Raw genomic sequence first — 57,352 nt, 5'->3', positions numbered from 1 at the left:
GGTCAGCTTTCTCAGCCCATGCAGGCAGGCTCAACCCGCCCAGGCCCATGAGCATGGCGCTCAAGACGACGGTCAAAAAAGGGGTGTGGAATGTGGAGGGCATGAATCTTGCTGGACAATCGTTCGATTGTAGGCCCAAGCCTTGACGATCGGCTGCCAGCACGCCCGTGACCCAAGAAAAACCCGGGATGGATGCTGTGCGAGCACCCATCCTCAGGCTGGGGGCGGCCTCAGCGTGCCGTGCGGGTTTGGGCGATGAGGGATTCGGCCACCTTCAGGGCGCGGTCCATGCTGCCAGCCAAGGTGCCATCAACGTAATAGCGACCCGCTACGCCCAAAGAGGGCACGCCTTCGATTTTGAAGTCGTTTTGCAGTTGCACCGCCCGTTTGCATTTGGTCGCCACGCCAAATGATTTGTAAATTTCATTGAACTTGGCTTTGTCGATGCCTTGCTTTTCAATCCAGGACAGCACCGCCGCGTCGGTGTTCAGCATGAGTTTTTCGCCGTGGATGGCTGTGAACACGCGCACATGCATTTTTTCAACCAAATCCATGGCCTCGAGCGTGAAGTAGAGGCGTTGTTGCGGGGCGAAGTCTTCGCGAAAGGCCACGGGAATGCGACGCACGGCCACGTCTTTGGGGGCATTTTTTGCCCATTGCGCAAATTGGGGCTCAAAAGCGTTGCAGTGAGGGCAGCTGTACCAGAAGAATTCAAGCACTTCAATTTTGCCGGCACCCGCATCGGTGGCCAATGGCTTGTCGAGCGTGATGTAGTCCTTGCCCGATTTGAAAGCTTGCTGCGCCCAGGCAGGCAAGCTGCCCAAGAACGCGGCTGTGGACAGCAAGGCGGTGGAAAAAAAGCGACGTTTCATCAAGGCTCCTTGGGTTTCAGCGACCCTTTGGGCGCTGGTGTTCATGTCATGTCAACGCTGCAATCGCACAAGCGTGTTGTCGATGCCGTTGGCATCCATTTTGGCCCGTGCGCGTTCTGCAGCATTTTTGTCTTCAAAAGGCCCCATCCGGACGCGGTAAACGATGCGTCCGCCTTGATCGCGCTCAGACACTTTGGCATCCATGCCCAACATGGCGAGTTTGGCTTTTTGCGCATCGGCGTCGGCACTGGTACGGTAGGCCCCGGCCTGGACCAAGTAGTCAAAAGGTTCATTGGCACTGGCTTTGGTGACGGGGGTGCTCAAGGTGGTTTTGGCTTTGGCCAGATCACCCAGGGGGTCGGCAGTCACGGCGGCAGGGCGGGGCTCGGCTTTGGGCGTGTCTGCGGGAGCTTTGTCGGCAGGTTTTTCGGCCAGCTTGTCTTTGGGCTGGTCGTCCACCACAGGTGCTTTGGTTTCAGGCAGGGGCGCAATCTCTTCGGCGGCTTTGGGCTGCAAGACGCTGTTGGGGTTCCAGTCCTTGTTTTTGCGCGTTTCCTGCACGTCCTGGTCGCTGGTGCGTGGTTGGTTTTTGTTGGAAAACGGTGTGGGCACCTTGGTCACGTAAATGGCCACAGCCATGGCCACGGACAAGCCCAGGACCAATCCGATGATGAAACCCAGAAAAGTACCGCCGCGTTGAGATTGAGCAATCATGGCAAATCCATTCACATTTTTTGGGGGGCAGACACGCCCAAAACCTTCAAACCATTGCGCAGCACCTGTGCGGTGGCCGCCACCAGTGCCAGACGTGCTTTTTTAACCGCTTCGTCGTCGACCAAAATGCGCTCGGCGTCGTAGTAGCTGTGGTACTGCGAGGCCAGGTCGCGCAAATAGAAGGTCACGTCGTGCGGCGCGAAGTCGTTGGCGGCCGAGGTCAACATCTCGGGGTACTTGGCCAGGGCCAGCATCAGCGCGTGGGCTTGCGGGCTTTGCAGGGCCGAAAGGTCGGCGTGCGTCAGGCTGGCGATGTCACCACCGTCTTTTTCTTTCCAGGCCGCCAGCACCGAGCAGATGCGGGCGTGGGCGTATTGCACGTAGTACACCGGGTTGTCGTTGTTTTGCGCCAGCGCCAGGTCGATGTCGAAGATGTATTCGGTGTCGGGCTTGCGCGAGAGCAAAAAGAACCGCACCGCGTCTTTGCTGGTCCACTCGATCAGGTCGCGCAGGGTGACGTAGCTGCCCGCACGCTTGGAGATCTTGACCTCTTCACCGCCGCGCATCACGCGCACCATGGTGTGCAGCACGTAGTCGGGATAGCCCTCGGGAATGCCCACGTTGGCCGCTTGCAAGCCCGCACGCACGCGGGCAATGGTGCCGTGGTGGTCGGTGCCCTGGATGTTCACCACGCGCGAAAAGCCGCGCTCCCATTTGGCAATGTGGTAAGCCACATCGGGCACAAAGTAGGTGTAGGTGCCGTCGCCCTTGCGCATGACGCGGTCTTTGTCGTCGCCGTAATCGGTCGATTTGAGCCACAGGGCACCGTCTTGTTCGTAGGTTTTGCCTGCGTCCTTGAGTTTTTGCACGGCGGCGTCGACCTTGCCGCTGGTGTACAGGCTCGACTCGAGGTAGTAGTTGTCGAATTTGACGTCAAAGGCCTTCAAGTCCAGGTCTTGTTCGCGGCGCAAATAGGCCACGGCGAACTCGCGCATGCCGTCCAGGTCGTTCACATCGCCGCTGGCCGTGCAGCTGCGGTCGTCGGACTGCACGGTTTTGCCCGCCAGAAAGTCGTTGGCAATGTCCTGGATGTAGTCGCCGTTGTAGAAAGCCTTGCTTTCGGGGTTGTCGGGGTCGGTGGGCCAAGTGGCATCACCGGGTTTGACGCCCTGCGCCCGCATGTGCGTGCTCTTGGCCAGCGTGCCGATTTGCACGCCCGCATCGTTGTAATAGAACTCGCGGTAGACCTGCTGGCCTTGTGTGGCCAACAAGTTGCAGATGGCGTCGCCCAGTGCCGCCTGGCGGCCGTGGCCCACATGCAGCGGGCCTGTGGGGTTGGCTGAGACGAATTCGACCAACACCTTGCCCGCTTGTGCGGGCTGCTGACCAAAGCAGTCGGCTGCTTGCAAGACCTCGTGCACCACGGCTTGTTTGGCGGTGTCTTTGAGGCGGATGTTGATGAAGCCCGGCCCTGCCAGCTCGATGGCGTCCACCCAGCGCTCAAAGGCGGGGGTGGTCAGCAAGGCGGCTCGCAGCGTTTCACCCAGTTGCCGGGGGTTTTGTTTGAGGGCCTTGGCCAGCTGCATGGCAGCGGTGCAGGCCAGGTCGCCGTGGGCGGCGACCTTGGGGGATTCAAAGGCCGCCCGTGCGCCTGCGCCGGGTTGGAGTTTGTCGAGCTCAGTGGCCAAGGCCGCGAGCAAATGTTGTTTGGCAGAAAGCATAGGGCGCGATTTTACGGGGATGGGGCAGGCCTGGCTTTGAACAGGCCCTGTGCGTGTTTTGAGGGGCCGCAATTACAGTTGGTCACAACTGCTGTCGCCGGGTGGTCACCATGGCGCGTTAATCTGAGAACTGCACAGTTCTGTGTGGTGTTTTTTGTCCATGCATCATTTATTGGGAGTTCACACATGCGCCACACCATTTCTATCGCTGCTTTGGGTTTTGCCTTGGTTTGCGGCTCGGCTTTCGCTGCCGACCCCGTCAAACCCGCTGCTGCAGCCCCTGCCGCGGCCGCCCCTGCCCCCGCAGCTTCTGCGCCTGCGGCTGAAAAAACAGCTCAACAAAGCAAAATGGCCACTTGCAACAAAGAAGCCGAAGGCAAAAAAGGCGATGAGCGCAAAGCTTTCATGAAAGACTGCCTGAGCGCCAGCAAGCAAGAAAAGCAGCAAAACAAAATGAAGACCTGCAACGCAGACGCTGCTGGCAAAAAAGGCGATGAGCGCAAGGCCTTCATGTCGGAATGCCTCAAGAAGTGATCTGAAAGCGAGCTCCTGTGGGAGCTCACCCCGTGGGCGATTGGGCGTGGCCCACGCCCACGCCCCCAAAGCCTTGACCGAGCGCTAAACCTTGGCCGCTTGCCAGTAACCCGGTTGTGCGTAGTGGTGTTTGAGGTGGTCAATCCACAAGCGCACGCGCAAGGGCAAGTGTTTGCGCTGCGGAAACACCACAAAAATCCCGTTGGGTGGTGCGGCAAAGTCTTCCAGTACCGCCACCAATTGGCCGGAATGAATTTCGCTTTCCACCTCCCAAGTGCTGCGCCAGGCAATGCCGTAACCGGCCAAGCACCAGTCGTGCAGCACCTGTCCATCCGAGCAGTCGAGGGGGCCGCCTGGCCGAAGGTGCGTCACCTCGTGGCCGATGTCCGTGGGGGTGCGAAAGGCCCAGCCTCTTGTTTGTGAGGCGTCGCTCGACAAGGTCAGGCAATCGTGTTGAAGCAAGTCTGACGGCTGTTTGGGGGTGCCCCGCCGCGCCAAATAGCCGGGTGTGGCCACGCACAAACGCCGGTTGTCGGCCATGCGCACACTCACCAAAGAAGAGTCAGGCAGGTCGCCCACGCGCACGGCGCAGTCAAAGCCTTCGGCCGCCAGATCGACGACCCGGTCGCTCAGGTTCAGGGAAATGGTCACATCGGGGTGCAGTTCGCGAAAGCGCGGCACCAAAGGGGCCACATGGCGGCGGCCAAAACCGGCTGGGGCGGTGATGCGCAAATGGCCGCTGGCCTTGACGCCGCCCGCCGAGACGCTGGCCTCGGCGTTGGCCACATCGGACAGCAAGCGTTGGCAATCTTCCAGAAATGCGCTGCCCTCATGCGTGAGGGTGATGCGCCGTGTGGTGCGCACCAGCAGTTTTACCCCCAAGCTTTCCTCCAGTGCATCCAGCCTGCGGCCGATGATGGCCGGGGCCACGCCCTCGGCCCGGGCTGCGGCGGTCAGGCTGCCTTTGGTGGCAACCGCGACAAAGGTTTCAAAGGCTTTGAGCTTGTCCATGCGGCCCGATTATGCGGGTTCAAGGTTGGAATTTTTGCAGATTTTGCTGAATTGATGTTGTTTTTGTGGGTGCCTACAAAACCGAGGGCCAGCCCTTGGGCAGTCCCGCCTCAGGGGTCATGCCATACAGCGGCTCGCCGGGCAGCCCGGCTTTGAGCGGCTCGCGGGCGGCCATGAGGCGGTTCAGATCGACCCCGGTGGACACGCCCATGGCCTCGAACATGAACACCAGATCTTCGGTGACCACATTGCCCGATGCACCCGGCGCATAAGGGCAGCCGCCCAGGCCACCCAGCGAGCTGTCGAAGGTGCGCACCCCCACCTCGTAAGCGGCCAGGCAATTGGCCAAGCCCAGGCCTCGGGTGTTGTGCATGTGGGCTGCGCCCGTCAAGGTGCCAATTTCGCTGAACAGCGCCTTGAACAAGCGGCTAACCTGTGCCGGGTTGCCCATGCCGGTCGTGTCCGACAGGCCGATTTCGTCTACCCCCGCTTGTGCCAGTTGCGCCGCCAGACGCAGCACATCGTCCTCGGGCACCAAGCCCTGCAAAGTGCAGCCAAAGGCGGTGGACATGCCCACCTCGACCGGCACATGGGGCGCGATGTCGTCCCGCAGGCGCAAAACGGCATGCACCTCATCCACCATGGCTTGGGGTGTTTTGCGCACATTGGCCAGCGAATGGGCAGGGCTGGCCGAGACGGGCAGGGTGAGCTTTTGAGCGCCTGCAGCCAGCGCGGCTTGGGCACCGCGCAAGTTGGGCACCAGCGCCATCACCCGCACACCGCTGTGGCGCAGCGCGTGCTGCACCACCTGCGCGGCGTCGGCCATTTGCGGCAACAGTTGGGCTGGCACAAACGAGGCCACTTCGATTTCGCGCAGACCGGCCACGGCCAGCGCGTCGATCCAGCGCAGTTTGTTCGCCGTGGGCATGGTGGCTTTGACCGATTGCAGGCCATCGCGCGGGCCGACTTCGCTGATCAAAACGGATGGAGTAAGGGCAGGTGTCATGGCTGAATTAAACCGCAGTGCTCAGAGCGGCTGATGCGCTCAATCCCGACTTGTATTTGTGTTTAAAAGTCATGGGTCTATGCAGTTTGGGCAGGTTTATCTGCGTCTAAATTTAGAATAGAGTGCTTGACGATGTTGGCCGACCGTTGTCGCTGTGGATGCGCATGGCGGCCTTCCCCCATTTTTTGACTTGACCCCAGAGGTTTTTATGACTGAACGCACCGCGATCCACAACCTGCAAGTGGCCAACCCACTGCTGAGTTTCATCAACGACCAGATGCTGCCCGCCACCGGCGTGGACCAGGACAAGTTCTGGAAAGGCTTCAACGACATCGTGGCCGACTTGGCCCCGAAAAACATCGCCCTGCTGGCCGAGCGTGACCGCATCCAGACCGCCATGGACGAGTGGCACACCGCCAACCCTGGCCCTGTGGCTGAGGGCAAGGCCATGAAGGCCTACCGCAAATACCTGAGCCAAATTGGCTACCTGGTGCCCGAGCCCCGCAACGCGCAAGCCACCACCGCCAACGTGGACGCCGAACTGGCCAAGCTGGCGGGCCCTCAGTTGGTCGTGCCGATCTTGAACGCCCGCTACGCCCTGAATGCGGCCAACGCCCGTTGGGGCAGCTTGTATGACGCGTTGTACGGAACCGACGCGATCAGCGAGGCCGACGGCTGCGAAAAAGGCTCGGGCTACAACCCCAAGCGCGGCGCCAAAGTCATCGACTACTGCCGCCATGTGCTCGACCGCACGGCCCCTCTGAAAACCGGCTCACACGTCGGCAGCAAGGGCTACATCGTCAAAGCGGGCAAGCTGGTCGTGACCCTGGCCAACGGCAAAAACTCCACCTTGGCCGATGCCAAGCAGTTCGTGGGCTACACCGGCGATGCCAAGGCCCCAGCCTCGGTGCTGTTCGTGCACAACGGCATCCACCTCGACCTGCAAATCAACAAGACCACCCCCATCGGCAAGACCGACCCCGCTGGTGTGTCCGACCTGATCGCTGAAAGCGCGCTGTCCACCATCCTTGATTTGGAAGACTCGGTGGCCGCGGTGGACGCCGACGACAAAGTGCTGGCCTATGCCAACTGGTTGGGCATTTTGCAAGGCACCCTGAGCGAAGAAGTGCAAAAGGGCGGCAAAACGTTCACCCGCACCATGAACGGTGACCGCGAATACACCAAGCCCACTGGCAAAGGCACCGTCAAGCTGCACGGCCGCTCACTCATGTTTGTGCGCAACGTCGGTCACCTGATGACCAACCCCGCCATCCTCTACAAAGCCGCCGACGGCAGCACCCAAGAGATCCCAGAAGGCATCCTGGACGCCATGGTCACCGTGACCTGCGCCCTGGTCGACTTGCAGAAAAAGTCTTCGCACCCCCTGCGCAATAGCCGCACCGGCAGCGTCTACATCGTCAAGCCCAAGATGCACGGTCCCAAAGAAGTCGCCTTTGCCGACGAGCTGTTTGGCCGTGTCGAAAAAGTCATCGGCATGAAGCCTTCCACCGTCAAGCTGGGAATCATGGACGAAGAACGCCGCACCAGCGCCAACTTGAAAGCCTGTATCGCTGCCGCCAAGAGCCGCGTGGCCTTCATCAACACCGGTTTCCTGGACCGCACAGGCGACGAAATGCACACCTGCATGCTTGCCGGCCCCGTCATGCGCAAGGGCGACATCAAGAACAGCACTTGGCTGGCCGCTTACGAAAAGAACAACGTCAACGTGGGCCTGGCCTGCGGCTTGCGCGGTCGCGCCCAGATTGGCAAAGGCATGTGGGCCATGCCCGACCTGATGGCCGACATGCTCAAGGCCAAAATCGGCCACCCCCTGGCCGGTGCCAACACCGCTTGGGTGCCCAGCCCCACCGCCGCCACGCTGCACGCCATGCACTACCACCAGGTGGACGTGCCTGCCTTGCAAAAGCAGATGGAAAAGGCTGTGGCCAAGCAGGACCCCAAAGAACTGCGCGAAACCACCCTTAACGCTTTGCTGCAGTTCCCTGTGGTGGCCCCCGACGCGGCCAATTGGTCTGAAGAAGACAAGCAAAAAGAACTCGACAACAACGCCCAAGGCATCTTGGGTTATGTGGTGCGCTGGGTTGACCAAGGCGTGGGCTGCTCCAAAGTGCCCGACATCAACGGCGTGGGCCTGATGGAAGACCGCGCCACCTTGCGCATCAGCAGCCAGCACATGGCCAACTGGATGCAGCACGGCGTGGTGACCGAAGCGCAAGTGCAAGCCACCATGGAGCGCATGGCCGCTGTGGTGGACGCGCAAAACGCGGGCGACGCGGCTTACCAGCCCATGGCTGGCAACTTCGCCAAGTCGGCAGCGTACCAAGCGGCTTGCGACCTGGTCTTCAAGGGCAAGGCGCAACCTTCCGGTTACACCGAGCCGCTGCTGCACGCTTGGCGTTTGAAGGTCAAGGCGGCCTGATTTTGGGCAGTTCTGGCACTTGAAAAGACGGCTCCTTCGGGAGCCGTTTTTGCTGGGCAATGTGCTTTGCCCGTGATCCGACCCGATGGGTTTTGCGTGAACGTTTTTTTGTGGGAGCGACGCCCTCGTAGCGATAGCGCCTTGCAGACCACCGACCTTGCCTCCAAGGCGTGGCTCCCACAAAAGAGAAGATGTTTGCTGTGCTGGTGTGGCTTTCAAGCTGCCCAGGCTGGCATGCCCGAAAATAGAGGTTTTCAGGAGGTGTGAAATGCGCTGGATTGACCGGATTCCGATGTTGTGGCTGGTGGGCATTGCCCTTTACCTGGCTGGAGCCCCGTTTGTGCCCGAGCCGCACTTGACCGAAAAATGGCGCATGCTGTTGGACGGCGCCTTGAGCAAACCCATCGACATCTTTGATTTCTTCTTGCACACCGTGCCCATGGTGGTGCTGGCCATTCGCCTGTGGCGTGACGCGCAGCGGCGTCGCCAAGGCAAAAACTGAGGTTTCACCTTCATGACGCAGCTTGTGCTTGACCCCTGCCGTTGTCCCTTGTGTGGGCAGCCCAATGCCTGCGCCATGGCCACGCCCAACACCGGGGCCGCAGCGCCCGGGCCGTGCTGGTGCACGCTGGTTCAGTTCAGCGCCGATTTGCTGAAGCAAGTGCCCGAAGCGGCACGCAACAAAGCTTGCATTTGCGCAGCCTGTGTGGCGGCGTCCGAGCAGCCATCCCAAGGCACAAGCCAAGGCCAAAACGAAGGCCAAAACGAAGGCGAACACGCATGAGCCTGGCCCAAGGCCCCCACAGCCTGCAGGCGCTGCAAGCGCGTTATGGCGAGCGGCACCGTTGGTTGTTGCTGTTGTCGGTGATGCTGGGCTCCATGGCGGCGGTCATGTCGTCCACCATCATGAACGTGGCCATCCCGGACATGAGCCAACACTTCACTTTGGGGCAAAGCCGGGTGCAGTGGGTCACCTCGGGCTTCATGGTCGCCATGACCGTGTCCATGCTCACCACGCCTTGGCTGCTCTCGCGTTACGGCTACCGCCGGGTGTACGAGGTGTGCATGTGGCTGCTGCTGGGCGGTGGGGTGGTGGGCGGTTTGGCCAATGACTTTCCGCTGGTCATGGCCGCACGCGTGGCCGAGGGCTTGGCCGCAGGTGTGGTGCAGCCCATCCCGGCGATCATCATCTTGCGGGCTTTTGCTTCAGAAGAGCAGGGCCGCGCCAGTGGGCTGTTTGGCATGGGTGTGGTGCTGGCCCCGGCCATTGGCCCCAGCATTGGCGGGGTGCTTGTCGATGTGTTCGGCTGGCGTTCCATCTTTTTCATGGTGGTGCCGCTGGCCATGGTGGCGCTGTGGCTGTCGCGCCGCTATGTGCCCACTTCGGCCCCGGGCGGTGTGCAGGCCGATGCCGACAGCCCGGGCCTGGACTGGATCGGGCTGGCGCTGGCCAGCGCTTCTACGCTGATGCTGCTCAACGGCCTGGTGCAGCTGCGTGGCGATGACAGCACGGTGGCTGTAGCCCTGCTGGTGCTGGCAGGCTTGGGCATGGCGGTGTTTGTGGCTTGGCAGCGGCATTTGTTGCAGCCGGGGCGGCGCTCGCGCCGCGCCTCTTCGGGCCGAAAAGGCCAAGTTCGCCAAGCCCACCAAGCCCACCAAGCCCGGCGTGGTCCGCTCATGAACCTGCAGGTGTTTGGTCACCGCCATTTCGCCATGGGGGCTCTGGTGTCTTTCACTTACGGCATTGCGCTGTTTGGCTCCACCTATTTGCTGCCGGTTTACATGCAGATGGGCCTGGGCCTGTCGCCGTCCTACATCGGCGCAGCCTTGTTGCCGGCGGGCATTTTGCTGGCCGTGACCATCGCGGCCGTGGGGCGTTTGTCGCACCACATGCCACCCGCCCGTTGGGTGAGCTGTGGCCTGGCTTTGCTGGCGCTGTCGTTTGCGCTCATGCCCTTGGTTCACCCGGCGGCGGGCTTGGCGCTGCTGTGGATTTTGGTGATCCTCGGGCGCATTGGCCTGGGCTTCATCTTGCCTTCGCTCAACCTGGGCGCCATGCGGGGCTTGCCCAAAGACTTGATCCCGCAGGCGTCGAGCGTGATTGGTTTTGTGCGCATGCTGGGCGGTGCGGCAGGCGTGAGCATTTGCGCCATCGTGCTGGAGTGGCGTTTGGCAGTGTACGCCTTGGCTTCAAGCAGCCCGGGCAGCGCCGATTTGCGGGCCTTCAATGAGACCTTTGTGTTTCTGGCCACCATGACCGCCTTGGCCTTGTTGGCCGCCTGGAAAATGGGTGGGGCCGAAGAGCCCCCCAAGAAAGACTGAACCATGTGCCAACTGCTCGGCATGAACTGCAACACCCCCACCGATGTGACCTTCAGCTTCAGCGGCTTTGCGCAGCGTGGTGGCATCACTGACCACCACAGTGACGGTTGGGGCATTGCCTTTTTTGAAGGGCAGGGCGTGCGCCACTTTGTGGACCACCAAAGCGCCAGCACCTCACCCATTGCCGACCTGATTCGGCGCTACCCGATCCAAAGCCAGAACGTCATCGCCCACATCCGCAAAGCCACGCAGGGCGAGGTGACCCTGGAAAACTGTCACCCCTTTGTGCGTGAGCTGTGGGGCCGCTACTGGGTGTTTGCGCACAACGGCAATTTGGTGGACTACGCGCCGCGCCTGCACGGCAGCTTCAAGCCCGTGGGGCAGACCGACAGCGAGCGGGCGTTTTGCTGGCTCATGCAGGAGCTGGCCAAGTCACACGCCAGCGTGCCCAGTGTGCAAGAGCTGTCATTGACGCTGCGCGAGCTGGTGCCGCAGATCGCCCGCTTTGGCACCTTCAATTTCTTGCTGTCCAACGGCCAGGCCTTGTGGGCGCACGCCAGCACAAACCTGCACTATGTGCTGCGCAAGCACCCCTTCAACCGAGCGACCTTGAGCGATGAGGACTTGAGTGTGAACTTTGCCGAGCACACCCGAGAGACCGACCGGGTGGCGGTGGTGGTGACCGCGCCCTTGACCACCGACGAGGTCTGGGTGGCGTTCGAGCCGGGGCGCTTGTACACCTTTGAGGGCGGAGATTTGACCGTGAGCCGTTGATGCTGCGCTGCGCTGCGATCAATCTGGGAGCCCCGCCCTCGGGGCGATGAGTGGTGGTCTGCGAGGCTGATCGCGACGAGGGCGTCGCTCCTGCAGGGGGAATGCCTGCATTTTGTAGGAGCCCCGCCCTTGGGGCGATGGGTCGTGGTCTGCGAGGCTTTTCGCGACGGGGGCGTCGCTCCTACAGGGGGAATGCCTGCATTTTGTAGGAGCCCCGCCCTCGGGGCGATGGGGCGTGGTCTGCGAAGCTTTTCGCGACGAGGGCGTCGCTCCTACAGGGGGGGATGCCTGCATTTTGTGGGAGCCCCGCCCTCGGGGCGATGATTGGTGGTCTGCGAGGCTGATCGCGACGGGGGCGTCGCTCCTACAGGGGGAATGCCTGCATTTTGTAGGAGCCCCGCCCTCGGGGCGATGGGTCGTGGTCTGCGAAGCTTGATCGCGACGGGGGCGTCGCTCCTACAGGGGGAATGCCTGCATTTTGTAGGAGCCCCGCCCTCGGGGCGATGGGTGGTGGTCTGCGAGGCTTTTCGCGACGAGGGCGTCGCTCCTACAGGGGGAATGCCTGCATTTTGTGGGAGCCCCGCCCTCGGGGCGATGAGTGGTGGTCTGCGAGGCTGATTGCGACGGGGGCGTCGCTCCCACAAAAAAGCTGGAAGCCAACTTCATCGGGCCGGATCAACAGTTTGGCACATTCAGGTCCGACGTTTGCAGGCTGAAGCCGCTGATTGACAGAGCGTTCTTAAAGCGCCGCTTCCACCGCGTCCATGAACAGCGCGGCCACGTCACAGCCCATCTGGTCGGTGATTTCTTGAAAGCAGGTGGGGCTGGTCACGTTGATCTCGGTCAGGTTGTCGCCAATGATGTCCAGGCCCACCAGCATCAAGCCGCGTGCAAACAAAATCGGACCCAGCGCTTCGGCGATTTCGCGGTCACGCGCCGAAATCGGTTGCGCCACGCCCTTGCCCCCTGCGGCCAGGTTGCCGCGCACTTCACCACCTTGGGGAATGCGGGCCAAGCAAAAGGGCACGGGCTTGCCGCCGATCAAAAGCACACGCTTGTCGCCTTGTGCGATGCCGGGCAAAAACTTTTGCACCATCACGGTTTGTGCACCGCCCCGGTTCAGTGTCTCGATGATCACGCCCAAATTCAGGCCGTCGGCCCCCACCTTGAAGATGCCTGTGCCGCCCATGCCGTCCAGCGGTTTCAAGATGATGGTGCCGTGCGTGGCGTGGAACTCGCGGATGTCCGCTTCGTTGCGCGTGACCAGCGTGGGCGCGATGAACTGGGGAAACTCCAGAATGGCCAGCTTCTCGGGGTGGTTGCGCAAGGCAGCTGGGCTGTTGAAGACCTTGGCACCTTCGCGCTCGGCTTGGCTCAGCAGGTGCGTGGCGTAAAAGTATTCGCTGTCAAAGGGCGGGTCGGTACGCATGATGACCGCGCCAAAGTCCTTGAGATTGGCGCGGCGCGTGGCGGTCTGGGTGAACCAGGTGTCGGGCTGGCCCGTGAGCGTGATGTCGCGCACCTGGGCCGACACGGCTTCGCCCTGCTGCCAGCGCACATCGGTCATCTGACAGGCCGTGACTTGGTGGCCGCGCTTTTGCGCTTCGCGCATCATCGAAAACGTGGTGTCCTTGTAAATCTTGAAGGACTCGAGGGGGTCGGCAATGAAGAGGATGTTCATAAGAGGGCAGTGTTCAGATTCAATGGGCGCACTGTGACACAGAACGACCCAAAAGGGTGGCATCCAGCAGACATCAATGGCACACCACTTGCAGGCTGGCGGCCTGGCAGCGCACGGACGCGTGCTGTGCTTGACCCAAGTATTCTCCATCAGCGGCCAGGGGCACGCCCTGCGGGCAATCAATCGCCAAGTGCCCATAAGGCCAACTGTTCACGCGTGGGTGGCTCAGGTGCTGGCCGACCAACAGTCTGGGCAGCATGAGCAAGACGCCCAGACGGTCAAACGTGCCCGCCAGCAGGGCGTCAAGCTGGCCGTCGTTCAACTGCGCGTGGGGAACGGCCGGCATGCCCGAGCCGAAGGTGGGTGTGTTCAGGCTGGAGGCAAAGAGGCAGGGGCCTTGGTGTTGGAGTTGCCCATCGCTGTGCACGGTCAGGTGCCAGGTGCGCAGGTGCATCAGCTCGCCCAATGTGGCCCACAGGTAGCGGGGCAAGCCGCGCAGCCACGTTGGCCCATTCAGGGCGCGCCATCCGACGGCGGAGTCAAAGCCCGCCGTCAGGCTGGACAAAAATGGCGTTTCATGGGTCCGGCCCTGCAAGTCGCGCCAGCAGGCCCATCCTGTGTCGATGCTTTGCGCGGGAGCATTCAGTGCCAGGCTCAGGGCTTGCGCCCAGGGCAGACCTAATAGGCCCCAGGCTCGCGCACTGTCGTTGCCGCTGCCCATGGGCACCAGACCCACCGTCAGACGCCGCGCCAGCAAGCTGGGCAGCCAGCGGTTGAGCGTGCCGTCGCCACCCACCACCACCACGCGGCTGCCTTCGGGCAGTGATTGCAGCAGGGTCAGGCTGTCGTTCAAGTTGGTGGGGGCTGCCAAGTGCACGCCCGGGGCATGTGCTGCCAGCCATGCCCGAAGGGCTGGAACGCGTCGTGCCGCACGGCCGCCTTGCGCGTGGGGGTTGAGCAGGACCAGCGTCATGGCTTACTGAAACGCCACTTCGGCAAAGCTGCGCAGCTTGCGGCTGTGCAGTTGTTCGGGGCCTGCGTCGCGCAGCAGCGTCACGGCGCGGATGCCGATTTGCAGGTGCTGGTTGACGCGTTCGCGGTAAAAGTGGTTGGCCATGCCGGGCAGCTTGATCTCGCCGTGCAGCGGCTTGTCGCTCACGCACAGCAAGGTGCCGTAGGGCACCCGAAAGCGAAAACCGTTGGCGGCAATGGTGGCGCTTTCCATGTCGAGGGCCACGGCGCGGCTTTGGCTAAAACGCCTTTGCGGTTTGTTGTCCGGCAGCAGTTCCCAGTTCCGGTTGTCGGTGCTGGCCACGGTGCCGGTGCGCATCAGGCGTTTGAGGTCTGCACCATGACAGCCCGTGACCTCGGACACGGCCTGCTCCAACGCCACCTGCACCTCGGCCAGCGCCGGGATGGGCACCCACAGCGGCAGCTCTTCGTCCAGCACATGGTCTTCGCGCACATAGGCGTGGGCCAGCACGTAGTCGCCCAGCTGCTGCGTGGTGCGCAGGCCCGCGCAGTGGCCCAGCATCAGCCAGGCGTGCGGGCGCAGCACGGCAATGTGGTCGGTGATGGTTTTGGCGTTGGCCGGACCCACACCGATGTTGACCATGGTGATGCCGCTGTGGCCCTTGCGCACCAGGTGGTAGCCGGGCATTTGCGGCAGGCGCGGTGGGGTCTGACCCTGCGCGTCCACGTCCTCGGGTGTCAGGCCCACACGGCGCGTGACCATGTTGCCGGGCTCGACAAAGGCGACGTATTCACTGTCCGGGTTGTGCATCTCGGCACGGCCCAGCGCGATGAACTCGTCGATGTAGAACTGGTAATTGGTGAACAGCACGTAGTTCTGAAACCAGCGGGGTGAGGTGCCGGTGTAGTGGCGCAGGCGTTGCAACGAATAGTCGATGCGTGGCGCGGTGAACAGCGACAGCGGCCGCGCCTCGCTGGCTGCAGGCTCGTGTGTGCCGTTGGCAATGCCGTCGTCCATGGCGGCCAGGTCCGGCAGGTCAAAGACCTCGCGCATCAGGGCCTGGCGCTCGGGGCTCAGGCTGCCTTCCATGTGCTCGTCGTCGGCCCAGGAAAAGTGAATCGGAATCGGTTGGTTGCTGGTGCCCACCTGCAGGCTCACGCCGTGGTTTTGCAGCAGCAGCGCCAGTTGCTGGCGGATGTAGAAAGCAAACAGGTCTGGCCGGGTGAGGGTGGTTTCAAAGCGGCCCGGCTCGGCCACAAAGCCGTAGCTCAGGCGACTGTCCAGCCCCGCGCTTTTGCGGCTGGCGCTGCTGACCTGCACCCGCACAAAGGGGTAAAACGCCCGCACCCGGGTGTCGGTCATGTCCGCGCCCGCCACAAACTCGCGCATGGCCTGGCGCAGGTGGTTCACGCTGTGCTGGTAGATGTGCTGAATTTGCGCCAAGGCGCTGTCGGCATCGTGGTGCTCGGAAGGGGCAATGAAGGGCGGCAGAAGCTGCATGGGGTGTCCTGAAAGGGTCCGTTGAGTTGAGTGGCTCACTGGACATTCTCGGACAGATTCATGACGGGGGTGTGGCCGGCCTCCAATGCCTGTCAGAACTGTCCTGGAGCGCCGCGTGTTGCCTTGGTGGCCCCAAGAGGCCGAGGGCTTGGGCAAGCTGAGGCGCCTCCAAGGGGGTTTCGCTCAACATGGGCTCCAACGTGCTTGTGGGCTTCGAGGACTCGTTGTGGATGGGACCAAGCCAACTGGTCCAGTCGAGCGCACAGCAAGTGCAGCGCATCTGCACCGTGCTGGCGCTCAAGGGCGGGGATCGGGTGAACTTTTGAGGTTCAGTGGGCGTTGACCCAGTTTTCGATGCGAAGGCCGTTAAATCCTCGGAAATCGGCCTCGTTGTTGGTAACAAGGGTTGTGCCCAGCGACAGGGCATGCGCAGCGATCAGTTTGTCCAGCGCGTCTTTTTGGCGTTCTTTGTGGGCGGCACGCAGCGGCCCATAAATGCGTGCAGCGTGGCCTTCAAAAGGGGCTGCTGGAATGTCTTCGAGCAGGCTGTCCAATAAAGCTTGGTTGTGGGCTTTAGCGTCGCCAGAGCAAGCCACACCGAATTCCAATTCAGCCAGCGTGATGGCTGACATCACCACGTCACCCACAAAGCATTCGGCAAATCGGGCTTGCACTTGCGGGGGCTGGTGCTTCATCAAGTAGATGCAGATGTTGGTGTCCAGCATGTATTTGGGTTTCATAAGGCCTCGCGTTGGCCTTCGGTGCTGATGCCCCGACCCTCAGTCATGAAATCTGGTGAAAACCGTGCCAGCTTGCCCAGCACGTCGCCCATGCGCTTGCGGGCCGGGCGAATGCGCAATTCGTCACCGATGCGCTCAATGTCCAAGTCGATGTCCCAACTCCCATAAGCCAGTTCGGCTGGAATGCGCACGGCTTGGGAGTTGCCGTTTTTGAAGAGTTTGGTGTTGGCCATATTTTCCTTTTGTTAGGATGTACAGGTACATCTTAGCAAAAAAGAAACGGCTTGTACATCCGTGGATGTACAAGCCGTTGGGCCTAAGCGGTGATCAAACCGCCGAGCATCTCACATATTGCGTCGGTACTGACCACCCACCTCAAACAGCGCGTTGGTGATCTGACCGAGCGAGCACACGCGCACCGCGTCCATCAGCACTTCAAACACGTTGCCGTTGTCGATCACGGCTTGTTGCAGGCGTTTGAGCATGGCGGGCGATTCCTTCGCGTGCAGGGCGTGGAAGTCGTTCAGGCGCTTGAGTTGGCTCTGCTTTTCTTCCTCGGTCGAGCGGGCCAGCTCCAGCGTTTCTATGACTTCGTCGCCCTTGGGGTTGCGGAAGGTGTTGACGCCGATGATGGGCAGCTCGCCGGTGTGCTTGAGCATCTCGTAGTGCATGGATTCGTCTTGGATCTTGCCGCGTTGGTAGCCGGTTTCCATCGCGCCCAGCACGCCGCCGCGCTCGGCGATTTTTTCGAACTCGGCCAGAACGGCTTCTTCCAGCAACTCGGTCAACTCTTCGATGATGAAGGCGCCTTGGCTCGGGTTCTCGTTCTTGGCCAGGCCCCACTCGCGGTTGATGATCATCTGGATCGCCATGGCGCGGCGCACCGAGTCTTCGGTGGGCGTGGTGATGGCTTCGTCAAACGCGTTCGTATGGAGTGAGTTGCAGTTGTCGTAGATCGCGATCAGCGCTTGCAGCGTGGTGCGGATGTCGTTGAACTGGATCTCTTGCGCGTGAAGCGAGCGGCCCGAAGTCTGGATGTGGTACTTGAGCTTTTGGCTGCGCTCGTTCGCGCCGTATTTTTCTTTCATGGCCACAGCCCAGATGCGACGTGCTACGCGGCCGAGCACGGTGTATTCCGGGTCCATGCCGTTGCTGAAGAAGAAGCTCAAGTTCGGCGCGAAGTCGTCGATGTGCATGCCACGCGCCAGGTACGCTTCCACAAAGGTGAAGCCGTTGGACAGCGTGAAGGCCAGCTGGCTGATCGGGTTGGCCCCGGCTTCGGCGATGTGGTAACCCGAGATGGACACCGAGTAGAAGTTGCGCACGTCGTGGTGCACAAAATACTGTGCGATGTCGCCCATCACTTTGAGTGAAAACTCGGTCGAGAAGATGCAGGTGTTCTGGCCCTGGTCTTCTTTCAAGATGTCGGCCTGCACCGTGCCACGCACATTGGCCAACACCCATTCGCGGATCTTGGCGGCTTCGGTCTCGGTCGGCTCGCGGCCGTTGTCGGCTGTGAATTTGTCGAGGTTCTGGTCGATGGCCGTGTTCATGAACATGGCCAGGATGGACGGCGCGGGGCCGTTGATGGTCATCGACACGCTGGTGGTCGGGTTGCACAGGTCAAAGCCCGAGTACAGCACCTTCATATCGTCCAGCGTGGCCACGTTCACGCCCGAGTTGCCGATCTTGCCGTAGATGTCGGGGCGCAGGTCGGGGTCGTTGCCGTACAGCGTGACCGAGTCGAACGCGGTGGACAAGCGCTTGGCAGGCAGACCTTCGCTCACCAACTTGAAGCGGCGGTTGGTGCGGAAGGGGTCGCCTTCACCGGCAAACATGCGAGTGGGGTCTTCGCCCTCGCGCTTGAAGGCGAAGGTGCCTGCGGTGTAGGGGTAGCTGCCCGGCACGTTGTCCAGCATCAACCACTTGAGCACTTCGCCGTCGTCTTCGTACTTGGGCAGTGCGACCTTACGGATGGTGGTGCCACTCAGGGATTTGGTGGTGAGCGCCGTGCGAATCTCTTTGTCGCGGATTTTCACCACGTATTCATCGCCTGCGTAGGCTTTTTGCATGTCGGGCCACTGGGCCAGCAACTTGCGGGCGGTGGGATCTTGCGTTTGTTCGCGGCTCACGGCCAGGTCAATGGCGGCTTCGGCGGCTTTGGCGCGGCCGGACTTGCCCACTTCGAGCATGCGGGCCGCAGCGCGCAGTTGCTGGATTTCGCGAGCCAAGCGCGACTGGTCAATGGCGCGTTTTTTGTAGCCGCGCACGGTGTCGCTGATCTCGGCCAAATAGCGGGTGCGCGAGGAGGGCACCACCGGGTTCTGGTGGGTGCTGTAGCGCACGCTGACCACCGGCAAACGGCCTTCGGTGGTCTGCATGCCCAGTTCTGCCAGGCGCGTTTTGAGTGCTTGGTACAGGGCCGTCACGCCGTCGTCGTTGAAGCGCGCCGCCATGGTGCCAAACACCGGCATCTGCTCGGTCGGCACGGTCCAGGCTTCTTTGTTGCGCTGCACCTGTTTGGCCACGTCGCGCAGGGCGTCAGACGCGCCTTTGCGGTCGAACTTGTTGATGGCCACGAACTCGGCAAAGTCCAGCATGTCGATTTTTTCGAGCTGGCTGGCCGCGCCAAATTCGGGCGTCATCACGTACATGGGCACGTCCACATGCGGCACGATGGCCGCGTCGCCTTGGCCAATGCCCGAGGTTTCGACCACGATCACGTCAAAGCCGGCCACCTTGCAGGCCGCCACCACGTCGGGCAGGGCGGCAGAAATTTCACTGCCAAAGTCACGCGTGGCCAGCGAGCGCATGAACACGCGCGGGCCTTGTGACCAAGGCGAGATGGCATTCATGCGGATGCGGTCGCCCAGCAGGGCACCACCGCTCTTGCGGCGCGAGGGGTCGATCGAGATGACCGCCACGCGCAGCGCATCGTCCTGGTCCAGACGCAAGCGGCGGATCAGCTCGTCGGTGAGCGAAGACTTGCCCGCACCGCCGGTGCCGGTGATGCCCAACACGGGCACTTTCTTTTGTGCAGCTTGCTCGCGTACAGCCGCCACCACGCTGGCATCGGCTTTGTCGTTTTCCAAAGCGGTGATCAACTGTGCCAGTGCCCGCCAATTCATCTCGTCGTGACCCTGAATCGCGTCCACGGTTTTGGGGGCCAAGGGGCTCACGTCTTGGTCGCAGCGCATGACCATCTCACCGATCATCCCGGCCAGGCCCATTTTTTGGCCGTCTTCGGGGCTGAAAATCCGCACGCCTTTGTCGGCCAAAGCGCGAATCTCGGCCGGCACGATCACGCCGCCGCCACCGCCAAACACCTTGATGTGCTCGCCGCCACGGGCCTTGAGCAAATCGACCATGTAGCTGAAGTATTCGTTGTGCCCGCCTTGGTAAGAGCTGATGGCGATGCCTTGGGCGTCTTCTTGCAGGGCGGCGGTCACCACCTCGTCGACCGAGCGGTTGTGGCCCAGGTGGATGACTTCGGCGCCCATGCTTTGCAAGATGCGGCGCATGATGTTGATGGCGGCGTCGTGGCCATCAAACAGAGAAGCGGCGGTGACAAAACGCACCTTGTTCGTGGGGCGGTATTCGGCCAGGGCTTTGAATTCGGCGGACAGGTCGGTCATGGGGTCTCCGTTGGCGGGCGATCTGAATGGCTTTGACGTTGACGTAAACGTCAACCAAAACCCGCATCTTAGCCGCTGCAGCCTGTCCTGTCACTGACACCGGAGAAGCTTGGCCAAAAGCTATGATTCCAGCCCGATCTGGGACTCAGCCCGAGGCCCATGCACAGACTCCATGCCCATCATGACCGAACCATCTACCTCTATTGCTCAAGACGTTCAACCTGCCGCTGGCTACGCAGGCGACATTTCACCGCAGTTGGCCTGGGCCTGGGTGCAGTCGGGCGAGGCCGAACTGGTGGATGTGCGCACCGACGCGGAACGCGCCTGGGTGGGCTTTGTGCCAGGGGCCCATGCCGTGGCCTGGAAACAGTGGCCCGGCATGGCCATGAACCCGGGGTTTGACGCAGGCGTGCAGGCTTTGGGTGCGGGCGGCAAAAAGCTGGTGCTGCTGTGCCGCAGCGGTGTGCGTTCGATCGCCGCCGCCCAGCGTGCCACCGAGCTGGGCCTGTTGGCCTACAACATCCTTGAAGGCTTTGAGGGCGATCCCGACGAGCAGGCCCACCGGGGCCTCAAGGGTGGCTGGCGCTTGCGCGGCCTGCCTTGGCAACAAAACTGAGCCTGTCCTTGGTTTCAAGCAGTGACCGTGGCTTAAGAATGATGGATCCAGGATCGAGTCCGGGATGACGAGCATTTGTCACCCCGGGCGAAGACCCGGGGTCCATGGATTCAAACGCCAGGCGGGCGGCGGTTGATCATCTCTTGGTTGGCCATTTCATAGGCATGGGCCAGTTTCAACAGCGCCAAATCCCCTTGTGGTTTGCCAATCAGGGCCAGGCCCATGGGCAGGCCGTTCTCGCCAAAGCCTGCGGGCACGCTGATCGAGGGCAAGCCTGCAAATGTGGCGTAAATCACCACCTCCATCCAGCGGTGGTAGGTGTCCATGCTCTGGCCCGCCACGCTCTGTGGCCAGCGCTGGCTCACATCAAAAGGCCAAACCTGGGCAACGGGAATGGCCAGCATGTCGAATTTTTCAAACAAGGCCAGCATGCTCATGTAAAACCGTGTGCGGCTGGCGCTGGCAGACATCAATTGGGCACCGGTCAGGTTGAGCGATTGGTCATGCTCCCACAGGGCCTCAGGTTTGATGTGGGCGCGGTTGGCCGGGTTGATCAGGAACGGTGCAATGCGTGGCCCCACCAAAGCCTGACGCCACACCAGCCAGGCTTGCCAAATTTGCTCAGGTGGCATGCCCAGCCGCGCTTCGTCCACGGTGCAGCCCATGCCCGACAAGCTGTTCAGCGCCGATTCGCACACATCCAAAACGCCTTCTTCCATGGGCAGGTAGCCCTGCAGGTTGCCCAGCCAGCCGATGCGCTGGCCCTTGGGGTCCATGTCCAGCGTGCCCGCAAACACAGCCGGGTCATCGCTCAGACTCAAGGGGCTGGAGGGGTGCGCTCCGGCCTGCACCGACAGCAGCATGGCCAGATCGGCCACATGGCGAGCCATGGGCCCTTCGGTGGCCAGTTGGGCAATGAACACGTCTTGCGCGGGGGACATGGGCACGCGGCCTTGCGAGGGGCGCAGGCCAAACACATGGTTCCAGCCCGCCGGGTTGCGCAAGCTGCCCATGAAGTCCGAGCCATCGGCAACGGGCAGGAGGCGTTGCGCCAGCGCCACAGCCGCACCGCCGCTGCTGCCGCCGGCCGATTTGCTCGGGTCCCAGGCGTTGCGGGTCGGGCCAAAGACTTCGTTGAAGGTGTGAGAGCCCAGGCCAAATTCGGGGGTGTTGGTTTTGCCGATGACGATGGCACCGGCCGCTTTGGTGCGCTGGACCATGAGCCCGTCCTCGCTGGCCACAAAGTCTTTCATGAGGGGGCTGCCCAAAGTGGTGCGCAGGCCTTGTGCATTGGCCAAATCCTTGATGGCTTGGGGCATGCCGTGCATCCAGCCCATGGATTCACCCCGGGCCAACTGGGCATCGCGCTCGCGTGCTTGTGCCATCAAAAGTTCGGGTTCTTGCAGGCTGACGATGGCATTGGACTGCGGATTGAGTCGTGCAATGCGATCGAGGGTGGCCTGCATCACTTCCTGGCACGACACCTGCTTGAGATGAATGGCGCGGGACAAATTCAGTGCAGAGGTATCAGGGTTGACCATGTGGTAAATCTCTCGGTTGAACTTGTATTATGAATTTGGCAAGGGGCCTTGCAACCACTGGTAAAAACCCCGACCCCGATTTGCGCAAAGGTGACGCCCGATCTTTTTGAAAGCTGTCATCATGAAATTTCAACTGTTCCATTTGGAGATCTGACCATGAAGAGACGTGTTCTGTTTGCCGCCACCGGCTTGTTGGGTTTGAGCATGCTGGCCCCCGTGGTGGCCCAAGCTCAAGACAACAAGGTGTTCCGCTTTGTGCCGCACGCCAACTTGGCCGTGTTGGACCCCATCTGGACCACAGCCTATGTGACGCGCAACCACGCTTACATGATTTACGACACCCTGTTCTCGGAAGACGCTCAGGGCAACATCAAGCCCCAGATGGTGGACACCTACACCAACTCGCCCGACCGTAAGACTTGGACTTTCAAGCTGCGCAGTGGTCTGGAGTTCCACGACGGCAAACCGGTCACCAGTGAAGACGTGGTGGCCTCGCTCAAGCGCTGGGCCAGCCGTGACGCCATGGGCGGCATTTTGAACACCTTCATCGACCGCTACGAAACCCCCGACGCCAGCACCTTCCGCATGATCCTCAAGGAGCCCAGCGGCATCGTGATCGACGCCTTGGGCAAGGCCTCGTCCAACGTGCCCTTCATCATGCCTGCACGCATTGCGGCCACGCCCGGCGCTGAGCAAATCAAGGAGCACATTGGTTCGGGCCCCTTCATCTTCAAGGCCGACGAGTTCAAGCCCGGTGCCCTGGCCGTGTACACGCGCAATGCCAAATACAAGCCCCGCGCAGAAGCCCCCAGTGGCATGGCCGGTGGCCGTCCGGTCAACTTTGACCGTGTGGAGTGGGTCATCATCCGCGATCCACAAACCCAGTTCAACGCCATCAAAGCCGGTGAAGTGGACATGGTCGAGCAGCCCAGCTTCGAGCAGTACGAGACCCTCAAGAAAACCGAAGGTTTGAAGGTCGATGACTTCTCGCCAGCGGGCTTGCAGTTCATCATGCGCTTTAACCACCTGCACAAGCCTTTTGACAACCCCAAAATCCGTCAGGCCGCCATGGTGGCGATGGGCCAGCAGGCCTACATCAACACCCAGATTGGCGTGCCCGAGTTGGGCAAGCTGTGCCGCAGCATTTTCCCTTGCGGCACCACCTATGCGGATGAAAACACCGGTTACTTCACAGGCATTGCCAACCCGGCCAAAGCCCGCGAAATGCTCAAAGAAGCGGGTTACGACAACACCCCTGTGCTCTTGATGCGCCCCACCGATCTGGCCTCGATCGCCAAGATCCCTTTGGTGGCCAAGCAGCAACTCGAAGCCGCAGGTTTTAAGGTGGACTTCCAGCAAATGGACTGGGCGTCCTTGTTGGCACGCCGTGCCAAGAAAGACGCACCTGCAGCGGGTGGCTGGAACGCTTTCCTGACCGCTTGGACAGCGGGCGACATCTCCAACCCGCTGGCCATGGCCATGCTGAACGCCAAGGGCGACACCGGTTGGTTCGGCTGGCAGAACGAGCCGCGCATTGAGACCTTGAAGGCCAGCTTCGCCCGTGCAGGCACCACCGAGGAGAAAAAGAAAATCGCCAGCCAGATCCAGGCCGTTGCCTTCGAAACGGCCACCCATGCACCTTTGGGGCAGTACCGTTCGCCCACGGTGATCCGCAGCAATGTGAGCGGCATTTTGCAAACGCCCGGTATCCCGGTCATGTGGAACATCAAGAAAAACTGATCAGGTTCTGAGCGATGTTTCAATTCGTCCTGCGCCGCTTGCTGGCGGTGCTGCCGGTCCTGCTCGTCGTGTCGTTGGTGGTCTTCCTCATCTTGAGGTTGGCCCCCGGTGACCCGGCGGCGGTCATTGCTGGCAACAGCGCCACCAACGAAGACATCAACCGCATCCGTGAACAACTGGGTCTGGATCGCTCGATCCTGTCCCAGTACTTCATCTGGATCGGGCGGGTGTTCCAGGGCGATCTGGGGTATTCGTATTACCTGAGCAAGCCCGTCACCGAGCTGATCGCGCAGCGCATCGAGCCCACCTTGTCGCTGGCGGCTGGCACTTTGGTGCTGGCCATCGCGGTGGCCATTCCCTTGGGAACCATCGCTGCTTGGCGCATGGGCGGCTGGCTCGACAAAATCCTGTCCGGTTTTTCCGTGGCCGGGTTTTCGGTGCCGGTGTTTGTGGTCGGCTACTTGCTGATTTACCTGTTTGCCATTCGTCTGGACTGGTTGCCGGTGCAAGGTTACAAGGCCTTGTTCGGGCCGCGCAGTGTCGGGGTGTGGGACTGGATGCGGCAACTGATCTTGCCCTGGATGACGCTGGCCATGATTTATGTGGCGCTGATTGCACGGGTGACCCGAGCCAGCGTCTCCGAAGCCCTGACCGAAGACTACATCCGCACGGCTCGGGCCAAAGGGTTGACCGAAAGCGTGGTGTTGCTGCGTCACGCCCTGAGCAATGCAGCGGTGCCCATCGTCACCGTGATCGGCATTGGCGTGGCTTTGCTCATTGGCGGGGTGGTGGTGACCGAGACGGTGTACGCCATTCCGGGCCTGGGCATGCTCACGGTGGATGCGGTGCTCAACCGCGACTTCCCGGTGATCCAGGGACTGGTCCTGCTGTTTTCATGCGCCTACGTGTTCATCAACCTCATGGTCGATTTGAGCTACCTCTTTCTTGATCCGAGGATCCGTTACTGATGTCAGTCTCTCATCGTTTGTGGGCCAATGGCTCAATCCGGTTTGGTGCCGTGGTGCTCGGGTTCATGGTGCTGGTGTCCTTGCTGGCACCTTGGCTGGGCACGGTCGACCCGTCCGCCATGGACTCCAACTTCATCAACAAACCCGCAGGGCTCAAGGGCGACTTCACCTTGCTCGACGGCAGCACGGTGGCCCACACCTTCTGGTTGGGCACCGACAGCTTTGGCCGCGACCTGTACAGCCGTGTGGTGTATGGGGCCCAAGTGTCTTTGCTGGTGGGCGGTTTCACCGCTGCGCTGGCGCTGGCTTTGGGCGGCTTTCTGGGCATGATGGCGGGCTACTTCCGGCAAGTCGATGCGGTGCTCATGCGCTTCATGGACGGCCTGATGGCCATTCCCGCCATCTTGCTGGCCATTGCGCTGGTGGCCGCACTGGGGGCGCAGGTGGCCACGGTGGTGGTGGCCATCGCCATCCCCGAGGTGCCGCGTGTGACGCGCCTGGTGCGCTCTTTGGTGCTGAGTTTGCGTGAAGAGCCTTTTGTGGAAGCAGCCCGTGCGCTGGCCACGCCCACGCCGGTCATTTTGTGGCGGCACATCTTGCCCAATGCCTTGGCGCCGCTGATTGTGCAGGGCACCTTTGTGGCCGCATCTGCGGTGCTGACCGAAGCGATTTTGAGTTTTCTGGGCCTGGGTCTGCCGCCTGACATCCCCACATGGGGCAACATCATGGCCGAGGGGCGTGTGCAGTTCAGCCAGTACCCCGGCAACGTGCTCTACCCCGCTTTGTTTTTGGTGCCCACGGTGCTGGCTGTGAATTTGTTGGGAGATGGTTTGCGCGACGTGCTCGATCCCAAGTTTGCGAAAAGGGGAGCGTGATGAGCGCTGTATCTGCTCAACCTGTCCTGACCATCCGCCAACTCTCGGTGGCCCTGCCTGCGGGTGGTGACCGGGCGCACGCGGTGCACCAGGTGTCGCTCAGCATCCTGCCTGGCCAGACCTTGTGTGTGGTGGGCGAGTCGGGCTCGGGCAAGTCGGTCATGGCCACCACCGTGATGGGCTTGCTGGCCAAAGAGCTGCGCCCCAGCGAGGGTGAAATTTTGTTGCAAGGCGAGTCCTTGCTCGGTGCCTCGGCCACGCGTTTGCGGGCCTTGCGTGGGCGCAGCATGGGCATGGTGTTCCAAGAGCCCATGACCGCGCTCAACCCGGTCATGACCTGCGGCGACCAGGTCGACGAGTTGCTCTCGACCCACACCGACTGGCCCCGCGACCAGCGTCGCGCCGAAATTTTGCGCATCTTTGAAAGGGTGCGTCTGCCTGATCCTGAGCGCATGCTGCGCAGCTACCCGCACCAGCTCAGCGGTGGGCAGCGTCAACGCATCGTGATCGCCATGGCCGTGGTGCTCAAGCCCGCCCTGATCATTTGCGACGAGCCGACCACGGCCCTGGATGTGACCACGCAAAAGGAAATTTTGCGTTTGATTGCCGACCTGCAGCGCGAGCAAGGCAGCGCGGTGCTGTTCATCACCCACGACATGGGTGTGGTGGCCGAAATTGCCAACGATGTGCTGGTGATGAACCAAGGCGAAGCCGTGGAAGGCGGGCCCTGTGAGCAGGTCTTGCGTCGCCCCAAGGCCGAGTACACGCGCCAGTTGCTCGCAGCCGTGCCGGGCATGACACCGCCTGCCGCCAAACCCGCCTTCAGTGGCCCGGCATTGCTGTCGGGCCAAGGCGTGGGCAAAACCTACGCCAGCCGCGACTGGATGGGCCGCAACCGCGCCAATGCAGCCTTGCAAAACGCGCATGTGGCGGTGCACGCGGGCGAGACCGTGGGCATTGTGGGCGAGTCCGGTTCGGGCAAGTCCACCTTTGCCCGTTGCCTGATCCGCCTGATCGATCCGACCGAGGGCCGCATCTTGTGGGGCGACGACGAGGTGGCCACTTTGCCCGAGGGACGCTTGCGTCCCTTGCGCAACCGGGTGCAAGTGGTCTTCCAGGACCCGAACCGCTCGCTCAACCCGCGCCGCACGGTGGGCCAGTCCATGGTCGAAGGGGCCATGAACTTTGGCCAGTCACGCGCCGAGGCCGAAGCCTTGGCTGCCGAGCTGATGACGCAGGTGCGTTTGCCGGTCGAGGCGCTGCAGCGCTACCCCAGTCAATTCAGCGGCGGTCAACGGCAACGCCTGGCCATTGCGCGAGCGCTGGCTTGTCGGCCCCAAGTGTTGGTGGCCGACGAGGCGGTGAGCGCCCTCGATGTGAGCGTGCAGGCACAGATTCTGAATTTGCTGCGCGAAATCCAGGGCCGTCTGGGTCTGGGTTTACTTTTTATCACCCACGACCTGCGTGTGGCCGCCCAGTTGTGCGACCGCGTGATCGTGATGCACCAAGGCCTCATTGTCGAAGAAGGCCCCACCGCCGCGCTTTACGCCAACCCTCAACAAGACTACACGCGCCGCCTGCTCCAAGCTGCGCCTGCCGCTTTGCCGCCGCTCGAATCGGCTTGATCTGTCACACCCAACGCGCACATGACCCGTATCCTGATCGCTGGTTACCAGCACGAGACCAATACCTTTGCCCCCAGCCTGGCCGATTGGGCCGCCTTCCAAAGCGGCGAGGCCTTTCCGGCCTATGTGCGTGGGCAGGCCATGATCGACCAGATGACGGGCGTGAACATCCCGGCGGGCGGTTTCATTGACGCGGCGCGGCGCGAAGGCTGGCAACTGCTGCCCTCGGCCTGGGCCGGGGCCACGCCCTCTTCTTATGTGACCCAAGACGCGTTTGAGCGCATCTGCGCGGCCATTGTCGAAGACGTTCGTGCGGCTTTGGTTCAGGGCTTGGACGGGGTGTACCTCGATCTGCATGGCGCGGCCGTGGCCGAAAACGCCGACGACAGCGAAGGCGAACTGATCGCCCGGATCCGCGCGGTGGTTGGCCCCAAGCTGCCCATTGTGGCCAGCTTGGACCTTCACGCCAATGTGACCGAGCGCATGCTGCAGCTGTCCGATGGCCTGGTCGCCTACCGCACCTACCCGCACATCGACATGGCCGAGACCGGCGAGCGCGCAGCCATCTTGCTGCGCGAGCATTTGCGAGCAGGCGGCAAGCGCCCCATGCAAGCGCGTCGCCTGCCATTCTTGATTCCCCTCAACGCACAAAGCACCTGGATGGCCCCGGCCAAAGACCTGTACGACGAGATGATCGCGCTGGAGTCTCAAACCGGTTGCATGCTCAGTTTTTGCATGGGCTTTCCGGCGTCTGACTTTGACGAATGCGGTCCCGTGGTTTGGGGCCATGGACCGCAGGCTGACATGGCGGTGCAGCGCTTGTTTGAGCGCGTGGCCGAACCCGGTCAGTGGCGTCCCGATGTGCTGCCTGCCCGCGAGGCGGTGACCCAAGCCCTGGCCACGGCCGAGGTGTCGGCCGCCCCCGTGGTCATGGCCGACACACAAGACAACCCGGGCGCAGGCGGTGACAGCAACACCACCGGCATGCTGCATGCCTTGTTGCAACAAGGTGCAGGCCAGCGCTGGCCTGGCCAGGTGGCGCTGGGCTTGTTGTACGACCCCGAAGCCGCCCGCATGGCCCATGCTGCTGGGGTGGGGGCCAGCTTGCAGCTGGCTTTGGGCAAAGCGGTGCCCACTTTCACGGGCGAGGCGAGTGACCCGCCCTTGCAGGGGCGCTTCACGGTGCGGGCTTTGGGGCCGGATTATTGCGAGCTCAAAGGCCCGATGATGACCGGCATGAAAGCCCACATCGGCCCTTGTGCATGCCTCGAAATCGACGGCGTGCTGATCGCCGTGGCCAGCGGCAAGATGCAGATGCTCGACCGCGAACTGTTTCGCGCCGTGGGCATCCACCCCGAGCAGATGAAGCTGCTGGTGGTCAAAAGCTCCAACCATTTCCGGGCCGACTTCACCCCCATCGCCAGCCGCGTGCTGGTGGCCAAAGCGGCCGGCCCCATGGCTGCCGATCCGGGCGACTTGCCCTGGAAAAAACTCAGTCCCAACACCCGCACTCGGCCTTGATGCGATTTGACAGCCAGGCTTTTGAATTTTCTTGAAGAGGCACACCCCATGAGCGAGACACCCCAAGACCTGACCCAAGCCCCCGCCCACGAACTGCTGGCGCTGTACCGCAGTGGCCAGGCCTCACCGGTGGAAGTCACCCAGGCGGTGCTCTCGCGCATCGAGCGTGTCAACCCGCAAATCAACGCCTTCTGTTTGGTGGACGAAAAAGCTGCACTGACCAGCGCCCGTGCCAGCGAAGCCCGTTGGCAAGCGCACCGCCAGCAAGGCACGCCCGTGGGCGCATTGGACGGTGTGCCCACCTCCATCAAAGATCTGATCCTCACCCAAGGCTGGCCTACTCTGCGCGGCAGCCGCACCATTGACCCGAACCAGCCCTGGGATGTGGACGCCCCGGCCACCGCCCGCCTGCGAGAAGCGGGAGCGGTCTTGCTGGGCAAAACCACCACGCCCGAGTTTGGCTGCAAGGGCGAGACCAATTCGCCGGCCACTGGCATCACCCGCAACCCCTGGAACCTGAACCACACCCCTGGCGGCTCTTCAGGCGGCACAGCTGCCGCTGTGGCCGCAGGCCTGGGGCCCATTGGTGTGGGCACTGACGGTGCGGGCAGCGTGCGCATTCCGGCGGCTTTTTGCGGCAACGTGGGCTTGAAACCCAGCTTTGGCCGCGTGCCGGCCTACCCTTTGTCACCCTTTGGCTCGGTGGCCCACTTGGGCCCGCACACCATGAGCGTGCGCGACGCCGCCTTGATGACCAACGTGCTCAAGCAGCCCGATGCCCGCGACTGGACATCGCTGCCCCCAGATGCCAGCGACTACACCGTGGGCCTGGAAGACGGCATCCGAGGCCTGCGCATCGCCTATTCACCCACTTTGGGTTATGCGAAGAACGTGCACCCTGAGATCGCTGCGGCGGTCGATGCCGCTGTGCAGCAACTGCAAGCGCTGGGCGCTCATGTGGAGCAGATCGATCCCGGATTTGAAGACCCGCTCGAGATCACCACGGGCCTGTGGTTTTTGGGGGCTTACACCGTGTGGAAGGGCTTGAGTGCCGAGCAGCAGGCCGTGGCCGACCCCGACTTCCAAGCCGAGGCCGAGTTCGGGGCGCAATTGAGCGCCTTGCAAATCCAGCAACTCAACCAACGCCGTGGCGTGCTGGGCTCACACATGCGTCAGTTCATGCAGCGTTATGACCTGCTGGTCACCCCCGCTGTGTCGATCCCGGCGTTCGAGGCGCGTGCGGCCGGCACGGTGGCCATGAATCCTGTGTCCATGCTCGGCTGGACGCCCTTCAGCTACCCCTTCAACCTCACCCAGCAGCCCGCCATCACCGTCCCCTGCGGCCTGACCCGCAGCGGCCTGCCCATGGGCTTGCAGATTGTGGGTCCGATGTTTGGCGACGCCTTGGTGCTGCGTGCAGCCCGCGCTTACGAGTCGGTGATGCCCGTTGCCCGACCTGTGATTTGAGCGGGTCACAAGCCAGTCGCTGTGCCAGTTAGAGGGAATCCAGGCAGCAAGGTCTCAGGGGTCTTGCTGACTTGGCGCTGAATTGTTTGAACTGTTTTTTTAACGCTCAATATTCGTTTATCGGTAAATTCAAAGTCTAAATATTATTCAGTAATGATTACATTTTGAATATTTTATGATCTAATTTGAAGAGCTTTTGTCTGCAGTGCAGACCTTGGAGTTCTTATGCAATTGATTTGGGTGGCTGGCCCTGCGGCCCAAGTGGTGACTGTCTCCATCACGGCACGCAAAGTGTTGATGGCCCTGTTTGCTGTGTCCAGTTTTTTGTTGATTCTTGGATTTGTTTTTAACTTTGTCGGTCTCAGGGTCGCCATTGAGTACGCCCCTGAGTTGGCCCACCGCATGGGCGGTGTGACCAGTCAAACCGAGCAAATGAAAACAGAAGCGCTCTATCGAACCAAATTGGACATTTTGAATCAGCAGTTGGGCTTGGTCACCCGGCAACTCGGTGAAATGGAACGCATCAAAAACGATGTGCTGGGTCGATTGGGGGTTGAAAAACTCTTGCCAGTCTCCGGTGCACCCAAGAGCAACAACTCTTGGGGAAGAGGGGGGCCATTGAATTTGTTGCCCGTTTGGGGGTCTAAAACCTTGCTGAGCCAGCAATTGGATGCCACCGAAGAGCTGTTGGTTCAATATGAAAAAATCTTGAGCAACATGCAGGCGAATTGGCAAAAAGACTTGGATCGCCTCGACTTGGTCCCGACCCAGTTGCCCTTGTCCGGTGAGTTTTTGTTGACCAGCTCGTTTGGGGTGCGTGCCGACCCCATGACCCACTTGCCCAGCATGCACGAAGGCATTGATTTTGTGGCACCTGTCGGAACACCCGTGTTGGCCACGGCACCGGGGCAAGTCTTGCGGGCAGAGTACTCGGGGGCCTACGGCAACATGGTGGAGGTGAGTCATCAAGATGGCTTTGTCACGCGCTATGCGCATTTGAAAACCATCTTTGTCAAACCGGGTCAATTCATTCGTCGTGAAGAGACATTGGGAACCTTGGGCAATACCGGTCGGTCCACTGGGCCGCATTTGCATTACGAAGTCTTGTTGCGTGGTCAGCCCATGCATCCCGCCAAGGCCTTGGCCGCTTGGTCGCGCCATTCAGTTCAATGAAATTTTGAAACGCAAGGAGACAATATGTTTGGAAAAAAAAAGACGAACAACACGCCTTTAGTCATGAGTCAGGAAAAGTTTGACACCCTGATTGGGCGTCACGCCGAAATACACGGATGTTTGCGTTTGCAAGAAAGTGTTCGCATCGATGGCAAGGTGGTGGGCAACATCGAAGCCCCCAAAGACTCTGCCATCTCGGTGGTGATCGGGCCCATGGGGGAAATTTTGGGCGATGTGATGGCCAGTCGGATCATTGTGGCGGGCAAAGTCGCTGGCAACATCCATGCGTATGAACGGGTGGAGTTGATGTCGAGCGCCTTGGTTCAAGGCGACATCAAATACGCATCGATTGCAGTCGAGCACGGTGCCAAGCTGCTGGGATTGTTGTTGCAGGTGGACACGTCGTCCGAGGCCCCGTCCAAATCGGACCGCGACGCACAGGACGCGATTCGCAAAGCACAAAACGCAGGACAAGGGCACTGAAGCTTTCTGCGGGCACCGGATGAAATTCATTATCATCGGTGCATGACCTTTTTAGCCCTTGATGTTGGCAACACCCGCCTGAAATGGGCGTTGTATGACCGACCCCATCCGCAAGCCAGTTTGCTGGCCCATGGTGCCGAATTTCTGGAAAACATCGACCGATTGTCAGAGGGGCCATGGGCTCAACTGCCTGAACCAGACCAGATGTTGGGCTGTGTTGTCGCGGGTGATGCGATCAAGCGCCGTGTTCAAGAGCAGATGGATTTGTGGGATTTCACGCCCCACTGGGTGGTACCGGGCTTGCATGAAGCGGGTTTGACCAATGGTTATGACCACCCCTCACGCCTGGGGGCTGACCGTTGGGTCGCCATGATTGGCGCCCGTCAGCGCATGTGGGAAAAGGGACCCCAGCGCCCCTTGGTGGTCGTCATGGTTGGCACCGCTGTGACGGTCGAAGCCATTGACGAGGAAGGACGCTTTTTGGGCGGTCTGATTTTGCCGGGTCACGGCATCATGCTGCGGGCGCTGGAATCGGGAACGGCCGGTTTGCATGTGCCGACCGGGGAAGTTCGCCCTTTTCCGACCAACACCAGCGATGCCCTGACCAGTGGTGGCACCTATGCCATCGCCGGAGCTTGTGAACGCATGGTGCAGCACCTGCGTGAATACACCGGGCAAGAGCCCATGTGCGTGATGACCGGCGGTGCAGGCTGGAAAATGGCCCCCAGCATGTCGGTCCAGTTTGAGTTGGTGGATAACCTGATTTTTGATGGTTTGCTGACCATTGCCGCTCAGCGTTTTGGCTGACGTGAGGCGCTTTCTTGGGCCTCAGGTCGCAGGAAGGCTGTAGGCGGCCGTCAGGCTTTGCAAGTGTGAGCGCAGTTCTGCACTGGCCATGTAGGGGGTCAACAAGGCCAAAACATGGCGTGCACCCCGTGTCAAAGCCAGGTCTGCACTGGCCGGCTCCATGGCTTGTCTGGGGTTGCGAACATATTCAAAGCTGAGCCAATAAGTGACCATGACCGACATGCTGGCCGACAAGGTTTCAATGCTGTCGGGGTCGATGTGCATCAGGCCTGCCGCAGCCATTGATTCAAGCATCAAGCGCAAAGCATGGGTTTTGCGTTCGAGCACTTGGTGAAAGTGCGTTTCAAGATGCCGGTTACCTGACAAGAGGTTGTTCAAGTCGCGGTACAAAAACCGGAAAGCCCAGATTTGTTCAAACAAAGAATGCAAAAAGAACCAAGCCCCTTTGGTGTCTTGAACATCGGGAGCGGCTTCCAGCAGTTCCAGCATCGCCGTTTCGTATTGGTCAAACAAATGGTTGACCAAAGCATCCTTGGAGGGGAAATGGTAATAAAGGTTGCCAGGGCTGATGTTCAATTCGGCGGAAATCACCGTGGTGGAGACATTGGGCTCACCATAGCGGTTGAACAAGTCCAGTGTGACCTCCGCGATGCGCAAGGCCGTGCGACGGGGGGCTTTTTTGGCCATGACGCGCCCTGATGGGGGTTAGTCCGCAGCGCGGCGCGAAGATTTGACAGGGGCCCGCTGCGGTTTGGTTTTGGCACTCGCAGTCAAGCCTGACTTGGCGGCTTGTTTTTTCGCCGGTGCAGCTTTGCTTTTGGGCGCATCGGTGCCGTTGGCCTGCAAAATTTGGTTCAGCTGTTCTTGCAATTGGTCTACACGGGCCTGCAGCAGCTGCATGTCGCCCATGGAGGGCATGCCCAGTCGGTGCAGCGCTTTGGCCACGCGTTCTTCAAACAAGTGTTCCAGACGGTCGACGCGCACAACGCTTTGCTGCCCCAAATCACTGGCCATGTGGGTCAGCCGCTCGGTGGCTTCGTGCAGACGTTGTTGTGCCTCGGCTTGGCTCTTGCGCTGAAAGGCCAGCCCATCGTTGACCAGGGCCTCAATCGCTTTGGTGCCTTGTTCTTGGGCTTTGGCCATGGCCCCCAGGCCTGCCAGCCAGATGTGCTGGGCAGGTGGGGTTGGGGTGTCGGTGAGGGGTGAAGAGGCCGGATTTTTGGAGGTATCGAACGATTTGACCATGGCGTATTTCCTGCAGAAGCAAACACTTTAACCTGCACACAAAAAGTACGCATGAATGTTCAGAGCCTGATGACCTGTGTCTGCGTTCAATGGTTCTAAAATCAAGGCTTTGTAGCGCATGACTTCCGTTCTTTGGGGTGTGCGGCCATTGCAATGACTCACATCTCGATACGACCATGACCTTACTTGTTACCGGCGGTGCCGGATTCATCGGTGCCAATTTTGTGCTGGACTGGCTCGCCCAGAGCCAAGAGCCTGTTGTCAACCTCGACAAACTCACTTACGCAGGCAACCCTGAAACATTGGCCAGTTTGCAAGGCGATGCCCGACACCAGTTGGTGCAAGGTGATATTGGTGACGTCGATTTGGTGCGGCAGTTGTTGGCCGAGCATCGGCCACGGGCGGTGGTCAACTTTGCCGCTGAAAGCCATGTGGACCGCTCCATTCATGGGCCCGGTGATTTCATCCATACCAACATCGTGGGCACCTTCAATTTGCTCGAATCGGTGCGGGGTTATTGGAGTGCGTTGCCACAAGCCGATCAGCAGGCTTTTCGCTTTTTGCATGTCTCGACCGATGAGGTCTATGGGTCTTTGGGGCACGCGGACCCGGCCTTTACCGAAAACCATCGCTACGAACCCAACAGCCCCTACAGCGCGAGCAAAGCGGCATCTGACCATTTGGTGCGGGCCTGGCACCACACCTATGGCTTGCCGGTGGTGACCACCAACTGCAGCAACAACTATGGGCCTTACCATTTTCCTGAAAAACTCATCCCCTTGATGATCGTGAACGCCTTGGCTGGCAAACCCTTGCCTGTCTATGGTGACGGCATGCAAATTCGCGATTGGCTGTATGTCAAAGACCATTGCAGCGCCATTCGCCGGGTTTTGGAGGCGGGTCGTTTGGGCGAAACCTACAACGTGGGGGGGTGGAACGAAAAACCCAACATCGACATTGTGAAAACCATTTGCCAGCTGCTCGACGAGATGCGCCCCAAAGCCGATGGCAGCAGCTATGCCAGCCAGATCAGTTATGTGACCGATCGGCCAGGTCACGACCGCCGATACGCGATTGACGCCCGCAAACTTGAAGCCGAATTGGGCTGGAAGCCTGCCGAGACCTTTGAAACCGGCATTCGCAAAACAGTGCAGTGGTACCTTGCCCACCCTGAATGGGTGAGCAATGTGCAAAGTGGGGCCTACCGCGAGTGGGTGCAAAAACAGTACAGCGCCTCATGAGAGTTCTGCTTTTGGGCAAAAACGGCCAAGTGGGTTGGGAGTTGCAACGCAGCTTGGCCCCGCTGGGCGAGGTGTTGGCGCTGGACAGGCACAGCCGTGATTTTTGTGGTGACCTCAGTCAACCCGAGCGTTTGGCGCAAACCGTGTTGGCTTACCGACCCGATGTGATCGTGAACGCGGCCGCGCACACGGCGGTAGACAAAGCCGAGTCCGAAACCCCTTTGGCACGTTGCCTCAATGCCACGGCACCGGCCGCGCTGGCGCAGGCGGCCGCCGATACGGGCGCTTGGCTGGTGCATTATTCGACCGACTATGTGTTCAATGGGCAAGGTGGCCAGGCTTGGCAAGAAGACGATGCCACGGGCCCGCTCAGCGTCTATGGACAAACCAAACTGGAAGGCGAGCAGGCCATTGCGCAGCGCTGCGCCAAGCACCTGATTTTTCGCACCAGTTGGGTGTACGGCGCACGCGGGGGCAATTTTGCCCGCACCATGCTGCGTTTGGCCAGTGAGCGCGAGCGCCTGACGGTCATCGATGACCAGCATGGCGCACCCACAGGCGCCGATTTGATCGCCGATGTCACGGCCCATGCCATTCGGCAGGTCTTGGCGGCACCCCATGATTCCCTGGCCGGCATTTACCATCTGGTGGCCAGCGGTGAAACCACATGGCACGGCTACGCCAGTCATGTGGTGGCCCAAGCCCGTCGCATGAAGCCTGAACTGGATTTGAAGGTCAAGGAGGTCGTGGCGGTGCCCACTTCAGCGTTTGTGACACCTGCTCAGCGCCCACTCAATTCGAGGCTCAGCACGCGCAAGCTGCAGCAGACCTTTGGTTTGGTGTTGCCGCCTTGGCAGCAAGGGGTCGATCGGCTGCTGACCGAGATCCTCTGACGCGCGACAGGCTTGGGGCACAATTCCCCCAAATTTCGCCCATTTGATCAACCCTCAAGGCTTACCATGACCGAATCGACTGCCGCCAACACCGTTGCTCCCCACGACCAAGCCCAGATCCTGGCGCAGGCCATGCCCTATATCCGCAAGTTCCATGGCAAGACCTTGGTCATCAAATACGGCGGTAACGCCATGACCGACCCCGCCCTGCAGCAAGCTTTTGCCGAAGACGTGGTGCTGCTCAAGTTGGTGGGCATGAACCCGGTGGTGGTGCACGGTGGTGGCCCGCAAATTGAAACGGCCTTGAAGCGTTTGGGCAAAACCGGCGAATTCATCCAAGGCATGCGTGTGACCGATGCCGAGACCATGGAAGTGGTCGAGTGGGTGCTGGGCGGCGAAGTTCAGCAAGACATTGTGGGCATGATCAACCGCGCAGGTGGCAAAGCCGTGGGCCTGACGGGGCGTGATGGCGGCTTGATTCGGGCCAAAAAACTGCGTCTGCTGGACAGCCAAGACCCGAGCAAAGAACACGACGTGGGCCAGGTCGGCGAGATCGAAAGCATTGACCCCTCAATCCTGACTTGCCTGCAAGACGACGCCTTCATCCCGGTGGTCAGCCCCATCGGTTTTGGTGCCAACAACGAAAGCTACAACATCAACGCCGATGTGGTGGCTGCCAAGCTGGCCACGGTCTTGCAAGCTGAAAAGCTGCTCATGCTCACCAATATCCGGGGTGTGCTTGACAAACAAGGCCAGCTGCTGACCGAGCTGACGCCCAACCGCATTGACGAGCTGTGCGCCGACGGCACCATCAGCGGCGGCATGATTCCCAAAATTGCGGGCGCACTGGATGCGGCCAAAAGTGGGGTGAATGCGGTGCACATCATCGATGGTCGCGTGCCCCATGCCATGCTGTTGGAAGTGCTGTCTGAGCAAGCCTTTGGCACCATGATTCGCAGCCGTTGAGCGTTTGGGGGATGGTCGTGGGGTGAGTTGAATTAAAAAAGGGGGAGAGATGACAGACCAAGAAAAACCAAGTGAGCGCTACTCTGACGAGGAAGCATCACCCGTGCGCAAACGACCACGCCCGGGCGAGCGGCGATTGCAAATTTTGCAAACCCTGGCCGCCATGCTGGAGCAACCAGGCACAGAGCGGGTGACCACCGCTGGCCTGGCCGCCAAAATTGGTGTGAGCGAAGCGGCTTTGTACCGGCACTTTGCCAGCAAAGCGCAGATGTTCGAAGGACTGATTGATTTTGTGGACCAGTCCGTCATTGGCCTCATCCGACAAGTGACCGACCGTGAGCCTGCAGGGACTCAGCAGGCTGGTCGCATCGTGGCCCTGTTGCTGCAATTTGCCGAGAAAAACCCGGGCATGAGCCGGGTGATGATTGGCGATGCGCTGGTGTTGGAGCACGAACGCTTGCAAGAGCGCATCAATTTGCTGTTTGACAAGATCGAGGCGCAGTTGCGTCAGTCGCTCAAAGGCATCGAATCGGCCACCCCCACGGCCGACGCACAAGTCACCGCCTCTTTGCTGGTGGCTTTCATGCAAGGGCGCTTGCAGCGCTTCGCCCGCTCGGGCTTCAAACGCTTGCCGTCAGAGCATTTGCAGGCGGCGCTGGCACGGGTGCTCTAGCCACAAGCAGGGGCGCTGCCCTGCGCTGCTTGTGCTGTGATTTATTTTCCGAACCACTGGCCCACATGTTGCCATGCACGCAACAGCCAGGTGGATTGTTCCACTTCGGTTTGCGCCACCAATGGGGCTTCGCCCACTGGCTTGCCATTGGCGGAGGCCACCACCTTGCCGATCACCGCTCCCTTGGCCAAGGGGGCTTTCAGGTCTGGCTTGAGCTCCACCACGGTTTGCACTTTTGTGCCGCGCGGTACGGTGAACAACCAAGGCGTGCCCAAACCCGCGTCCACTTTGTCGGCTTTGCCAAAGCTGACCTTGGCCGAGGCGACCACCGCATTCGTCGCAAACGGGGTCACTTTTTCGAAACTGCCAAAACCCCAGCCCAGCAGCGTGCGGGTTTGATCGGCCCGGGCCTGGGGGCTGTGTGTGTTGAGGATGACCGAAATCAGGCGTGTGTCGTTGAGCTTGGACGATGTGACCAAGCAGTAACCGGCCTCGGCGGTGTGGCCGGTTTTCAGACCGTCCACGGTGGGGTCGGTATAGAGCAGGGCGTTGCGGTTGCCTTGCTTGATGCCGTTGTATTTGAAATCGCGTTCGGCGTAGAGGGGGTAGTACTCGGCACCATCTCGGATGATGGCCCGCGCCAGAATGGCCAAATCTCGCGCCGATGATCTGTGCGTCGGATCGGGCAGACCTGTGGGGTTCACAAAGTGGGTGTGTGTCATCCCCAAGCGCTGGGCTTCGGCGTTCATCAGTTTGGCAAAGCCCGCTTCGGAGCTGGCCATGTGCTCGGCAATCGCTTTGGAGGCATCGTTGCCCGACTGGATGATGATGCCGCGCAGGAGGTCGATCACCGTGGCCTGACTGTTCAAAGGCAGGTACATGCATGACTCGGCGCTGGTGCCCCGGCACCAGGCGTTTTCGCTGACGGTGACCAGGTCGGTGGGCTTGAGCTTGCCTGAACGCAGCGCTTGCTCGACGATGTAGCTGGTCATCATCTTGGTCAGCGAGGCTGGCGGCAGGGCTTCATCCGCATTGGCCGAGGCCAGTACTTCACCCGAGTCAAAGTCCATCAACAACCAAGCTTTGGACTGCAATGCGGGGGCGTTGGGGGCCAAGGCCACTTGCGCTGCCAACGGGGGCAAGGCATTGGCCGCCGCCGCCTTTTTTGAAGCCGAGGGCTTGGCTGCGGCAGATTTGGCGGCGCTGGTTTTGGCTTTGTGGGATGGTGCTGCGAATACGCCAGAGCTGGGAAGCAAAGCACCCACGGCAATGGCCACGGCGACGGAGAGGACGGTGTAGTTCTTAGTGTTCATGGTGTTCATCGAAAGAGCGCCGATTGTCGCGGATTCCTGGCCGTCTTTTGCTGTGTTGGACGCACGCAAGTCCAGGGTTCTGTGCAGCAGAACACAATGTGTCAAAAAGGACGGGATTTTTCATGGTGACAAGGGCCTTGGGCAGACCGGCGACAGGCCGATCGTGCAAAGGGTCTGGATCGCTGCTGACTGTCCCGTCATGAGATTGGCTTGGATTGTCTTCAGTCTGTGCTGTTAAATCGGTAGCCAACGCCATAAACAGAGACGATGCAATCCTGATCATGATCAACGGCATGCACCTTTTTGCGAATGTTTTTGATGTGGGTGTCGATGGCGCGGTCACTGATGTCGCGCTGGCTGTCATGGACAGCCGCTAGCAACTGGTCACGCGAATAGACCTGATTGGGGCGACTCAGGAGCAGCCGAAACATCATGAACTCGATGCGTGTCAACGGCAGCCATTGACCACGCCAGCTGATGCGAAAGCTTGCCTCATGTATCTCCCATGATTTGGTTGAACTTTTGACTTTTCCATTTGCTCGGCGCAACAGGGCGCGAATACGGGCGATGACTTCACGGGGGGCAAAGGGTTTGCAAACATAATCATCTGCACCGATATCGAGACCCATTAGGCGATCTGCCTCATCGATGCGTGCGGTCAACATCAGGATAGGAACATCGCTGAATGCACGAACCGCCTTGCATACATTGATACCGTCCAGCCCAGGCAGCATCCAGTCCAGAATCACAGCGTCAGGTACTTGCCGCTTGATGTGAGCCAAAGCGTCGCAACCCTCGTACGCAGCTTCAGTCTCATAGCCGCTGGCACGCAGATAGTTTTGCAGTAAGTTGGAGATTTTTCGGTCGTCTTCAACAACAAGCACACGTTGCGGCTTGGTTTCAATCATATGACGGAGTCTCCAAGGTACGGCAATTCAAGCTGAAACAAGACACCGCCCAATACCGAAGCCTCAGCGCGAATCACACCCTGATGTGCTTTGGCAATCTGCTCGCAAATCGCAAGTCCAAGTCCGCTGCCTCCGGTTGAGCGTCCCCTTGCCACATCGGCCCGATACAAGGGCTCGAAGATGCGCAGCAAGTCACTCTCTGACACACCGGGCGCAGAATCTTGCACCTGAATGACCACCTTGTTCTCATTGCACATGTCAAGCCTCACCTGCACTTCTCCCGGGGAATCGGTATAGCGCAGGCTGTTGTCCAGTAAATTGCCCACGAGTTGCTCCAAGCGTCTGGCATCCCAGCGAACGATCACGGGGGTCTTGTCTTCAAGGCTGAGGGTCAGCTTGAGGCCCAACTGAGCTGCCCGCAAAGAAAATTTTTGAACAATGCCCTCAAGTAGAAGTGCAGCATCTACATCTTCAAAATAGCAAGGCAGCGCCTTGAGATCGGACATGGCCAATAAATGCAGGTCATCGACCAGGGCATTGAGTTGCAAGACTTCTTCGCGCAAGGACAACATGGCTTTAGGGGTCAGTGGGAAAATGCCGTCGATGAGCGCGTCAATCTCGCCGCGCAACACCGTCAGCGGCGTGCGCAGTTCGTGGGACATGTCTGCAATCCACTGCCGCCTTGCACCCTCGAGTTGTTTTAAACCCTCAGCCATTTGATTGATGTTGCGCATGGCATCACCAATTTCATCGCTGCGCGTGACGTCCAATCGGGTGTCAAAGTCACCTTGTGCAATTTTTTCGGTCGCAGTTTGCACAGCGATCAATGGGCGAACCCAATGCGCAGAAATCCAGAATGCGCCAATCAGTGCCAGCAAGAGCAAAACGCAAGCGACGGCCACGATGCTTTGGTACTGTGTTTTCAGAAATCGAACCTCAACTTCAGACGGTACAGATTTGAGTTTCATCATCCGCACGACACCCACCAATTCATGGTCCAGGTGCACCGGTCTTTCAACCGTTTCTTGAACATTTTTCGGCAGGCCACGGCCAAATCTTGGACGACCGTCCAGGCCATAAATGGCGACCCGGTCTTTGAAGGCGTCAATGCTGTCGATGGGCCTTGGTGGTGGTGTTCTGCTGAATAATCCTCGATCTTCAGGGGATGGAAGCGCATCGCGCAACACCCTGATTGGGGGCAGTCCTTGACCTCTGCCAAATTCTTGAAAAAGTTCTTGCAAGCCCACGCCTGTGGCTTCGAGTGGTGCAATGCCTCCCGCACGCTGCACATTTTCTGAAACAAGTTGTGCAAATTGCTCCAGTCGTTCTGTATCCCTGGTGGCCAGATAGTCTGAAAAACCGTTGCGCAAATTCCAAGCGCTGAGTGCGCCCATGGCCAGCACAGCCATTAAAACAGCACAAAGGAGCAGGAGTGCCTGAGTATGTACGAGTCGAATTCGCATGGCCTGCTATTGGACTCCGAAATTGTGAGGAGATTGTGAGGTTTTGCCCATATTTTCACCACGGTGTTTTTCCATAATTCAGTCGCGACAGCACAGGTGTTTGTTGAAACTAAGAGCGTGATTGGATCGAAGACAACAACACAAACGACCACCTTGTTGCCCACCCTGATGCAGCGGTGCCTTTGACACTGCTGTGGCCATGACCTCAATCAACACAAACACATCAGTGATCATGAATGCATTAAAAACTCCTTCCGTCAGCTTATCCCAGGTACGCTTTTTGCTGCTCGTTGCCACCGTTTTGACAGGGGCGGGATTGACGGCGTGCGGCGGCGGTGACGATGCCACGGCAACAACAACTGCAGCGACCACGGATACCAGCACGACCGCCACCAGCACGGCTGGCGTGCTCTGCGACTACGCCACCAGTGCGTTCAATGGCTCGGCGTCGGTCAATGCCACCGCCACGGCAACTTGGTCCTGCAGCAGCGCATTGCGTTCGCTGACCGCCAACGGCCTGCCAGACCACGATGTGGGCACATTCCCCAACAACGACAACCCCAACCCCATTTCTGCACAATCCATCGCCGCCTCTGTCACCGTGACACCTGTCGCGACAGCGGTCGTCACGCCGCGTGTCGGTGCCAGGGACAAGCCTGGCGTGGCTTTGAATGGCATCACCTTTGACCCGGGCACAGCGGGCACTTGCAGTGACGCTGGCAATTGCCAACAAGGCGGCCAGCCTTTGGGCGCATGGAGTCTGGAGGCTTTGGGTCAGACCTTCTTTAAATGGGGAACCGACAGCAGCAACGCGCACGTTCAGCCCAACGGGATGTACCACTACCACGGTGTTCCAGAGGGCTTGCTGACCAAGCTGAGCAAGGGAAACAAGGCCATGACCCTGATTGGTTGGGCTGCGGATGGTTTTCCAATCTACGCACGCTATGGCTACACAGTCGCAAGCGACGCCAGCTCTGCGGTCAAGACGGTCACATCCAGCTACCGCACCAAAGCGACGCCTGATGTCAATCGCCCTGCCAACACTTCAACCTATGCCATGGGCACCTTCACGCAAGACTATGAATACGTGGCCGGTTTGGGCGATCTGGACGAATGCAATGGTCGGACCGGCGTCACACCTGAATTTCCCAAGGGCATTTACCACTACTACGCCACCGATACCTTCCCTCACCTGCAACGCTGCGTCAAAGGCAAGATGTGACGAGCATGAACTCATGGTTGCGGGCATCGGTTTTGACATGCCTGCTGGCAGTCTTTGCCATGTCGACAGCCCATGCGCATTGGGTGGTGTCGCAACGGGGGACCTTGAACATCGTGGGGGATGGTGCATACATGGTGCTGTCACTGCCCGTGTCCTCATTGACAGGATTTGATGACGACCAAGATGGCCTGCTTTCCATCCAGGAACTGCGAGCCCATGGCGCGAGCATTGAGTCGCAAATCAAGCGGGGCGTTACATTGGACAGTGACCAAGGGCGCAGTGTGCTGGAAGGCATCTTGCTCAACACAGCACCGCCTGACAGCACCCCCTTTGCACCATCCACCCACTTGGTGGTGCTGGGACGATTTGCGATACCAGCGCTGGTCACTGATCTCCAGCTTGGATTGCGCTTGTTTGGCACAAATGCCGATGAGCAAACGGAGCACATCGCCGTCACGCGTGGGGCGCAATCTCAGCTCATGACATTGACACCCGAGCATCCACAGGGGGTTGTCTTGCCCTCTGCCTGGGCCAGCTTGGTGCAGCAAGTGCAGCAGGGGGCTTGGCATGTGCTTTCGGGTGCCGATCATTTGTTGTTTTTGCTGGTGGTGCTGGCAGCAGCATGGAGCTTGCGCCAAGTGGTGCTGGTGCTCACCTGTTTCACGGCAGGTCACGCAGTGATGCTGGTGGCCTGTGCTGTGTATGGCTTGGACGTGCCCGGCGCTTGGGTTGAGCCCGCCATTGCCGCCACCATCGTGGGCATGGCCGTGTTTGACCGCTGGTCAGCTCATCGCAGTTTGACGGGGGCGGTTGCTGTGCGTTTGACATTGGTTTTTGTCTGCGCCTTGATTCATGGATTGGGTCTGGCCGGTGCTTTGACCGACCTGGGTGTGGGCGGGATGGGCAAGGCCATGAGCTTGCTTGGCTTTAACGTGGGCATTGAACTGGGACAGTTGGTCGTTGCTTTCAGCGCTGCGCTGGTGATGTGGCTTATTCGGCAATTGAGTGGACCGGTTGTCCTGACCCAAACCACCCGTTTGGCCTCGTATCTTTCGTTGGCTGTGGGCACCTTCTGGTTTTTTCAAAGAGTTTTGGGTGACTGAGCAATCAGTCACGCCACACACATTGATCAATCGCGACACCCTCGGGATATTGGGTGATGACATCCTCCACAGCTTGGTGAGCCTGTGTCAAAAGGGCATTGGCCAAGTGCGCTCTTGTCGCGAAAGGTGGAATGGTGACATTGATGCCGACAAAGTGTCGCCATACTTTTATCGCGACATTGTTGTTCCGAGAAAAGGATTTGAGGAAATATGGCGTCATCCAACACGCCTGAACCCTAAAGCGCAGCGCCCAAGCCACGCACCGCAGCATGGAAGAAGCCAAAAGCGGACCCGCCTGTGCCCAAGGCGCTGGGGGCGCAGAGGGCGCAGCCAAGCAGTCATTGATCATGGCCTGCGGCGGTCGGCCGGTTCCTACCGTTCGATGCACGGAAATGAGCGAGAGGACAGTGCGCATAGCGGAAGTTAAGCTGCAGCCAACACAAGCGTCGAAGGCTGGTGGAGTCCCTCATAATCAAAACCTGCCCCTCTCTTGGCGATGTGCCGACCTTTCATCATGGATAAATTCTTGCTGCAGCAGCAGGTGCTAGACCGGCTCGCCGAGGACCTTCTGCAAGCAGAACAGGCCGTGCGTGCGGCCCATGAAGCGGCGACTCACGAAGAAAACATTGCCGAAAACAAATACGACACACTTGGACTCGAAGCCGCCTACCTTGCCACCGGCCATGCTCGGCGCGCTGAAGACATTCGCCAGGCGCTTGCTAATTGGCACCAATTCCGCCCGCGTCCCTATGACGCCAGCAAAGGTATACAGCTCGGCGCGCTGGTCTTCCTAGTCGATTCCGCCGACAAGCAGCAACTGCTCTTTCTCGGGCCGGATGGGGGCAGCATGAAGTTGGTCAGCGGCGCACAGCTCATTCAGGTCATCAGCAGCGAAGCCCCTTTGGGTAGGGCCATGCTGGGTAAATACGAGGGTGATGAGATGTGGATACAGGTTGCTTCAATTCGACAGCAATTTGAGGTGCTGCGGGTCAATTAATCAGCAAGCAAGCCCAAGCCAAATTGGCATACTGGCCCAGGGCCTGGCACCAAAGCCAAGTAACTACTGTTGGCCGATATTTGCCCTCCTGCGGACCAACGCCAATGTCCGCTCCCGCTGCATAGCTGACTTTAGTTTTGTTGGCCTGAACCCATCCACTAACTCGCCCTCCTCAAATCAACCGCTGCTGCAACGAAGCCCCCCCCAGCGGCCGCAGTCGCGCATAGTCCAGCAGCTCTGCTAAGTGAGCGTTCTTGCCCTGCCACTCATAAACCATCGTCTCACCCAAAAGCACATAGTGCCAAGGCGGCCCACCGCGTTGTTCTTCTGTCAGGTTGTTGATGCGTTCACACCAGGCCAGTGCGGCTTTCAGTTTGCGTTGCACGTTGGGGTGGATGGTTTGTTCCTGTCCTTTGGTTTCGACCAGGTACACCGCGTCGGCGGTGCGCACCAAAAAGTCGGGTGAATAGAAAGCGGGTAGGCCATCGACCTTCACGTAGCGCAGGCGGGCAAAAGTGTGGCGGTTCTCGCTGATCTTGCAAAAGGCCAGCACCAGCGCGTCTTTTTGCGCCCAATGGATGAACGCCTTTTCTAAACCGCCGTTGCGGCTGGGCCAGCCCAGTCGGGTGTAAATGCATTTGGACACTTCCAGCGATGCACTTTCGCGCACCATGAGCTTTGGCACTTCGCTCAGGAATCGTAAATGTACTTCGGTCTGGCCTGTGGTGTGCTTTTCTTCTGATTCCAGCAGGCCCATTGCAAACACCTTGGTGATGTGGTCCACCACGGGCGGCAACAGCAGCAAGCGCCAGTTTTCATCTTCCAACGGGTTAAAGGTGCCCACAAACAATTGCGTCCAGATGTAGTCGTCAATCCATCCGGTCAACTCGGCGGTGTTCACTTGCAGATAGGGCTTGGCCAAGTGTGTGGCGATCTTGTTGCCCTTGGGCAGTGGCTCGCTCAGCGCTTGGCTGATGCGCCTTGTCAGGCGCGACAGGTACTCGTTGTAGCCGCTCACGTTCATCACCGCGCCGTTTACACGGTAATCACCGAACAGCGTTGAACTCTGCAGATCCTGTGAGACAAAGGTGTCGCCTTGGCCCAGCATGCTCTTGAGCTGATCCGCAGGCATGGCCTCGAAGGCGGGCAGGGTGGTCACATCGATTTGCTTGTGGTCACGCAGTTCGTCTGCTTCTTGCAAGATGAACGGAATGCCGAAGTCAAAGGCTTGAAAGTCTTCGCGTAGCTCGGCTTCAATGATGTCACCGGTGGCTGAGCCACCATCGCCGCCGTCATCGCCCGTGGTGCCCGCCAGGCCTTCCATGATCAGATCGTCATAGAAAGACTGAAATGCCGGGTGTTCAACGATGGACAACACATCCAGCAAACTGCCAGGTTCATTACCGGCTTTGATCAGTTCGCGGTTTTCTCGTTTGATGTCGTTGTACTCCGGGTCACGCCACATCAGACGCAAGCCGCGCCCGATGGTTTGCTCCAGCAAAATTTGCGCTTGGCTGGAGCGCAGCGGCACTATGACGCAAATGTTGTTCACGTCGAAGCCCTCACGCAGCATGAGCACGCTCACGATCACACGCGGTGTGGCGTGGTTATCCACGCTGAAAAGTCGCTCTCGCACTGGCTCCCAATCTTTGGGGCCCAGTTCGGCTTTCTTGCCCGAGTCGATAGTCATCACCTCGTCGTCGTTTAAGCCTTCCTGGTCGCACAAAAATTCGGCCACCAGCGGCGACACGGTGGTGTCTTCGCAAACCACCAGCATCTTGGGGCGGCGATGCGGGTCGATGGTGGCAAAGTCTTTTTCGAGTTTGCGTAGTTTGGTCAGCCCCGCCCGCAGCATGACGCGCTGACCCTCGCCGAGAGTCGGCTTACCCGATTCGTCCCGATCGGCCTTGAAATCCAACGCCTCCAAAGGCAATGCGCCGATTTCCTTGCGGCGGTCCAGCACCAGCGACTTGACCAGCCCGGCACGCATGGCGCTTTTCAGGTCAAAGTCGGTCACGATGTGCGGAAAGAACACCTTGCGTTTGTTCTTGCCCGAGCCCACGTCGTTGTAGGGTGTGGCCGAAAAGTCCACCTGCACAAAGCGGCGGCCCTTGCTTTGGGCGATGCGGCTCAGGCTTTTTTGCCATTCCACCTCGGTCGTTTCGCCTTCGCGTTTGAACTCGTGGATATGGTGGGCCTCGTCGTTGAACACCATCAACTCGGGCAGCTGCGCCAAAAACTCCAGCACATTGCCCCGTGCATAGCGGCGGTCCAGCACGTCCAAGCTGTTGCCTGTGGCGCGGCCGGGTGTGAGCGGCAGCACTTGGGCCACCACATCTTGCGGGTCCATAGGTGCGCCAAGCGCTTCGACTTCTTCGATGTCTTCGGTCACATCGCCACCTTCGGCCAACAGATGCCAGTTGGTGATGGCGATCATGCCGTTGCCAGTGGCTTTGAGGCCGATTTCGTTCTTGCTGCAGACGTTGCCGCGCACAAAGGCAAACACCGATTCGCGATGCGCCTCGGGGATGAACAGGTCGGCAAACTTGGCCATGTCGGAGCTGGCGAAGTTGCGGGAGCCGTTTCCACCTGGAACGAGCTTGCCGCAAAACGCATCGAGCAGGCGTTCGTAAACGATCAGTCCCGGGGCCACCACCATGAACTGGCGGGTAAACCTTGAGTCGTCAATGCCTTCGGCCAGCGCGGCGGTTTTGTTCAGCAGCTGCCAGATCATCAGCGCTTGCAGCACCCAGGTCTTGCCCGTGCCCGTGGCCATCTTCAGGCAGTACTTGGGGTGCCCATGCTTGTCGGCAGACACTTCGTTCAAGCGTGTGCCCGTCAGCAGCGCATCAGGGGCAGCGGCGCGGTACAAGTCCAACAGCGACCAGCGCTCAAGGCCTGCGCCGAGCACCTCGTGCGCCACGATGGCGTTCAAGATGGCCTGCTTTTGCCCGGCGTGGAAGTTCAGGCCACCTCGGGCCATCACCATGTCTTCGCTAAACCACCAGGCCAGCAAATCGGCGGTGGTGGGCGTGACCATTTCTAGAATGTCTGCCGCCCCCGATTCAAGCCTCAGGCAGAGTTGGTTGGTCTTGGCGGTCAGGCCTGCGGCCAGGGCCAGTTGGTCGTCGGCTTTTGCGGCAGCGGTGCTCATGCGGCCTCCACGGTGGAGACCACTTCGGCTTCAAAGCCAAACACATCGACCACGCGCACGCACACCTTGCGTGGCCCTCTCTTTACCGGCACGGTCACTTGTGCTTGCTTGACCACGCGCAGCACATCAGCATCGTTGGCCGTGTTGCCCCGGTAGTCTTGCCAGACCGAGCGGAACACTTTGCCGTCGTAGTCCGGGTCCACCGCCCAATATTCGATCAGGGCCAGTGGCTCCTTGTTGGCCACTTGCTGCAATGCTTGGCGGTTGGCGTCGTCCAGGTTGATGGCCTCGGGTGAGAGCAATACATAGTTTTTGAGCTTGACGGTCAAGGTTTCGGTCGGCGTTTCTTCGGCTGCGTTGGATGAAGTTTTGCGCGTGATTGGCTCGATGGTCAGGTATTGCAGCGACGAGAAGCGCACTTGCCCACGCAGCTTGTCGATGCCGCCTTTTTTCTTGAGGCGGTCCATCAGGTCGGGTGGAATGACCAGTACTTCCAAGCGGCTGTCGTTGAGCGCGGTGATGGTTTCGCCAATCGACGGCTCAAAGTTCCAACCCAGCACCACCACACGGTCCCAGCCGCCCATGAGATTGTCGCGCTGCGCTACTGCCTTTTTGAGCGTGGCCATGCCGGTGAGCTTGTTGGGCGAGTCGGCCAGCACCAGGGTTTTGCTGCCCCGGCCTGCACCGAGAGCCATGCCTGCGATTTGGCCGAGGTTGCGCTGTGGGTTTACATCGGATGGCAAGGGCAGCGCGCCATAAAGCGACAACACGATCTGCGACAAATCACCGATGCGGAAATCGCGGCCCAAGTGTGCTTTGGCAGCTTCGACTTGGTAGTCGCCAATGGCTTGGTAGAGAAAGGGATTGGCTTCTTGGTCGATCAGACGCTTGCGCATGATCATGCAAGAGGGCTTGCCGAGGTCGGTGGTAATCCAGCGGCGGCCAAAATCTTCGGCAGTTGCAGCTGTAGTTCCTGATCCTCCAAAGAAATCAGCGATCAGTCCTCCTTTTGGACAAGACGCTTTGATGATTCGGCTTAACAATTCTTTTGTTTTTTGAGTTGAATAGCCAACCGATTCCGATGCAGAGTTGTTAAGTTTGTCGATGTGCCATACATCATCAACGACCACACCTTCTTTCATTACATCGTCAAGGTAACGCTTAATACGCTCGCCATTGCCTGCATCGGATAGAACATAGTCGCGACCATCAAAATCGATGTGAATCCTTTGTTTCCTCTTTTTTACGTATTCTTCTTTGGACTCCCATTTTTCGAAGTAGGACTCAAAGTATTGACCTTCAGACTTGCCGTACAGGAACAGAGTGTCGTGTCGCTTTTCGAAGCTTGTTTGGAGCTGCTTATTCCATCCGGAGTAGTGCCAGATGATCTCGTTGCGAAAATTCTTTTTCCCAAAAATCTCATCCATCACCAACTTCACGTAATGTCCCACATGCCAGTCCAGATGCACATAAATGGACCCGGTATCGGCCAGTAGTTCACGCATCAGGATCAGGCGCGGCGTGATCATGGCGAGGTACGAAGCCGTGCCGTCGCTCCAAGTGTCTGAATAGGCAAACTGCTCGATGACGGTCGGCTTTTGTTCAATCTCTACACCCGGCAGTGTGACCTTGGTGCGGTAGTCGGCCTTGGAGTCGAATGGTGGGTCGATGTAAATCAAATCGACTTTGCCTCTCAAGCTCGGTGTGTTGTCATCACCCGCCAACAAGGCCGCCATGGCCAGCAGGTTGTCGCCATAAATCAGCCGATTCGTCCAAGGCGCTTCTGTTGCTGCGCACAGCATGGGTTGTGGGTTGTCAAGCAAGCTGGCCTGCCCGGGTGCAAACACTTCGTGTTGGCTGGCTCTGTTTTGTTGGGCGATCCAGTCTTGTGCCTTGGTGTCGCGTGCGGGCAGCACGACTTCACGGGTTTGCAGTCCCACGCGGTGACGGCTTTCGATGCCCTCCAGGATTTTTTCGGCTTGTTTGCGACCGTTGGCCACGATTTCGGGGAGTTGTTCGAGAAGAGATTTGGGCATGCACTGGCTGACCGCACAACCCGATAAGGTTGCATCGGTTTAATGATTAATTCAACTGATATTTGAATGAATAGTACAACAAAAAGTTTAATAAAAATTCAACTGAAATTCAAAGTTCAAGCATGGATAACAAGCTTGAATTTGCTCAAAGGTTACGTGAAGCCATGATCTCGGCAGGTTTGGAGCCACGTCCAGGAATCCTGCTGACGCTGTTCAATACCAATTACTGGGGTCGCTCGGTCAGCTTTCAGGCAGTCTCTCGTTGGTTGCGCGGCGAGGCCATTCCTGAGCAAGATAAGCTGCTGGTCTTGGCTGAGACCCTTAACATCGAACCGGAAGTTCTGCGGTTTGGGACTGCTGTGCGCCAATCAGTCAAGCGACGCGAAAAACGCTGGGACGAGGGCGTCGGTTATCTGGAGCGCGAAACCTTCGACGCCTTTTTGCAGCTCCCCGCAACTCAGCGCAAGATCATCCGCGAGGTGATCCTGACGTTTGCCAAGGCCAATGAGGTGCAAGATGCCCCCGCCAAGAAGTAAGTTTTGCTTTGGCTTGATCGTGAATCCGACGACCTGCAATCGTTGCAAAAGCGTCTTCAACCTAATTGCCGTCCAAGCCCAGCCTGTGCATCAATTTGGAAATTCCTGATGCAGCCCGGGAAAACCTTCGCGGCTTATTGTCTTGATGACACTCAAATCCCGCTGATGATCAGCGCAAAGGCCAGCGCGTGAAACAGCTGCACACTGACCACATCCGCTCCACCTTGCCCGCCATGGACCAAAAAGCGGGCAAAACCATGGAAGAGCTGCGCGTGATCCAGCAAGCGCAAATTCCGGCCGGGCGCTACGGCAACCCGCAAGAGTTTGGTGCAATCTGCGCCTTCTTGTGCAGCCAGCATGCGGCTTAAATGACGGGGCAGAACGTGTTGGCCGATGGGGGGTCTTACGCGGGGACGTAATGATGCCGTTCAGTGGGCTGCATTGAAGTGCTGCCATCGCTGACAGGCGATGACAGCAGCTTTATCGCTGGGTTGCAGGGTCACGAAGAGTTGAGGTCGTGAGTCGCGGGGCTTCTTTAGGCTGAACAGCGACACTCAGTGCCGATCGCCGAAAGTCTGCTGTTGCCGAACCCAGTTAATCGGCGATCATTGCTGCGGCAGACCGTTTCATGCCTACCAGCGGCTGTTTAGGCACCGGCAGCGCGGTGACGCCGTCGCAATCAGCCAACGCTTTAGGTGCTGACTCTGCGAGTTCCATCCCTGCAGCAAGAGCGTCGTTGAGCCACTTAGGACGCCGCCGCTTTCCCGACCACGTCCTGAATCAATCCCCGGTGGCTACCCGTGCGTCTTGATTGGTCGGCGGGACCCTAATTGGCGGGTAATAAATTCATCACTTCTCCACCAAGCCCGCCAACTTTAGAGCACCCAACATCAGTTGGGCTCTATCAAGATCGGCACCACCGACCTCCTCAAACCATGACCTGAAATTCAGACGCTTGTCGCGGGCCTCCCACGCATTTGTCAGCAAGGCGACAACATCCAAATTGGACCGCAAGTAATTGCCCACCAAGCGCTGTACCGCAAGCTGTTTAAGCACATCATCCAGGCTTGTCACCGAAGCATCAGTGACCCATCTGCTCAATCGTTCCTTTGTCAAAAAATCGTCGATTTTGACCATGGCCCTATCGCGCGCAATCTCCACTTTGTGCTTTTGCGCTTCCTTGTGTGCTTGCTGGCGAGCCTCCTCCATCATCTGAAGGCGCTTTTGATTCCGTATGACTTTTTGCTTCTCTTCAAAGGGCTCCATTGTGCCAAATGGATGGTTCAAAGCTTCCCGGATTTCAGGGAACAACCGGGCAATCAGCGCGTCATAGCGCTTTGGCCTCAAGTAAGCCTGGTTGTCGGTTCGAACGTTTTGCGCAACGGTTTGGCGCAATTCATCAAGCAACGTCTTATCTTCGGTCGATAGCCGGGGATTGTGCACCCGCACCATGAGCAACCCCAAGGTGATGAACCTGCGCATCTCTGGATCGCGGTTCATTTGCCATAGGCCTCGCAACCGATCGCCAAACCAGCGACCGCGAAGGGACCTTTGGAGCTCGTCAAGGTGGCTCAACAATCCATCCTGCGATACGAAGAACTGCTCCTGGGCACAGGGAAATCCACGCAGAGACAGTTGTGCGGCGATGTCCTCAGCTTCAATCATGTGGCCGTCATCCACTCTCAAGACACCGGCTTTACCTTCCCATGACCGCCTGAGAACACGAAGAAATAGCTCAAGTAGGTGCTCTTCCCTACACTCGTTCAGCCACAGAATTCGATCGGTTTGAGCTTGTTGCTCAGCCCGACGCGCCAGGGTTTGAGCTTCTCGCTCAGCCCGCCACGCGATGTCATGCATTTCAAGCTCAGCGCTCTTCGCTCGCACACGGTCGTTGATAAAGGGATTAAAGATCCAGGCCTTGCTGTCTAGTCCATGGATGACTTCGCTTTTCAATTGCGCGATCGTGATCCGCTGCGACCGAGCGGATATCCACGAAAGGTCGATTTCGACGCATGCAAGCTCAGCCGACCTGATTTTTTCCATCTTTGCCTCATCCACTCGATGGGTCACCGCCACTTCTATCAAGAGTGTGATTGGATTGTCGGGATTGCAGCTACATTGAGCCTGACAGATCACATCCGGCACCAGGCCTTTCAACCGGTGTTCGAGACGAACATCAGTTATCTTGAGGTATTCACTGTCCAATTCGGCAGTAGTCTCGGCTTCGCTGCCGTCATCCATTAGCCTACTGACAGGCCGCACCATCCCTGGGGCATGAAACTCGCCTGCTTCTGAAAGAAGTTCTTTGACCTTGGCGTGCAGGATGGTTTCTGACTTTTGAAACTGAGTGAGCCCATCTGGCAACACCAAACCCTGAGGCAGCGCATCCAGAGCTGCTTCTGCTTTGTCCTTCGCGGCATGCTCCGCCACCGCGTTGAGCGAATCATCTTCCCAATGCTGCTGCCAGCACGCGAATCCGTTGTTGAGTTTAAGGCGATCTAGTATTTGCTGCGGACCCCAGGACGCTACTGCCGGATCGTCCACCTCAATGGTGATGATCCCATCTATTCCGCCATCGCAGGAAATTTCTGACCTGGCCCGTAGCAAAACAAGGACGACTTTGCCGTCGTCCAAAGTAATCTTGGCTGATTGGTCATCGAGCCATACCTTGTTCTGGATCTGCCCGCGCCATCTGCTGCCTTCGCTTTCACCCCAATACACCTGCCCCGAAACACCAAGATGCGAGTGCCGCCTTCTGGGAGCGGGTAGATCTACTTCGCCCTGCTCCATGAGCAAATGCAGCGCGGCTAACTTAGCCGCCAGGAATCCGCAATCACCGCGTTGATGGCCAGAGGTGTGCCGGAAAAACATGCCACGGGTTCCAGGCCTTGCGAAATGGCTTGCGTGCTTACCTGCGTTTACAGCCTGAATGTCTTCGCCACATGATGGGCAGCGGCACCCACAGGCGTTTCCGTTTTGTGTTGCGGCCAGAGTTCCAATGTAGATCGGCTTTCCGCTCGCTTTAAGCTCTGCCCAGCGCATGGGTTCAAAAGCGGCGAAAGTGCGCTCTTCTTGCGTTGGTTCTAATAGCTTGACCTCTACTTTTGCCATGATGCGCTCCAGCCTAATTAACGCCCTTCAGGCTCGGGCCTTGAACTGTGAATTCTCATCCTTTCACTTCTAGCCAGCAACGAAAATCTGATTGATTTTGGTTTTTCGGCTCATTCAGGTTTGTATTTCTGCCTGCGAGTCTTCACAGCTCGCCATGAACAGATACCTGCACTTGGCGATGAGCTGCAAGCAGTCTTAAGATGAACTAGAACCCGAATGAGCGGAATTCCGCTTCTGGTTGGTGGTAGCCAGTTGAAGGATCAGAGCCGATGACGGCTTCCGCTGCAAACCAGCCCATCCACGTTCAGCTCACCTCACCAACTCCACAGCGTCCCATCATGCTGCAGCCGGTTCACCGGCAAATAAGCCCTTTGGTAGGGGTATTTGGCCGCCAGCTTTTCGTCGATGTCCACCCCGTGGCCGGGTGACTCGCCGCAGTGCATCATGCCGCGCTCAAAGCGATAGTCGTACGGGAAGACTGACAGCATTTCTTCGCTGTGCGGCATGAACTCTTGCACGCCGAAGTTGGGCACCCAGGTGTCAAAGTGCAGGGCTGCGTCCATGCACACGGGCGAGAGGTCGGTTGCGCCGTGGCGGCCGGTGCGCAGTTGGTACAGGCTAGTTGAAAATCTCACCCACCGCGATCGGCGTGGTGGTGTGGTGCACGTCTTCCAACAAGTGGATGTTGGAGTCCACGGCTTCGCATGCCTTCGGCGCATGTGCAGGCAGCGTTCGGGCAGATGCTTTATCGGGCGCGGGCCTTGGCTGTGCAGGGCGGCAGTATCACCGCCAGGCTTCTTGCCACTGCCTGAACTCACTGGGCCGCAGGCGGTAACGGGCCATATTGCCTTCGTGAAGATGGAGCAGTTGCGTTTCCACGACCTCAATGAAACGGGGGCGATGCAGAGCCTCCATTTGGTGAGCAACTTGCTGAATGTGGCGCACAGCTTGTTTCTTGTTCATTTTTTGGCGCACCACATGGGCGACAACTTCGGCAATGTTTTCCCGGAATTGCAAACGGAAAGGGTCAGGATCGCCCAAGGACTGACGCACTGCTGAATAACGGGCGCACGACCGCTTGTAGGCCCAGATGAACACATCGCGCAGCAACTCGGTGCGATGAAGTTCGTAAACGCCCAACAAGGCGCTGATGTACAAGGACTGCGGAACGTCGACAAATGACAGCGGGCACAGATTGCGCTTGATCAAGGGAATATTGGCCGCCAGACGAGAAACACGTTTGTTGACGTCCACAAACGGTTGCAGATAAGGCAAATGCACCATCACAAAAAATGCCTGCTCAAACGGGTCACGGATCGCCGCTGCAGTGTCCAGCACTTGGTCAAAACATTCCTCGATGCGTTGCGGGCCTTCCAGCGGTAGAAAAGTGGTTTGTCCAATACCCACCGGAATTGAACGCAAACGACCACTGGCGGTGGGATCGTCCAGCAAGTTGTCGCTGAGCAATGCGTGCAGATTCAACAGGGTGTAACGGTTGAAGTCGATGTCATTTGAAGCATCGATCAAAAACTCAATGGCCCCCTTGTGATTGAGGATCATCTGCGCCTCCAAGGCATTTTTGCCCGTGGCGGCCTCGCCCGCTGAAATCAAGCGCTCGGTTTCGAGCAAAGAATAAGTGTTGCCCTCCAGGCGGCTGGAGTTCCACGACAAGTCAATCAACAAGCGATCGGCCAGTTGCCTGGCGTATGTGCCAGCGGGTTCATGGCCACCCAACACTTGCCCCTGCAAGAGCAGTTCATCTCGAATGTCCTGGCTCAGGTAGGCCGTTTCGTTGGGCCGATAACTGTCCAGAAAATCACGCTTGTACCCTACAGGTTGACGCAGCATCATGGGCTGACGCACCCGTGTCTCGACCTCGCGGGCTTCGGGTGACAGAGGAATCAGCGTGTCTGCATGCGCCGTGACACTGCTTGTGCCTGGCGGCATGGCCTGCTCGGCCGAGTCAACTGGCTTGATGCGCCAATATTTCACGGCACGGGCATGGCCTTCGCGGCGAATCCGCTGCTGGGCCATTAGCGCATTGAGCCAACGCTGCAAAGTTCGCCGATTGGGCGCAGACGGCATGCTTCGCTCGATTTGATCAATCGCGACACCCTCAGGATATTGGGTGATGACATCCTCCACCGCTTGGTATTCGTGCATCAAAGGGGCGTTGGCCATTTGGGCTCCTGTCGCGATATTTAAATTGCGACATTTATACCTGAAAAGTGTCGCAATACCATTATCGCGACATTGTGGTGACGTGGAAAGGGTTTGAGGAAGTATGGCGTCAGCCAACTCGCTTGCACCCTGGAGCGCATCGCCCAAGCCATTCACAGCAGCATGAAAAAAACCAAAAGTGAAACGTGTGTGCCCAAGGCGTTTTCGCATCCCTCCAGGTGGTCAATATTGGATCGGCGTCAACACGCCGCTCGCTTCTACACAAATGTTGCTGCTTGAAACGTGGTCACCGTCACTTGGAGCCAGTTGCCAGTTGCTAGTTACCATGCTTAATCTGCGATAGTCTGCATCTTTCTCTTCTTCAAAAAATTACCCGGCAATGACGACACCAATCACGTTGACTGTGGGTGCCATTACCCTCACTTTCAATAAGTGGGAAATCGGCATCGACCACGGAATGCTGTTTCAGGAATCTGATCGCCAGCATCGCCGCCATCCCAACATCGACTACAACTACTACGAAGACCACCCTGAAGAGGATCTTGCCCAAAGGGAAATTTGCTTTTGTCGTTCGCTCGGCTCGATAGTGCCAAGACTCGAGCTACTTGGGTACTCGCTGGCCACAGTCCAGGCAGAGTACGAAAAGCAGGTGACGCAGGACAAGGATCGGCACGACGAGGGCCATGGCACGCCATTAGCAACTCAGTCCGAGCGGCTGGAATTTGTCAAGTTCGTCGAGTTCATCCGCAGGTATCCGGTATCTGACCTTGACGATGAATACCGATTGGATATTGAGCCCGGATCCAATCAATGGCGGGCCCGATTGGCGGCCGATCCCGACGCGGCTTTGCTGCCTCAAGGTGACCAGGATCGCGACGTCGACGGCTACTCTGAACGCAGCCACTTTGGTGGCCTCATCGGCTTCTTATCTCCTTATTCAGTGCTGCGCGTCCTCGCCGAGAACCCTGCAAACCTTACGCTGGACGTTGCCTGGGATTACGGGAATTTCGTTGCTGCCGGCTGGGCAATAAACGAAGACTTTGTCGCCGGCGCCCGCCGTGAACAGACCTTTATGCTGGCCACCGAGGGGACGTCCGACACACACATACTGAAGCGAGGCCTTTCGCTGCTCCGGCCAGACGTTGAAGACTTCTTCAGATTTATCGACATTAAGGAACGCCACCCCTTCTCGGGTACCGGGAATCTAGCTAAGTTCGCTGAAGGCCTCGTCAAGATCGACGTCCAAAATCGCATGGTGTTCGTCTTCGACAACGACGCAGAGGGAGCCGAAGCGTATCGTAGCCTGCAGAAGTTCACCTTCCCAGTCAACATGCGTTCGATGCTGCTGCCCGACCTCGATCAATTTCTTGACTTCCCTGCTCTAGGCCCAAGCGGTGTTGTTCGAACCGACATCAACGGTCGAGCCGCAGCCATCGAGTGCTACCTAGTGTAGTGTTGCATTCTGTTTGGAACTTAAGCGCTTGTTGGCACGAATGACCTTTTGCAAGATGTCGCGAGCGCTTTTTGTCCAGATGAAGGGCTTAGGATTTTTGTTGTGATGTGCGATGTAA

At 59.2% G+C, this 57,352-nt stretch carries 47 protein-coding genes and 4 pseudogenes (1 of these 51 cut by a window edge); 27 read left to right on the top strand and 24 right to left on the bottom strand.

Features of this window, described 5'->3' with window-relative positions; all coding sequences use genetic code 11:
- From lptA to argS, 4 genes are all read right to left on the bottom strand, one after another.
- Positions 1-103 carry the start of a lipopolysaccharide transport periplasmic protein LptA gene (gene lptA, locus B9Z48_RS19295; RefSeq protein ID WP_194944668.1) on the bottom strand. It extends 545 nt beyond the left edge of the window, so 103 of the gene's 648 nt are visible here — the first part of the coding sequence; it begins with the start codon at positions 101-103; the stop codon falls past the left edge of the window.
- Between the two features lie 127 nt (positions 104-230).
- The gene (locus B9Z48_RS19290; protein ID WP_089956372.1) at positions 231-872 is read right to left on the bottom strand and encodes a thiol:disulfide interchange protein DsbA/DsbL; all 642 of its coding nucleotides are present in this window, start codon (positions 870-872) and stop codon (positions 231-233) included.
- Positions 873-923: 51 nt separating this feature from the next.
- A complete protein-coding gene (locus B9Z48_RS19285) occupies positions 924-1,586 on the bottom strand; it encodes an SPOR domain-containing protein (protein WP_089956369.1) in 663 nt (220 codons plus the stop codon).
- An 11-nt stretch (positions 1,587-1,597) separates the two neighbouring features.
- Complete coding sequence (gene argS / locus B9Z48_RS19280) at positions 1,598-3,307, bottom strand: arginine--tRNA ligase (RefSeq protein WP_108380324.1); 1,710 nt, start codon at positions 3,305-3,307, stop codon at positions 1,598-1,600.
- A 186-nt stretch (positions 3,308-3,493) separates the two neighbouring features.
- Between argS and B9Z48_RS19275 the strand changes: the two genes are divergently transcribed.
- Entirely contained in the window at positions 3,494-3,841 is a 348-nt protein-coding gene (locus B9Z48_RS19275) for a PsiF family protein (RefSeq protein WP_108380323.1), read from the top strand.
- An 84-nt stretch (positions 3,842-3,925) separates the two neighbouring features.
- On the opposite strand, the gene B9Z48_RS19270 is transcribed toward B9Z48_RS19275, so the two are convergent.
- Both B9Z48_RS19270 and B9Z48_RS19265 read right to left on the bottom strand, forming a co-directional pair.
- Positions 3,926-4,852 carry a LysR family transcriptional regulator gene (locus B9Z48_RS19270; protein WP_108380322.1) on the bottom strand — a complete coding sequence of 309 codons (927 nt, stop codon included), beginning with the start codon at positions 4,850-4,852 and terminating at the stop codon, positions 3,926-3,928.
- A gap of 73 nt (positions 4,853-4,925) precedes the next feature.
- Positions 4,926-5,858: a hydroxymethylglutaryl-CoA lyase gene (locus tag B9Z48_RS19265; RefSeq protein WP_089956124.1), complete on the bottom strand. Its 933-nt coding sequence runs from the start codon at positions 5,856-5,858 to the stop codon at positions 4,926-4,928.
- 208 nt (positions 5,859-6,066) lie between these two features.
- Between B9Z48_RS19265 and B9Z48_RS19260 the strand changes: the two genes are divergently transcribed.
- From B9Z48_RS19260 to B9Z48_RS19240, 5 genes are all read left to right on the top strand, one after another.
- On the top strand, positions 6,067-8,298 hold the full coding sequence (locus B9Z48_RS19260) for a malate synthase G (protein WP_089956120.1): 2,232 nt from the start codon (positions 6,067-6,069) through the stop codon (positions 8,296-8,298).
- 268 nt (positions 8,299-8,566) lie between these two features.
- The gene (locus B9Z48_RS19255; protein ID WP_089956116.1) at positions 8,567-8,800 is read left to right on the top strand and encodes a hypothetical protein; all 234 of its coding nucleotides are present in this window, start codon (positions 8,567-8,569) and stop codon (positions 8,798-8,800) included.
- 12 nt (positions 8,801-8,812) lie between these two features.
- The gene (locus B9Z48_RS19250) at positions 8,813-9,082 is read left to right on the top strand and encodes a cysteine-rich CWC family protein (RefSeq protein ID WP_089956113.1); all 270 of its coding nucleotides are present in this window, start codon (positions 8,813-8,815) and stop codon (positions 9,080-9,082) included.
- Positions 9,079-10,620: an MFS transporter gene (locus tag B9Z48_RS19245; protein WP_089956109.1), complete on the top strand. Its 1,542-nt coding sequence runs from the start codon at positions 9,079-9,081 to the stop codon at positions 10,618-10,620. The genes B9Z48_RS19250 and B9Z48_RS19245 overlap by 4 nt, the downstream gene beginning before the upstream one ends.
- A gap of 3 nt (positions 10,621-10,623) precedes the next feature.
- Positions 10,624-11,394 carry a class II glutamine amidotransferase gene (locus B9Z48_RS19240; protein WP_089956106.1) on the top strand — a complete coding sequence of 257 codons (771 nt, stop codon included), beginning with the start codon at positions 10,624-10,626 and terminating at the stop codon, positions 11,392-11,394.
- 739 nt (positions 11,395-12,133) lie between these two features.
- Here the strand turns inward: B9Z48_RS19240 and gshB are convergent.
- The 3 genes from gshB to B9Z48_RS19225 form a co-directional block, all read right to left on the bottom strand.
- Positions 12,134-13,075 carry a glutathione synthase gene (gene gshB, locus B9Z48_RS19235; protein ID WP_089956103.1) on the bottom strand — a complete coding sequence of 314 codons (942 nt, stop codon included), beginning with the start codon at positions 13,073-13,075 and terminating at the stop codon, positions 12,134-12,136.
- 73 nt (positions 13,076-13,148) lie between these two features.
- Positions 13,149-14,048, bottom strand: a complete 900-nt coding sequence (locus B9Z48_RS19230; RefSeq protein ID WP_089956099.1) for a diacylglycerol kinase family protein — start codon at positions 14,046-14,048, stop codon at positions 13,149-13,151.
- A gap of 3 nt (positions 14,049-14,051) precedes the next feature.
- Positions 14,052-15,548 (bottom strand): AMP nucleosidase, encoded by a 1,497-nt coding sequence (locus B9Z48_RS19225; RefSeq protein WP_089956095.1) that lies wholly within the window; start codon positions 15,546-15,548, stop codon positions 14,052-14,054.
- A 188-nt stretch (positions 15,549-15,736) separates the two neighbouring features.
- Between B9Z48_RS19225 and B9Z48_RS19220 the strand changes: the two are divergent.
- Positions 15,737-15,838, top strand: a pseudogene (locus B9Z48_RS19220) (3-keto-5-aminohexanoate cleavage protein); the annotation flags it as partial.
- A 39-nt stretch (positions 15,839-15,877) separates the two neighbouring features.
- Here the strand turns inward: B9Z48_RS19220 and B9Z48_RS19215 are convergent.
- The 3 genes from B9Z48_RS19215 to icmF form a co-directional block, all read right to left on the bottom strand.
- Positions 15,878-16,288: a type II toxin-antitoxin system VapC family toxin gene (locus B9Z48_RS19215; RefSeq protein ID WP_089956092.1), complete on the bottom strand. Its 411-nt coding sequence runs from the start codon at positions 16,286-16,288 to the stop codon at positions 15,878-15,880.
- Complete coding sequence (gene vapB, locus B9Z48_RS19210; RefSeq protein ID WP_089956087.1) at positions 16,285-16,521, bottom strand: type II toxin-antitoxin system VapB family antitoxin; 237 nt, start codon at positions 16,519-16,521, stop codon at positions 16,285-16,287. Before vapB ends, B9Z48_RS19215 begins: the two co-directional genes overlap by 4 nt.
- 111 nt (positions 16,522-16,632) lie before the next feature.
- Positions 16,633-19,923, bottom strand: a complete 3,291-nt coding sequence (icmF, locus tag B9Z48_RS19205) for a fused isobutyryl-CoA mutase/GTPase IcmF (protein WP_089956083.1) — start codon at positions 19,921-19,923, stop codon at positions 16,633-16,635.
- A gap of 181 nt (positions 19,924-20,104) precedes the next feature.
- Here icmF and B9Z48_RS19200 point away from each other — a divergent pair, with 181 nt between their 5' ends.
- A complete protein-coding gene (locus B9Z48_RS19200) occupies positions 20,105-20,539 on the top strand; it encodes a rhodanese-like domain-containing protein (protein WP_089956367.1) in 435 nt (144 codons plus the stop codon).
- 110 nt (positions 20,540-20,649) lie between these two features.
- Here B9Z48_RS19200 and B9Z48_RS19195 read toward each other — a convergent pair whose 3' ends face one another.
- Positions 20,650-22,080: an amidase gene (locus B9Z48_RS19195; RefSeq protein WP_089956079.1), complete on the bottom strand. Its 1,431-nt coding sequence runs from the start codon at positions 22,078-22,080 to the stop codon at positions 20,650-20,652.
- A gap of 156 nt (positions 22,081-22,236) precedes the next feature.
- Here B9Z48_RS19195 and B9Z48_RS19190 point away from each other — a divergent pair, with 156 nt between their 5' ends.
- The 9 genes from B9Z48_RS19190 (at position 22,237) to B9Z48_RS19150 (ending at position 32,739) form a co-directional block, all read left to right on the top strand.
- Positions 22,237-23,820: an ABC transporter substrate-binding protein gene (locus B9Z48_RS19190; RefSeq protein ID WP_089956076.1), complete on the top strand. Its 1,584-nt coding sequence runs from the start codon at positions 22,237-22,239 to the stop codon at positions 23,818-23,820.
- 14 nt (positions 23,821-23,834) lie between these two features.
- The gene (locus B9Z48_RS19185) at positions 23,835-24,788 is read left to right on the top strand and encodes an ABC transporter permease (protein ID WP_089956072.1); all 954 of its coding nucleotides are present in this window, start codon (positions 23,835-23,837) and stop codon (positions 24,786-24,788) included.
- The gene (locus tag B9Z48_RS19180; protein ID WP_089956068.1) at positions 24,788-25,663 is read left to right on the top strand and encodes an ABC transporter permease; all 876 of its coding nucleotides are present in this window, start codon (positions 24,788-24,790) and stop codon (positions 25,661-25,663) included. Before B9Z48_RS19185 ends, B9Z48_RS19180 begins: the two co-directional genes overlap by 1 nt.
- Entirely contained in the window at positions 25,663-27,288 is a 1,626-nt protein-coding gene (locus B9Z48_RS19175) for an ABC transporter ATP-binding protein (protein WP_089956064.1), read from the top strand. Before B9Z48_RS19180 ends, B9Z48_RS19175 begins: the two co-directional genes overlap by 1 nt.
- A gap of 21 nt (positions 27,289-27,309) precedes the next feature.
- Complete coding sequence (locus tag B9Z48_RS19170) at positions 27,310-28,809, top strand: M81 family metallopeptidase (protein WP_089956061.1); 1,500 nt, start codon at positions 27,310-27,312, stop codon at positions 28,807-28,809.
- Between the two features lie 48 nt (positions 28,810-28,857).
- Complete coding sequence (locus B9Z48_RS19165; protein ID WP_089956056.1) at positions 28,858-30,276, top strand: amidase; 1,419 nt, start codon at positions 28,858-28,860, stop codon at positions 30,274-30,276.
- Positions 30,277-30,501: 225 nt separating this feature from the next.
- A complete protein-coding gene (locus B9Z48_RS19160) occupies positions 30,502-31,449 on the top strand; it encodes a M23 family metallopeptidase (RefSeq protein WP_108380320.1) in 948 nt (315 codons plus the stop codon).
- A gap of 63 nt (positions 31,450-31,512) precedes the next feature.
- Complete coding sequence (locus tag B9Z48_RS19155; protein WP_158273323.1) at positions 31,513-31,932, top strand: polymer-forming cytoskeletal protein; 420 nt, start codon at positions 31,513-31,515, stop codon at positions 31,930-31,932.
- Positions 31,933-31,974: 42 nt separating this feature from the next.
- On the top strand, positions 31,975-32,739 hold the full coding sequence (locus tag B9Z48_RS19150) for a type III pantothenate kinase (RefSeq protein ID WP_089956047.1): 765 nt from the start codon (positions 31,975-31,977) through the stop codon (positions 32,737-32,739).
- A 21-nt stretch (positions 32,740-32,760) separates the two neighbouring features.
- Here the strand turns inward: B9Z48_RS19150 and B9Z48_RS19145 are convergent, their stop codons facing one another.
- The gene (locus tag B9Z48_RS19145; RefSeq protein ID WP_108380319.1) at positions 32,761-33,426 is read right to left on the bottom strand and encodes a TetR/AcrR family transcriptional regulator; all 666 of its coding nucleotides are present in this window, start codon (positions 33,424-33,426) and stop codon (positions 32,761-32,763) included.
- A gap of 18 nt (positions 33,427-33,444) precedes the next feature.
- The gene (locus B9Z48_RS19140; protein WP_108380318.1) at positions 33,445-33,984 is read right to left on the bottom strand and encodes a phasin family protein; all 540 of its coding nucleotides are present in this window, start codon (positions 33,982-33,984) and stop codon (positions 33,445-33,447) included.
- A gap of 176 nt (positions 33,985-34,160) precedes the next feature.
- Here B9Z48_RS19140 and rfbB point away from each other — a divergent pair, with 176 nt between their 5' ends.
- From rfbB to slmA, 4 genes are all read left to right on the top strand, one after another.
- Positions 34,161-35,225, top strand: coding sequence for a dTDP-glucose 4,6-dehydratase (gene rfbB / locus B9Z48_RS19135; protein WP_108380317.1), 1,065 nt, complete (start codon positions 34,161-34,163; stop codon positions 35,223-35,225).
- Positions 35,222-36,118 (top strand): dTDP-4-dehydrorhamnose reductase, encoded by an 897-nt coding sequence (rfbD, locus tag B9Z48_RS19130; protein ID WP_108380316.1) that lies wholly within the window; start codon positions 35,222-35,224, stop codon positions 36,116-36,118. The genes rfbB and rfbD overlap by 4 nt, the downstream gene beginning before the upstream one ends.
- A 66-nt stretch (positions 36,119-36,184) precedes the next feature.
- Entirely contained in the window at positions 36,185-37,084 is a 900-nt protein-coding gene (gene argB / locus B9Z48_RS19125) for an acetylglutamate kinase (protein WP_108380315.1), read from the top strand.
- Positions 37,085-37,133: 49 nt separating this feature from the next.
- The gene (slmA, locus tag B9Z48_RS19120; protein WP_089956025.1) at positions 37,134-37,757 is read left to right on the top strand and encodes a nucleoid occlusion factor SlmA; all 624 of its coding nucleotides are present in this window, start codon (positions 37,134-37,136) and stop codon (positions 37,755-37,757) included.
- Positions 37,758-37,798: 41 nt separating this feature from the next.
- Here the strand turns inward: slmA and B9Z48_RS19115 are convergent, their stop codons facing one another.
- The 3 genes from B9Z48_RS19115 to B9Z48_RS19105 form a co-directional block, all read right to left on the bottom strand.
- Positions 37,799-39,070: a D-alanyl-D-alanine carboxypeptidase family protein gene (locus B9Z48_RS19115; protein WP_108380335.1), complete on the bottom strand. Its 1,272-nt coding sequence runs from the start codon at positions 39,068-39,070 to the stop codon at positions 37,799-37,801.
- Positions 39,071-39,291: 221 nt separating this feature from the next.
- Positions 39,292-39,978, bottom strand: a complete 687-nt coding sequence (locus tag B9Z48_RS19110) for a response regulator (RefSeq protein ID WP_108380314.1) — start codon at positions 39,976-39,978, stop codon at positions 39,292-39,294.
- Positions 39,975-41,387 (bottom strand): ATP-binding protein, encoded by a 1,413-nt coding sequence (locus B9Z48_RS19105; protein WP_158273322.1) that lies wholly within the window; start codon positions 41,385-41,387, stop codon positions 39,975-39,977. The genes B9Z48_RS19110 and B9Z48_RS19105 overlap by 4 nt, the downstream gene beginning before the upstream one ends.
- A gap of 286 nt (positions 41,388-41,673) precedes the next feature.
- Here B9Z48_RS19105 and B9Z48_RS19100 point away from each other — a divergent pair, with 286 nt between their 5' ends.
- The 3 genes from B9Z48_RS19100 to B9Z48_RS19085 all read left to right on the top strand — a co-directional run bounded on the left by B9Z48_RS19100 (position 41,674) and on the right by B9Z48_RS19085 (position 44,763).
- Entirely contained in the window at positions 41,674-42,663 is a 990-nt protein-coding gene (locus tag B9Z48_RS19100) for a YHYH protein (RefSeq protein ID WP_108380334.1), read from the top strand.
- Positions 42,664-42,668: 5 nt separating this feature from the next.
- A complete protein-coding gene (locus tag B9Z48_RS19095) occupies positions 42,669-43,766 on the top strand; it encodes a HupE/UreJ family protein (RefSeq protein ID WP_108380312.1) in 1,098 nt (365 codons plus the stop codon).
- Positions 43,767-44,280: 514 nt separating this feature from the next.
- A complete protein-coding gene (locus B9Z48_RS19085; protein ID WP_108380310.1) occupies positions 44,281-44,763 on the top strand; it encodes a GreA/GreB family elongation factor in 483 nt (160 codons plus the stop codon).
- 172 nt (positions 44,764-44,935) lie between these two features.
- Here the strand turns inward: B9Z48_RS19085 and B9Z48_RS19080 are convergent, their stop codons facing one another.
- Both B9Z48_RS19080 and B9Z48_RS19075 read right to left on the bottom strand, forming a co-directional pair.
- Positions 44,936-47,917: a DEAD/DEAH box helicase family protein gene (locus tag B9Z48_RS19080; protein ID WP_108380309.1), complete on the bottom strand. Its 2,982-nt coding sequence runs from the start codon at positions 47,915-47,917 to the stop codon at positions 44,936-44,938.
- Entirely contained in the window at positions 47,914-49,953 is a 2,040-nt protein-coding gene (locus tag B9Z48_RS19075) for a site-specific DNA-methyltransferase (protein ID WP_108380308.1), read from the bottom strand. The genes B9Z48_RS19080 and B9Z48_RS19075 overlap by 4 nt, the downstream gene beginning before the upstream one ends.
- 122 nt (positions 49,954-50,075) lie before the next feature.
- On the opposite strand from B9Z48_RS19075, the gene B9Z48_RS19070 reads away from it, so the two are divergent.
- Together B9Z48_RS19070 and B9Z48_RS19065 are read left to right on the top strand one after the other, a co-directional pair.
- Positions 50,076-50,489, top strand: coding sequence for a helix-turn-helix transcriptional regulator (locus B9Z48_RS19070; protein ID WP_108380307.1), 414 nt, complete (start codon positions 50,076-50,078; stop codon positions 50,487-50,489).
- 203 nt (positions 50,490-50,692) lie between these two features.
- A pseudogene (locus B9Z48_RS19065) lies at positions 50,693-50,857 on the top strand (3-oxoacyl-ACP reductase); the annotation flags it as partial.
- A 481-nt stretch (positions 50,858-51,338) separates the two neighbouring features.
- On the opposite strand, the gene B9Z48_RS19060 reads toward B9Z48_RS19065, so the two are convergent.
- From B9Z48_RS19060 to B9Z48_RS19050, 3 genes and pseudogenes are all read right to left on the bottom strand, one after another.
- Positions 51,339-53,600, bottom strand: a complete 2,262-nt coding sequence (locus B9Z48_RS19060; RefSeq protein ID WP_146186333.1) for a hypothetical protein — start codon at positions 53,598-53,600, stop codon at positions 51,339-51,341.
- 314 nt (positions 53,601-53,914) lie between these two features.
- Positions 53,915-54,220, bottom strand: a pseudogene (locus tag B9Z48_RS19055) (enolase C-terminal domain-like protein); the annotation flags it as partial.
- A gap of 163 nt (positions 54,221-54,383) precedes the next feature.
- Positions 54,384-55,781, bottom strand: a complete 1,398-nt coding sequence (locus tag B9Z48_RS19050) for a Fic family protein (protein WP_108380305.1) — start codon at positions 55,779-55,781, stop codon at positions 54,384-54,386.
- Positions 55,782-56,160: 379 nt separating this feature from the next.
- Here B9Z48_RS19050 and B9Z48_RS19045 point away from each other — a divergent pair, with 379 nt between their 5' ends.
- Positions 56,161-57,234: a HEPN/Toprim-associated domain-containing protein gene (locus tag B9Z48_RS19045; RefSeq protein ID WP_233261199.1), complete on the top strand. Its 1,074-nt coding sequence runs from the start codon at positions 56,161-56,163 to the stop codon at positions 57,232-57,234.
- Here the strand turns inward: B9Z48_RS19045 and B9Z48_RS19040 are convergent.
- A pseudogene (locus B9Z48_RS19040) lies at positions 57,226-57,352 on the bottom strand (IS630 family transposase); the annotation flags it as partial. The gene B9Z48_RS19045 and the pseudogene B9Z48_RS19040 sit on opposite strands and share 9 nt — an antisense overlap.

This window comes from Limnohabitans sp. WS1, from assembly GCF_003063265.1.
Taxonomy (GTDB): domain Bacteria; phylum Pseudomonadota; class Gammaproteobacteria; order Burkholderiales; family Burkholderiaceae_C; genus Limnohabitans_A.
This window is presented reverse-complemented; position numbering and strand designations above follow the sequence as displayed.

Coding starts and splice junctions, on each gene's coding strand:
- B9Z48_RS19160 (WP_108380320.1), top strand. CDS start 30,502: ATGCAATTGATTTGGGTGGCTGGCCCTGCGGCCCAAGTGGTGACTGTC.
- rfbD (WP_108380316.1), top strand. CDS start 35,222: ATGAGAGTTCTGCTTTTGGGCAAAAACGGCCAAGTGGGTTGGGAGTTG.
- B9Z48_RS19150 (WP_089956047.1), top strand. CDS start 31,975: ATGACCTTTTTAGCCCTTGATGTTGGCAACACCCGCCTGAAATGGGCG.
- B9Z48_RS19050 (WP_108380305.1), bottom strand. CDS start 55,781: ATGGCCAACGCCCCTTTGATGCACGAATACCAAGCGGTGGAGGATGTC.
- B9Z48_RS19180 (WP_089956068.1), top strand. CDS start 24,788: ATGTCAGTCTCTCATCGTTTGTGGGCCAATGGCTCAATCCGGTTTGGT.
- argB (WP_108380315.1), top strand. CDS start 36,185: ATGACCGAATCGACTGCCGCCAACACCGTTGCTCCCCACGACCAAGCC.
- B9Z48_RS19095 (WP_108380312.1), top strand. CDS start 42,669: ATGAACTCATGGTTGCGGGCATCGGTTTTGACATGCCTGCTGGCAGTC.
- B9Z48_RS19195 (WP_089956079.1), bottom strand. CDS start 22,080: ATGGTCAACCCTGATACCTCTGCACTGAATTTGTCCCGCGCCATTCAT.
- B9Z48_RS19140 (WP_108380318.1), bottom strand. CDS start 33,984: ATGGTCAAATCGTTCGATACCTCCAAAAATCCGGCCTCTTCACCCCTC.
- B9Z48_RS19215 (WP_089956092.1), bottom strand. CDS start 16,288: ATGAAACCCAAATACATGCTGGACACCAACATCTGCATCTACTTGATG.
- B9Z48_RS19250 (WP_089956113.1), top strand. CDS start 8,813: ATGACGCAGCTTGTGCTTGACCCCTGCCGTTGTCCCTTGTGTGGGCAG.
- B9Z48_RS19255 (WP_089956116.1), top strand. CDS start 8,567: ATGCGCTGGATTGACCGGATTCCGATGTTGTGGCTGGTGGGCATTGCC.
- B9Z48_RS19115 (WP_108380335.1), bottom strand. CDS start 39,070: ATGAACACTAAGAACTACACCGTCCTCTCCGTCGCCGTGGCCATTGCC.
- B9Z48_RS19225 (WP_089956095.1), bottom strand. CDS start 15,548: ATGCAGCTTCTGCCGCCCTTCATTGCCCCTTCCGAGCACCACGATGCC.
- B9Z48_RS19170 (WP_089956061.1), top strand. CDS start 27,310: ATGACCCGTATCCTGATCGCTGGTTACCAGCACGAGACCAATACCTTT.
- B9Z48_RS19260 (WP_089956120.1), top strand. CDS start 6,067: ATGACTGAACGCACCGCGATCCACAACCTGCAAGTGGCCAACCCACTG.
- B9Z48_RS19245 (WP_089956109.1), top strand. CDS start 9,079: ATGAGCCTGGCCCAAGGCCCCCACAGCCTGCAGGCGCTGCAAGCGCGT.
- rfbB (WP_108380317.1), top strand. CDS start 34,161: ATGACCTTACTTGTTACCGGCGGTGCCGGATTCATCGGTGCCAATTTT.
- gshB (WP_089956103.1), bottom strand. CDS start 13,075: ATGAACATCCTCTTCATTGCCGACCCCCTCGAGTCCTTCAAGATTTAC.
- B9Z48_RS19070 (WP_108380307.1), top strand. CDS start 50,076: ATGGATAACAAGCTTGAATTTGCTCAAAGGTTACGTGAAGCCATGATC.
- B9Z48_RS19085 (WP_108380310.1), top strand. CDS start 44,281: ATGGATAAATTCTTGCTGCAGCAGCAGGTGCTAGACCGGCTCGCCGAG.
- B9Z48_RS19110 (WP_108380314.1), bottom strand. CDS start 39,978: ATGATTGAAACCAAGCCGCAACGTGTGCTTGTTGTTGAAGACGACCGA.
- B9Z48_RS19285 (WP_089956369.1), bottom strand. CDS start 1,586: ATGATTGCTCAATCTCAACGCGGCGGTACTTTTCTGGGTTTCATCATC.
- vapB (WP_089956087.1), bottom strand. CDS start 16,521: ATGGCCAACACCAAACTCTTCAAAAACGGCAACTCCCAAGCCGTGCGC.
- B9Z48_RS19155 (WP_158273323.1), top strand. CDS start 31,513: ATGAGTCAGGAAAAGTTTGACACCCTGATTGGGCGTCACGCCGAAATA.
- icmF (WP_089956083.1), bottom strand. CDS start 19,923: ATGACCGACCTGTCCGCCGAATTCAAAGCCCTGGCCGAATACCGCCCC.
- B9Z48_RS19060 (WP_146186333.1), bottom strand. CDS start 53,600: ATGGCAAAAGTAGAGGTCAAGCTATTAGAACCAACGCAAGAAGAGCGC.
- B9Z48_RS19275 (WP_108380323.1), top strand. CDS start 3,494: ATGCGCCACACCATTTCTATCGCTGCTTTGGGTTTTGCCTTGGTTTGC.
- B9Z48_RS19200 (WP_089956367.1), top strand. CDS start 20,105: ATGACCGAACCATCTACCTCTATTGCTCAAGACGTTCAACCTGCCGCT.
- B9Z48_RS19270 (WP_108380322.1), bottom strand. CDS start 4,852: ATGGACAAGCTCAAAGCCTTTGAAACCTTTGTCGCGGTTGCCACCAAA.
- slmA (WP_089956025.1), top strand. CDS start 37,134: ATGACAGACCAAGAAAAACCAAGTGAGCGCTACTCTGACGAGGAAGCA.
- B9Z48_RS19265 (WP_089956124.1), bottom strand. CDS start 5,858: ATGACACCTGCCCTTACTCCATCCGTTTTGATCAGCGAAGTCGGCCCG.
- B9Z48_RS19290 (WP_089956372.1), bottom strand. CDS start 872: ATGAAACGTCGCTTTTTTTCCACCGCCTTGCTGTCCACAGCCGCGTTC.
- B9Z48_RS19185 (WP_089956072.1), top strand. CDS start 23,835: ATGTTTCAATTCGTCCTGCGCCGCTTGCTGGCGGTGCTGCCGGTCCTG.
- B9Z48_RS19075 (WP_108380308.1), bottom strand. CDS start 49,953: ATGCCCAAATCTCTTCTCGAACAACTCCCCGAAATCGTGGCCAACGGT.
- B9Z48_RS19175 (WP_089956064.1), top strand. CDS start 25,663: ATGAGCGCTGTATCTGCTCAACCTGTCCTGACCATCCGCCAACTCTCG.
- B9Z48_RS19230 (WP_089956099.1), bottom strand. CDS start 14,048: ATGACGCTGGTCCTGCTCAACCCCCACGCGCAAGGCGGCCGTGCGGCA.
- B9Z48_RS19240 (WP_089956106.1), top strand. CDS start 10,624: ATGTGCCAACTGCTCGGCATGAACTGCAACACCCCCACCGATGTGACC.
- argS (WP_108380324.1), bottom strand. CDS start 3,307: ATGCTTTCTGCCAAACAACATTTGCTCGCGGCCTTGGCCACTGAGCTC.
- B9Z48_RS19045 (WP_233261199.1), top strand. CDS start 56,161: ATGACGACACCAATCACGTTGACTGTGGGTGCCATTACCCTCACTTTC.
- B9Z48_RS19105 (WP_158273322.1), bottom strand. CDS start 41,387: ATGGCTGTGCTGGCCATGGGCGCACTCAGCGCTTGGAATTTGCGCAAC.
- B9Z48_RS19080 (WP_108380309.1), bottom strand. CDS start 47,917: ATGAGCACCGCTGCCGCAAAAGCCGACGACCAACTGGCCCTGGCCGCA.
- B9Z48_RS19190 (WP_089956076.1), top strand. CDS start 22,237: ATGAAGAGACGTGTTCTGTTTGCCGCCACCGGCTTGTTGGGTTTGAGC.
- B9Z48_RS19165 (WP_089956056.1), top strand. CDS start 28,858: ATGAGCGAGACACCCCAAGACCTGACCCAAGCCCCCGCCCACGAACTG.
- B9Z48_RS19145 (WP_108380319.1), bottom strand. CDS start 33,426: ATGGCCAAAAAAGCCCCCCGTCGCACGGCCTTGCGCATCGCGGAGGTC.
- B9Z48_RS19100 (WP_108380334.1), top strand. CDS start 41,674: ATGAATGCATTAAAAACTCCTTCCGTCAGCTTATCCCAGGTACGCTTT.